Raw genomic sequence first — 55857 nt, forward strand, 5'->3', positions numbered from 1 at the left:
GTCGAGTGGCGCACCCCGGACTCGCCCGGCGGGTACCTGCGGCTGCTGCCGCGGGGCGGCGCGCCCCGGCCCGAGCGGCCGGACCACGATCCGGCGTCGGTGGTCTTCGGACTCGGGTACGGGCCGGTGCACGACTCCCTGCCGTTCGCGGCGGCGGTCCTCGCGGCGATCCGCGCCAAGGACCGCGCTCCCGTCCCCGCGGGTGTCCTCACCGCGGCCCACGGGGACCCCGGCGCCATTGCTGAAAGGATTCGGCACCTCGGCGAACTGCACCGGGCCGGCCTGGTGACGGACGAGGAATTCGCGGCGAAGAAGACGGAACTGCTGGCCGAGCTGTAGGAGGTACGGGCTCCGGCTCCGGACGCCGACTCCGGCCCTCCACTCCGCCCCCGACCAGGGTCATACCAGGGTCCGACCCCCGATCGACCCCCCTGGTACGACGACCGGACCGGGGGCGCGAGCCTAGGCTGACCCGACATGAAAGCGTTCGAGAAGCGGCCGCGCCCCGGGCGGCTCGCGGTGCGGGTCCAGAGCTGGTCACGGTCGGCGCTCCAGGCCCTGGAGGCCACCTTCGCCACCCCCGCCGCGCCGGGCGGCGCCCCCTTCGGCGGCGCCTCGGGCCGGTGGACGCGGCTGTTGCCGTACGCGTTCGGGGTCGCCCTCGTCGCCTCCCTGCTCCCGGTCACCGTCCACCTGCTCGTCACCGACTACGGCGTGCCCGGCGCCCTCGCCGGGGCGGTCGCCACCGCGCAGACCGCGCCGCTGCTGCTCGCCACCACCCGGCCACTCCAAGCCTGGTGGGTGGTCTTCCCTGCCGACATCGTGGGGGCGCTGGTCCAGCTCGCCTCCGACGGGCCGCAGGCCCGGCTGTGGCCGTGGACGCCGCCGGCGGTCGTGGGCTACTGCGCGCTGATGCTGGCGCTGGGACTGCGCGAACCGCGCCGCACCCTGGTCGGGGTGTGGCTGGCCACCGGCGCGGCCGGCTACCTCCTGGAGCTCGTGCGGCCGTACGGCCAGTCCGGCGTCACCACCCTGCTCTTCGTGCTGAGCGGTGTGCTGCTGCTCCTGGCCTCCTCGCTGCGGGCCCGCAGCGAGGCCCAGCGCAGGCTCGCCGAGCAGGAGACGATCAGCGAGGCCGAACGGGCCCACCGCACGCTCCTGGAGGAGCGGGCCAGGATCGCGCGCGAGCTGCACGACGTCGTCGCGCACCACATGTCGGTGATCACCGTGCAGGCGGACTCCGCCCCGTACCGGATCCCCGGGCTGCCGGAGGCGGCCCGCGAGGAGTTCACGTCGATCGCGGGCAGCGCACGGGAGTCGCTGGCCGAGATGCGACGGCTGCTCGCGGTGCTCCGCAGCGACGGCAGCGAGGGCGAGCGGGCCCCGCAGCCCGGGCTCGACCGGCTCCAGCAGCTGGTGGAGGCGACCGTACGGGCCGGGCTTCCGGCCGAACTGTCGCTGGCGGCACAGCTCGTGGACGGGCGGACGGAGGTGCCGCAGGCGGTGGGCCTCTCCGCGTACCGGATCGTCCAGGAGGCCCTCGCCAACGTGGTGCGGCACGCGCCGGGCGCGCCGACCCGGGTCTCGGTGCGGGAGGACGGCTCCGGCCGGCTGACTGTCCTGGTGGTCAACGGTCCCGCCACGGAGCCGGCCTCGCCCCTGGAGACCGCGGGCACCGGACACGGCCTCGTCGGCATGCGCGAGCGCGTCCGGCTGACCGGCGGCACCCTCGACGCCGGTCCCCTGCCGGACGGCGGCTTCCGGGTCGCCGCCGACCTCCCCCTCGGCCCTGCGGACGCGGAGACGGCGCCGGGGCCGGGCCCCGGGCGTGACCCGGGCGCGAACTAGAGTCGGGCGGACAGGGGGACGTCTCGCAGACAAGGGTGCCGTGTGACCATTCGGGTGATCATCGTGGACGACCAGGCCATGGTGCGGGCGGGGTTCGCCGCGCTGCTCGCGGCCCAGGCCGACATCGACGTGGTCGGGGAGGCGCCGGACGGGCGGCAGGGCGTCGAGGTGGTGCGGGCCGTGCACCCCGACGTGGTGCTGATGGACGTGCGGATGCCGGAGCTGGACGGGCTGGCGGCGGCCCGGGAGATCCTGCACCCGCCGGCCGGGGTGGTGCACCGGCCGAAGGTGCTGATGCTGACCACCTTCGACGTCGACGACTACGTCTACGAGGCGCTGCGGGCGGGGGCCTCCGGTTTCCTGCTCAAGGACGCGCCGCCGGCCGACCTGATCGCCGCCGTACGGATCGTGGCGGCGGGCGACGCGCTGCTCGCCCCGTCCGTGACCCGGCGGCTCATCGCCGATTTCGCCGCGACCCGCCCCGCCGCCCGCAAGGACGTGACGGCGCTGCGGCTCAACGGGCTGACGCCGCGTGAGACCGAGGTGCTGGAACTGATCGCCCGGGGGCTCTCCAACCAGGAGATCGCGCAGCGGCTGGTGCTCGCCGAGCAGACCGTGAAGACCCACATCGGGCGGGTGCTCGCCAAGCTCGACCTGCGGGACCGCGCGCAGGCGGTGGTCTTCGCCTACGAGTCGGGCCTGGTGACCCCCGGGGGCTAGCCCCACCGCGCTTCGGGGGCGGTCCGCTCGTCCACCCCCTACCCGGGTACGGCACGCGGGTTGGCTCCCCGGTGTGACGTGCCGTCACCCGTCCTCTTCCTACCTTCCTCTCGCCGACGACGAGAGAGGGAGGACGGGCATGGGCCGGATCACGAGGAGCCTGGTGACCGCCGTCATGGTGACGGCGGTCGTGGCGGGGACGGCGGGCTGGGCGTCCGGGTCCGCGCAGGAGCCGGTCACCGGGCCGCCGCCGGGGACCGACGCCTGGCGGGCGGCGGGCCTGCCGGACCCGGAGCGGACGGACCCGGCCGGGATCGCCCGCTTCTTCGCCGGGCTCGGCCCCGAGGAGCGGCGCGGGCTCGTACGGACGCACCCGACGGTGGTCGGGAACCTGGACGGGGCGCCGCTGGAGCTGCGCTACGCGGCCAACTCCCTGGTCGCGCCCGCCGTTCACGCCGGGGCGCGGGTCCTGGCGTACGACTCCCGGGGCCGGGGTCAGACGGTGCTGGTGTACGGGGACCTGGCCACGGCCGAGCGGGTGGCGGTGCTGGTGCCGGGCTCGGACGTCGACTCCGGGCGGATGGGCTCCCTCACCCGGAAGGCCACCGCCCTGCGCGGGGCGACCGGCGGGCGGACCGCCGTCGTCGCCTGGGCCGGCTACACCACCCCGCTCGGCGTCGGTGTCGACGCCGCCGCCGGGGATCTGGCGGCGGCGGGCGCCGAGCGCCTCGCCCGCTTCGCGGAGGGGTTGCGGGCCGCCGGGGTGCGCCCCGAGCCGTCCTTCTTCTGCCACAGCTACGGCTCCGTGGTCTGCGGGCTCGCCGCGCACGACCTGAAGGCGAAGGACCTGGTGGTGTTCGGCTCCCCCGGGATGCGGGCGGAGAGCGCGGCGGCGCTGCGGACCACGGCCCGGGTGTGGGCGGCGAAGGACCCGACGGACTGGATCGACCGGGTGCCGTACGTGTCGGTGGGCGGGTACGGGCACGGCACCGATCCGACGGCGCCGGAGTTCGGGGCCCGGGCCGTGCCGGCCGGTGACGCGGCCGGCCACGACGGCTACTTCGCGCCCGGCACCGCCTCGCTGCGCGCCTTCGCCGCGATCGCCGAGGGGGACGTCCGATGATGACGCCCACCCGCGTGAAGGCTCCCGCCCCCGTCAGGGCCCTCGTCCGGAGGATCGAGGCCGGTACCCCCGCCCACCGCGACCGGGCCGTGGACGGGCTGCGGGCGCTCGCCCTGCTCGCCGTGCCCACCGGGCACTGGCTGCTCGGCGGATTCACGCTCTCCGCCGACGGCGCGATCCACAACGCCTCGCCGCTCGCGGCCTTCGGCGCGCTCGCCCCGGCGAGCTGGATCCTCCAGATGCTGGGGATCTTCTTCCTGGTCGGCGGCTACGCCTCCGTCCTCTCCTTCCGCCGCCGGACCGGCACCGCCCGCGCCTGGCTCGGCGGCCGGCTCGCCCGGCTCGGCCGGCCGGTGCTCGGGGTGACGGCGGTGTGGGCGGCGCTGCTGCCGCTGCTCCACCACGGCTTCGGGGTGCCGGTGGACACCCTGCGGACGGCGTCCACCCTGGTCGTCCAGCCCCTGTGGTTCGTCGGGGTGTACACGGTGGTGACGGCGCTGACCCCGCTGTGCGTGCGGGCCGCGCGCCGGTTCGGGGCGTGGTCGGCGGCCCCGCTGCTCGGCTCGGTCGCCGTCGTCGACTTCCTGCGGTACGGCCCGTACGCGGACGCCGTGCCGTCCTGGCTGAGCCTGCTGAACATCCTGCCGGGGTGGCTCTTCGCGTACCAGCTCGGCACCGCCTGGGGCGAGGGGCGGGTGGACCGCCGGCACGCCTGGGGGCTGCTGCTCGGGGGTGCGGCGCTCTTCGCGGCCCTGCTGCTCGCCTTCGGCTACCCGGCGTCGATGGTCGGCGTGCCCGGCGAGGCCCGCACGAACTCGCACCCGCCGTCGCTGCTCGTGTTGGCGCTCGCCGCGCTCCAGAGCGGGGCCGCGATCCTGCTGCGGGACCGGCTCGGCCGGTGGCTGCGGCGGCCCGCGCTCTGGGCGCCGGTGGTCGTGATCAACCTGTCGGCGATGACGATCCTGTGCTGGCACCAGACGGCGATGCTCGCGGCGGCGGTCCCCGCCTCGTACCTGGGCGAGGTGCCCGGTCTCGTCGGGGCGCCGGACTCCGTCGGCTGGATCTTGGCCCGGCTGGCCTGGATGCCGGTCTTCGCCGGCCTCCTCGTGCTGATCGGCCGGTACGCGCGCGGCTTCGAGTCGCCGTGGGCGCGCACCGGACCGGCCCGCCGCACCCTCGCGGGCGTGCTCGCGGCGGGGTTCGCGGTCTTCGCCCTGGGCCTGGCGTGAGGCCCGGGGCCCGGACGTCAGGCCTCGCGGGCGACCGAGGTGAAGCTCATGTCCGGGTAGCGGTCGCCCGCCACCAGGCCCGCGAGGGGTTCGAGGGCGGCGAGTTCGGCGGCGTCGAGGGTGATGCGGGTGGCGGCGGCGTTCTCCTCCAGACGGGACCGCTTGCGGGTGCCGGGGATCGGGACGACCGTCAGGCCGTGGACGGTGGCGCGCTGCTGGACCCAGGCGAGGGCGATCTGCGCGGGGGTCGCCCCGTGGGCGGCGGCGATCTTCCGCACCGGGTCGAGGAGTGCGGCGTTCCGCTCGGCGTTCTCGCCGGTGAAGCGGGGCTGGTGGCGGCGGAAGTCGCCGTCCGAGAGGTCCTTGCCGGCGTCCGCGAAGGCACCGGTGAGGAAGCCCCGGCCGAGCGGCGAGTACGGGACGAAGGTGACGCCCAGGTCGGCGGCGGCGGCCACGGCGGAGCGCTCGACGTCCCGGGAGAAGAGCGACCACTCCGACTGGAGGGCGGCGATGGGGTGGACCGCGAAGGCCTCCCGCAGCTCGGGTCCGGTGACCTCGCTCAGGCCGAGGTGGCGGACCTTGCCCTCGGCGACCAGCTCGGCCATCGCGCCGACGGACTCGGCGAGCGGTACGGCCGGGTCGCGGCGGTGCATGTAGTAGAGGTCGATGGTGTCGGTGCCGAGGCGGCGCAGGCTGCCCTCGACGGCCTGCCGGATGTAGGCGCGGTCGTTGCGGACGCCCCGGTGGGCGGGCCGCTCCGGGTCGCGCTCGATCGCGAACTTGGTGGCGAGGACGATCTCGTCGCGGTGCGCGGCGACGAAGGGGGCGAGGAACTCCTCGTTGGCGCCGTTGCCGTAGATGTCGGCGGTGTCGATGAGGGTGACGCCGGCCTCCAGGGCCGCGTCGAGGGTGTCGCGGGCGGCGGCCTCGTCGGTGGCGCCGTAGAACTCGCTGATGCCCATGGCGCCGAAGCCCTGGACGCCGATCTCCGGTCCGTTCCGGCCGGGGCCGAGCCGTACGGTGTCGATCTTCCCGGTGCCGGTCTTCCCGGTGCCGTCCGTGGTGCCGGTCGTGTCGGTCCCGGCGGTCGTGTCGGTCATGAGGGAGTGCCTCCGCAGATGGTTCCGTAGTGGTCGATCTTGAGGTCGAGCACGGCGAGCGTGGACCGGAGCTCCTCGATCCGGGCCAGCACGTCCCGGCGGGTGGCCTCCAGGAGGGCCCGGCGCTCTCCGTGGGTGTGCTCGCCCTCCCGGACCAGTTCGGCGTAGCGGACCATGTCCGCGACCGGCATCCCGGTCAGCCGGAGCTTGCCGACGAAGTCCAGCCAGGAGAGGTCCCGCTCGGTGAACCGGCGCTGCCCGGTGTGCGACCGGTCGACGTGTGGCATGAGGCCGATCCGCTCGTACCAGCGCAGGGTGTGCGCGGTGAGTCCGGTCAGGGCGGCGACCTCGCTGATCGTGTAGCGGTCCTTGCGGGCGGCCGGCGGCCGGGTGGTGCTCTCGATCACGCTCATGCCCCCACGCTAAAAGGTTGGAGCGCACTCCAAGCAAGTAGGCTCGGCCCCATGGAGAGCAGCAGCGTGCCCAGCCTGGCGGCGACAGAGAACTGGCCCGTCCCCACCGCGGCGGTGGCCGTGGTCCGCGCGGACGGCACGGTGGCCGGGAGCCACGGCCCGACCGGGCAGCGCTTCCCGCTCGCCTCGGTGACCAAGCCGCTGGCGGCGTACGCGGTCCTCGTCGCGTACGAGGAGGGGGCGATCGACCTCGACGAGCCGGCCGGGCCCGAGGGCGCGACCGTGCGCCACCTGCTCGCCCACACCTCGGGGCTCGCCTTCGACGAGAACCGGGTCCAGGCCGCGCCGGGCACCCGCCGGATCTACTCCAACACCGGCTTCGAGGTCCTGGGCGACCTGGTCGCCAAGGCGACCGACATCCCCTTCGCCGACTACCTGCACCAGGCGGTCCTGGCGCCCCTCGGCATGACGGCGACCACCCTGGAGGGCTCCCCCGCCAAGGACGCGGTGTCGACCGTCGACGACCTGGTGCGGTTCGCGGCCGAGGTGCAGGCGCCCCGGCTGCTCGACGCCCGCACGGTCCTGGACGCGATGACCGTCACGTACCCCGGGCTCACCGGCATCCTGCCCGGCTACGGGCACCAGCGGCCCAACGACTGGGGGCTCGGCTTCGAGATCCGGGGCGCCAAGTCCCCGCACTGGACCGGCACGACCTCCTCGCCGCGCACCTTCGGCCACTTCGGCCAGTCCGGCACCTTCCTGTGGATCGACCCGGACGTCCGCGCCGCCTGTGTGGCGCTCACCGACCGGGCCTTCGGGCCGTGGGCGATCGAGGCGTGGACGCCGTTCACGGACGCGGTCCTCGCCGACCTGCGGCGCTGACCTCACGGGCCGGCCCGCGGCGCTGATCCGCGGCCGCGGCCTCAGCGGGCCGCGGCCTCGCAGGTGGTGGCCGGGAGGGTCCCGTCCGGGCCCTCGACGGTCACCGGGACCGTGCCGGAGCGGTCCACGGCGTGGGCGGCCGTGCACACCAGCTGGACGACCGCGCCGCGCGACAGCTCCCGCGCCGCGAAGGGGGTGCGGAGCCGGATCCCGCCCGCGAGCTCGGACTCGACGCGGATCGGCTCGCGGCTCTCGGGCAGCTCGGTGGTGAGTCCCGCCTGATGCTCGGCGCCGCCGGGTCCGGCGAGCAGGGCGGCGAGCACCTTCGTGGTGGCGAGGGAGGAGCCGTACGGCGGCTCGTCCGCGGGCTCGAAGCCGGGACCGACCCCGGTGGAGGCCGCGTCGCCCGGGCCGCCGTCCGCCCAGGTCCGCTCGGGGAGGGGCACGAAGGTGGTGCCGGTGTCCCGGGAGACCGGCATCGGCGCCCCGTCGGGGCCGAGGAAGTACAGCAGCGTCCGGCTCTCCGGTATCGGCTGGACGACGACGGTCGGCGCGCCGCCCGCCTCCACGACGTCGCTGCCCTGGATGCCGCAGCCGGCGGCCAGCGGCAGCGCGGCGAGCAGCGCGCCCAGCGCGGGCCGGCGCCTCACAGCGGGATCCTCACCGTGAACACCGCGCCGCCCGCCGGCTGGTTGGCGGCCTCGACGGTGCCGCCGTGCAGCCGGACGTTCTCCTCGGTGATCGCCAGGCCGAGGCCGCTGCCGGCCGAGCGGGCACGGGCCGGGTCGGCCTTGTAGAAGCGCTCGAAGACGTGCGGCAGGACGTCCGGGTGGATGCCGGGGCCCCGGTCGGAGACCTGGACGACGAGCGTCCCGCCGTCGGCGCGCACCCGGACGGTGACCGGGGCGCGGCCGTGCCGCAGCGCGTTCCCGACGAGGTTGGCGACGACGACGTCGAAGCGGCGGGGGTCGAGCCGGGCCCTGATGCCCTCGTCGAGGAGGGCGTGGACCTGCTGGGGGTCCGTCCAGCGCCGGCTGCTGAGGGTCTTGCGGACGCAGTCGGCGACGTCGACCTCGTCGGTGTGGAGCTCGGCGGCGCGGGCGTCGAAACGGGAGATCTCCATCAGGTCCTCGACGAGCACGGCGAGCTTGACGGTCTCCGCGCTGATCAGCCGGACCGCGCGGGCCGTGTCGTCGTCGAGGGTGCCCGCGTCCTCGTCGAGGACCTCGGTGACGGCGAGCATCCCGGCGAGCGGGGTGCGCAGTTCGTGCGAGACGTCGGAGGCGAAGCGGCGGGCGCGGGCCTCGGCGCGGCGCAGTTCGGTGACGGAGCGCTCCAGTTCGGCCGCGGACTCGTTGAAGGTCCGCGCCAGGTCGGCGAGTTCGTCGCTGCCCTTGGCGTGGATGCGGGTGTCGAGCCGGCCTCGGCCCATGCTGGCGGCGGCGTGGCGGAGTTCGCGGACCGGGCGCAGGACGCCGCGGGCGGCGATCAGGGCCGGGATCAGGGCGATGGCGAGGGCGGGCAGGGCGCCGTCGCGGGCGGCGGTGACGAGGGCCTCGATGTTGGCCTCGTCCTCGCCCAGTTCCATCACGGCGTACAGGACGAGGCCGGTGGGCCGGGGCTCGCCTCCGACCTCGGTGAGGAAGACGGCGGGGACGGCGATGGTCAGGTACGGGGTGCCGTGCCTGACGACGCGCTGGAAGCCGGTGTGCGGGGTCGTCTCGCGCGCGTGGACGCGGGCCCGCAGCTCCGGGGTGAGGACGGAGGAGGTGGGGCGGTCGGTGGAGGAGACGCGGAGGGTGCCGTACTCGGCGTAGACCCGCCAGGGGCGGGGCTTGCCCTGCCGGGCGATGTGCAGGAGCCGGTCGCGGAGGGAGTCCTCGTCGAGGGGCAGGGTGATGTTGAGGTCCTCGACCTGCTGCCGGAAGGCGGAGACGGCGGTGTTCTGCGTCTGCTCCAGGATGGCGCTGCGGGCGGCCCGGTAGGTGAGCGCGGCGGTGGTGCCGCAGCCGACGGCCGCGACGAGCAGGAACGCGAACACCAGCCGCGTCCGCAGCCCGAACGGCCGGGGCCTGCGCCCCCGCGCCCGGCCCCGGCGGCCCCGCGACGGGGAGTCCTCCTGCCGGGCGGCGGCCACGGCCTCCCGGGCACCGTGCTCAGGGTCGGTGCCGCGCGCGGCCCCGGCGGCGTGCGCGTACGCGGCCGGGCCGGTCCCGTGCGCGGCCGGGCCGGTCCCGTGCGCCTTCGGCCCGGGGGTGCGCGCCATTGGTCCCGGCTCGTACACCGCCGGGCCGGGCTTGTATGCCGTCGGGCCGAGCTCGTACGCCGCCGGGCCGAACGGGTGTGCCGTCGGACCAGGCTCGTACGCCTCCGGCCCGGGTGCGTGCGCAGACGGTCCCGGCCCGTACGCCGTCGGCCCGGGGGTGTGTTCCGTGCCCGGGTCCTCGCCGGGGCCGCGGGTCCTCACAGGGGTCCGAAGCGGTAGCCGAAGCCGCGCAGGGTCTGGATGTAGCGGGGGTCCCCGGGGGTGTCCTCGATCTTGGCGCGGAGGCGGCGCACGCAGGCGTCCACCAGGCGGGCGTCGCCGTGGTAGTTGTGCTCCCACACGTGTTCCAGGAGCTGCTGGCGGCTGAAGACCTGCTCGGGGGCGGCGGTGAGGTGGAGCAGGAGCTTCAGCTCGGACGGGGCGAGGGCGAGGCGCTCGCCGTTCTTCGCGACGGTGAGACCGGCCCGGTCGACGGCGAGGGCGCCGTGGTGCTCGACGGCGGGGCGGCCGCCGCCGATGTCCTCGATGCGGCGCAGGACGGCCCGGATGCGGGCCTCGATGACCTCGGTGCGGGCCGGCTTGACGATGTAGTCGTCGGCGCCCGCCTCCAGGCCGATGACGACGTCGAAGTCGTCGCCCCGGGCGGTCAGCATGATGATCGGCAGCTGGCTGTCCTCGCGGACCCGGCGGCAGACCTGGACGCCGTTCATGCCGGGCAGCATGAGGTCGAGCAGCAGCAGGTCGGGGCGGAACTCACCGAGCGCGGCGAGCCCGGCCTCCCCGGTGGCGGCGGTGCGCACCTCGTGCCCGCGGCGCCGGAGCCCGAGCTCGACGCCTTCGCGGACCGAGGGGTCGTCTTCGATGAGGAGCACACGAGGCATTCGTGGAGTATCCCAAGGTCGGTGGCGGCCCTCGCGGGAGGGCCCCGGTGGTCAGGTCCGGCGGGTGAGCCGCCCGGTGGCGGTCTTGAGCAGGGCGGAGACCTCGGTGAGGCGCAGCGGCCCGGCCAGCAGGACGAAGGAGCCGAGGACGGCGGCCGCGCCCGCGAGACCGGAGACGACGGCGCCCGCGAAGGCGGTTCCGTCGACGGCGAAGACGCCGTAGCCGGTGGCGGGGACGGCGGCGAGCAGCAGCCGGCCGAGGCCGGTGCCGCCGTCGTCGGCCGCGGGCAGCCGGCGCCGGAGGACGTACGCGGTGAGCGCCCAGCCCGCCCAGAGGGCGACCGAGTAGCCGGCGGCCATGCCGGTGACCGTCCAGCGGGTGGGCAGCCAGTGGTACGCGGCGAGCGAGAGCAGCGCGTTGAGGCCCGCGATCACCAGGTTGAGCAGGAAGGGGGTGCGGGTGTCGCGGAGCGCGTAGAAGGCGCGGGTGCACACGTACTGCCCGGAGAGGGCGATCAGGCCGGGGGCGAGGGCCGTGAGCGTCCAGGCCATGGCGCGGACGTCGGCGGGGTCGGTCGCGCCGTATCCGAAGACCACCGACATGAGCGGGCCCGCGAGGGCGAAGAGGGCGCAGGCGGCGGGGACGACGGCGGCGGCCGTGGTGCGCTGGGCGTAGCCGACGTCGCGGCGGACGGCGGCGAGGTCGCCGTCGGCGGCGGCGCCGCTCATCCGGGGCATGAGGGCGGTGACCAGGGAGACGGTGACGATGCCGTGCGGGACGGCCCACAGGAGGTAGGCGTTGTTGTACGCGGCGAGGCCCGCGCCTCCGGTGGCCGTCTCCCTGCCCGCGGAGGTCGCGACCCAGGTGGTGACCCAGTACGCGGCCTGGTTGGTGAGGACGAGGAGGACGAGCCAGCCGGCGGCGCGCAGCGGGGCGGTGAGGCCGCTGCCGCGCCAGTCGAAGCGGGGCCGGAAGCGGAAGCGGGCGGCGCGCAGCGAGGGCAGCAGGGCGAGGGCCTGGGCGGCGATGCCGGCGGTGGTGCCCCAGCCGAGGAGGGCGGTCTCGCCGGCGGTGAGCTCGCCGCCGTCGCTCACGGCGAGGAAGAGGCCGAAGACGGCGACGACCACGACGTTGTTGAGGACCGGGGTCCACATCATGGCGCCGAAGCGGCCGCGGGCGTTGAGGACCTGCCCGAGGAGGGTGAAGAGGCCGAGGAAGAGGATCTGCGGGAGGCACGCGCGCGTGAAGGCGATCGTCAGGTCCCGCTGGCCGCCGCCGTAGTCGGTGTAGCCGTCGACGAGCGCGGGCGCGGCGAGGACGGCGCCGGCGGTGAGGACGACGAGGGCGAGGCCGCAGACGGTGAGGAGCCGGTCGGTGTAGGCGACGCCGCCGTCCTCGTGTTCCTTGGCGGCCTTGACCAGTTCGGGCACGAAGACGGCGTTGAGGGCGCCGCCGAGGAGCAGGGTGTAGACGATGGTGGGGACGGAGTTGCCCACCGCGTAGCCGTCGGCGACCATGCCCGCGCCGAGCGCGGCGGCGACGACGGCGGCGCGGACGAAGCCGGTGGCGCGGGAGACGAGCGAGCCGGCGGCCATGAAGGCGCCGCTGCGCAGCGCGGACGCGGGCTTGCGCCGGCTCGGGGCGGGCGCGGCAAGGGTGGTGCCGGCGCTCATCGGCGGTTCAGGTAGGCCTGGAAGGCGCGGTACAGCGCCTGGTTGGTCGTGCCGTGCATCGGTGTCTCCCACTCCCCCAGCGTCTCGACGACCTGTCCGCCCGTGCCGAGCTTCCAGCGCAGCAGCCCGTGGGCGCGGTCGTCCGGATCGAGGGTGGAGGGTACCCCGCGCAGGTCGTATACGTCGGCCCCGAGGGCGTGGGCGTCGAGCAGCATCCGCCACTGGAGGGCGTTGGAGGGGCGGACCTCGCGGCGGTGGTCGGCGGAGGCTCCGGTCTGGTACCAGACCCGCCGGCCGACGGTGATCATGGTGTGGGCGGCGAGGATCTCGCCCTGGTGGCGGGCGAGGTAGAGCTTCATCCGGCCCGCGTGCTCGGCGTTGAGGACGGCGTACTGGCGTTCGTAGTAGGCGAGGGAGCGGCCCAGGCGGAAGCCGTCGCGCTCCTCCGTGACGCGCAGCAGCCGGTGGAACTCCGGCAGGTCGGCGGCGGAGCCGACGGTGATCTCGACGCCGGCCTTGCGGGCCTTGCGGACGTTGCGCCGCCACTCCTGGTTGAGGCCGGACCACAGGTCGTCGGGGGTGCGGCCGGTGAGCGGGACCTGGAAGACGTGGCGGGGCTGGGCGTCGGCGCCGTCCTCGGAGTCGCCGCCGCAGCGCTTCCAGCCGCGGGCCCGGAGCCGTTCGGAGACGGCGGTGCCGAGCGGGTCGACCTCGTCGGCGAGGACGTCGCCGAGGCGGCGGCCGGGCCCGGTGGCGGCCTTGACGGTGGCGGCGGTCCAGCGGCGGTGGGCAGGCCCGGGGCCGATACGGACGGCGAAGGCGCCGGAGGCCTTCAGATGGGCGAGGAGCGGGTCGAGCCAGCGGTCGAGGTCCGGGTCGGCCCAGTCGGCGACCGGTCCCTCGGGGAGGTAGGCGAAGTGCTTGCGGGTGCCGGGGAAGGTCCGCAGCAGGACGAGGGCGACGCCGGTGAGGGCACCCGAATCCGGTCCCCAGCCGACGAGTTGGTGGCTCCAGCCCTCCTTCACCGCGGCCCAGGCGGGGAGTTGGAGGAAGCTGGGGCCGTCCGCGCCCGTGGAGCGGGCCGCGAGGAAGGCGCGGTACACCTCCGGGGAGACGGGGCCGAGCCGCAGCGGGCCGGCGGGCGACGGCGCGGCGGCGGGGCGGCGCTTCACGGGTGCGGGCGTCACGAGCAGCGCTGACACAACGGGAGCCTCCTTGTCGGCCGCCCCTCGGTGGCGCGGCGCACAGCAGGCTCACAGCCGGATGAGACGGGTCCGCGCGGCGTGTGTGACGGGACGATGACCGTTTTCCACCAGCGCCCGTCACATGGGCCTCCGGCGGGGCCGGGGGGCTCCAGGGCCGCCTAGAGTCCGGGCATCCCACCCTTTTCTCTCCTCTTCCGGAGGTGTCCCGTGCCGCCGATACGCACGTCCCGGCCCGCCCTTGCCGCCGTCGCCCTGGCCGTCTCCCTCACCGCCTGCACGGCCCAGGCGGCGAGCGGTCCCGGCTCGTCCGCCACCGCCCCCTCGGGCGGGGCCGGGGACGGCGGGGCTCCCGCCCGGGTGACCGTGGCGAAGCCGGAGGCCGGGAAGCAGGTGACGGTGACGGCGGACGGCGGGACGATCGCTTCGGTGACGGTCACGGACGCGGACGGCGGGCGGCTCGTCGGCAGGTCCGCGGCGGGCGGGGCCCGCTGGACCTCGGACCGCAAGGCGGTGCCGGGGGCCGCGTACACCGTCGAGGTCGTCTCCCGGGGCGCGGGCGGCAAGGAGGCGACGACGCGGTCCGCCTTCACCACGGACAAGGCCGACCGGGTCAACAAGCTGACCCTGGCGCCCGGGAAGAACACGACGGTCGGCATCGGGCAGCCGCTGTCGATCGTCTTCGACCGGCCGGTGAAGCGGAAGGCGGACGTGGAACGGCAGTTGAAGGTGACGACGTCCAACGGCACCGAGGGGTCGTGGGGTTGGGTCACCGACTACTCCGGACGGGACCGGGCCGACTGGCGGCCCCGGGAGTACTGGAAGCCGGGGACGAGGGTCACGCTGGAGGCGGACCTGAACGGCACGGACTCCGGCGACGGCTGGTTCGTCCGCGACTACCGGACCGGATTCACGATCGGCGCCTCGCAGGTGGTGAAGGTCGACCTGGACGCGAAGCGGCTGTCGCTGGTCAAAGACGGGCGGACGGTGCGGACCATTCCCGTCTCGGGCGGGACACCGGGCGGCGACAAGCGGTCGTGGCGGGGGACGGCCGTGCTCATGGCCAAGGAGGGGACGATCCGGATGAACTCCGAGACGGTCGGCCTCGGCGACGCGTACGACAAGATGGTCGACTACTCGATGCGGCTGACCTGGTCCGGGATGTACGCGCACGCGGCGCCGTGGAACGCGGGGAACTTCGGGGTCGCCAACCGCAGTTCCGGCTGCATCGGCATGAGCACCGCCGACGCGAAGTCCTTCTACGCGAGCGTGAACGTCGGGGACCCGTTCGAGATCCGCGGCGGCGACACGAAGGGGGTCGTCGCCGAGGGCAACGGCTACGGGGCGTGGAACCTGTCCTGGCCGGAGTGGAAGGCGAAGAGCGCGGTGCGCTGACGGCGTCAGACGTCCGAAGCCCAGACCAGCGCCTCCGCGTCGGAGGCCGCCCGGAGCGTCAGCCCCGCCGCGTCCGTGACGCGCGCCGCGTCCCCGCGCGCCAGGTCCTCGCCCGCCAGGGCGACCGCGCCGCGGACCACGTGGACGTAGAGGGTCCCGGCCGCCGGGAGGCCGGTCTCCTCCCCCGCCGCCAGCCGGTGGACGTGGAGCACGGCCCCCGCCGCCGGGACGGGGTACGGGCCCTCCAGGACGCGGGTCAGCTCGTACGAGGGCGAGCCGCCCGGTTCCAGGGGCGCGAGCCACATCTGCACGAAGACCAGGGGGGCGTCGCCCGCGTTGCGCTCCACGTGGCGGACGCCGGCCGCCGAGGAGAGGTGCTGGAGGTCGCCGGGCCGGACCAGGCTCTCGTGGCCGGCGCTGTCGCGGTGGGTGAGTTCGCCCTCGACCACCCAGGTCACGATCTCCGTGTGGGCGTGGGGGTGCTCGTCGAAGCCGGCGCCGGGCGCGAGCCGCTCCTCGTTGACGGCGAGGAGCGGACCGAAGCGGAGGTTGTCGGGGTCGTAGTGGGCCCCGAAGGAGAAGGCGTGCCGGGTCTCGATGCCGGCCCCGGGGTCGCCGCCGGGGTAGCGGGCGGCCGCGCGCTGGATGCGGATCATCCCCCGTACGGTAGCGGGGCCCGCCGTGGCGAAACCGCCCCGACCCCGCACCTCCGCGCCCGGATGAGGCAGTCTTGTCCCGTGCCTGAACCCACGAACGCCGCTCATCCGCACCCCGCCACCCTGAAGCGCCTCGAACAGTCCTCGGGGCGGCTGGCCGCGAACGCCATCGCCCGCATGGACGAGACGCTGCCGTGGTACCGGGCGATGCCGCCGGAGAACCGCTCGTGGATCGGACTGGTCGCGCAGGCCGGCATCGCCGCGTTCACCGAGTGGTTCCGGCACCCGGAGACGCCGCAGGCGATCTCCACCGACGTCTTCGGGACGGCGCCGCGCGAGCTGACCAGGGCGATCACGCTGCGGCAGACCGTGGAGATGGTCCGGACGACCATCGAGGTCATGGAGGTGGCGATCGAGGACGTCGCCGCGCCGGGCGACGAGTCGGTGCTGCGCGAGGCGCTGCTCGTGTACGCGCGGGAGATCGCCTTCGCGACCGCGCAGGTCTACGCGCAGGCGGCGGAGGCGCGGGGCGCCTGGGACGCCCGCCTGGAGTCGCTGGTGGTGAACGCGGTGCTGTCCGGGGAGGCCGACGAGGGCGCCGTGTCCCGGGCCGCCGCGCTCGGCTGGAGCTCGCCGGAGCACGTGTGCGTGGTGCTCGGCACCGCCCCGGACGGCGACAGCGAGCTCACCGTGGAGGCGATCCGGCGGGCCGCCCGGCACGCCAAGCTCCAGGTCCTCACGGGGGTGCTCGGCAACCGGCTCGTGGTGATCGCGGGCGGCTCCGACAATCCGCTCGGGGTGGCGAAGGCGCTGCTCGGGCCGTACGCGCCGGGTCCCGTGGTGGCCGGGCCCGTGGTGCCCGACCTGCTGGCGGCGACCCGGTCCGCGCAGGCCGCCGCGGCCGGGCTCAAGGCGTGCACGGCATGGCAGGACGCGCCCCGGCCGGTGCTCGCGGACGATCTCCTGCCGGAGCGCGCGATCGCCTCGGACCCTTCGGCACGCGACCAGTTGGTGGAGGAGATCTACAGACCGCTGGAGGAAGCCGGGTCGGCGCTCCTGGAGACCCTGAGTGTCTACCTGGAGCAGGCCAGTAGCCTCGAAGGCGCGGCGAGGATGCTCTTCGTCCACCCGAACACCGTGCGCTACCGGCTTCGACGTGTGACCGACGTCACCGGATGGTCACCCTCCGATGTCCGTTCCGCCTTCACCCTGCGGATCGCGCTGATCCTCGGACGCTTGGCCGAGGCGGAGGGCCAGTCCTAGACTTTTGTCGAACATCGACAATTACCCCGACGGTTCTTCGTCCTAGTCCCCACGGGCGCCGGACACCGTCCGCAAGAGAGAGTGTGAGGGTGCTCGTACTCGTCGCTCCCGGCCAAGGCGCCCAGACGCCCGGCTTCCTGACTCCCTGGCTCGAACTCCCCGGTGCCGCCGACCGCCTCGCGGCCTGGTCGGACGCCATCGGGCTCGACCTCGTCCACTACGGCACGAAGGCGGACGCGGACGAGATCCGTGACACCGCCGTGGCCCAGCCGCTGCTCGTCGCGGCCGGTCTGCTCTCCGCCACCGCCCTCGGCACCGGAGCGTCGGCCGCCGACGGGGCGGGCCTCCGTCCCGGCGTCGTCGCCGGTCACAGCGTCGGCGAGTTCACCGCCGCCGCGTTCGCCGGCGTCCTCGACGACACCGCCGCGCTCCGTCTCGTACGGACCCGTGGTCTGGCGATGGCCGACGCGGCCGCGATCGCCCCGACCGGCATGTCGGCGCTGCTCGGCGGCGACCCCGAGGTGACCGTCCCGCACCTGGAGAAGCTGGGCCTGACCCCGGCCAACGTGAACGGCGCGGGCCAGATCGTGGCCGCCGGCACGCTGGAGCAGCTGGCCGCCCTGGCCGAGGACAAGCCCGAGGGCGTCCGCCGGGTCGTCCCGCTCAAGGTCGCCGGCGCGTTCCACACGCACCACATGGCCCCCGCGGTCGCCACCCTGGAGCAGGCGGCGAAGGAGCTGACGCCGGCCGACCCCGACGTGACGTACGTCTCCAACAAGGACGGGCAGGCCGTCGCCACCGGCGCCGAGGTCCTCGCCCGGCTGGTCGGCCAGGTCGCCAACCCGGTCCGCTGGGACCTGTGCATGGAGACCTTCCAGGCCCTCGGCGCCACCGCGCTGATCGAGGTCTGCCCGGGCGGCACGCTCACCGGCATCGCCAAGCGCGCGCTGCCGGGGGTGGCCACCGTCGCCCTGAAGACGCCCGACGACCTGGATGCGGCCCGTACGCTCGTCGCCGAGCACACGGCCGTCTGACGAGGAGTGTCGAGAAGCATGTCGAAGATCAAGCCCAGCAAGGGCGCCCCGTACGCGCGGATCCTGGGCGTCGGCGGTTTCCGCCCGGCCCGGGTCGTGCCCAACGAGGTGATCCTCGAGAAGATCGACTCGTCCGACGAGTGGATCCGCTCGCGCTCGGGCATCTCCACCCGCCACTGGGCCTCCCCCGAGGAGACCGTCACCGCGATGTCCGTGGAGGCGTCCGGCAAGGCGATCGCCGCGGCGGGCATCACCCCCGAGCAGATCGGCGCGGTCGTCGTCTCGACGGTCTCGCACTTCAAGCAGACCCCGGCCGTCGCCACCGAGATCGCCGACAAGATCGGCGCGGGGAAGCCGGCCGCGTTCGACATCTCCGCGGGCTGCGCGGGCTTCGGCTACGGCCTGACGCTCGCCAAGGGCATGATCGTCGAGGGCTCGGCCGAGTACGTCCTGGTGATCGGCGTGGAGCGGCTGAGCGACCTGACGGACCTGGAGGACCGCGCGACGGCCTTCCTGTTCGGTGACGGCGCCGGCGCGGTCGTGGTCGGTCCCTCCGACGAACCGCACATCGGCCCCACCGTCTGGGGTTCCGAGGGCGACAAGTCCGAGACCATCAAGCAGACCGTCCCCTGGAACGAATTCCACGTGGGGGACGTCTCCAAGCTGCCGCTCAACGAGGCCGGCGAGATCAAGTTCCCCGCCATCACGCAGGAGGGTCAGGCGGTCTTCCGCTGGGCCGTCTTCGAGATGGCGAAGGTCGCGCAGCAGGCCCTGGACGCCGCCGGCATCACCCCGGACGACCTGGACGTCTTCATCCCGCACCAGGCCAACATGCGGATCATCGACTCGATGGTGAAGACCCTCAAGCTGCCGGAGCACGTCACGGTCGCCCGTGACGTCGAGACCACCGGCAACACCTCCGCCGCCTCGATCCCGCTCGCGATGGAGCGGCTCCTGGCGACCGGACAGGCCAAGAGCGGCGACACCGCGCTCATCATCGGCTTCGGGGCGGGTCTCGTGTTCGCCGCGACGGTCGTTACTCTCCCCTAGGCGACCGGGACCCCCCGGAAGCCCCACTTACCAAGTAATCGCTAGAAGGAGCGCCACCATGGCCCACACCCAGGAAGAGATCGTCAAGGGTCTCGCCGAGATCGTGAACGAGATCGCCGGCATCCCGGTCGAGGACGTCGAGCTGGACAAGTCCTTCACCGACGACCTGGACGTCGACTCCCTGTCCATGGTCGAGGTCGTCGTCGCCGCCGAAGAGCGCTTCGACGTCAAGATCCCCGACGAGGACGTCAAGGAGCTCAAGACCGTGGGCGACGCCGTCTCCTACATCCTCAAGCACCAGGCCTGATTCGGCCTTGGTGGACCAGGCCCCACCGGGCCCGGTCCCCGCTGACTCGGTCCGCCACCCGGCGGTGGCGCCGTCTTTCGACCATCACACACATGGAGAACGAATTCCTGTGAGCTCGACCAATCACACCGTGGTCGTCACCGGTATCGGCGCAACCACACCGCTGGGTGGCGACTCCGCGACGACCTGGGAAGGTCTCCTCGCGGGACGCTCCGGCGTCAAGCCCCTGGAGGGCGAGCGCTTCGCCGAGCTTCCCGTGCAGATCGCCGCGGTCGCCGCGGTCGACCCGGGTGAGGTGCTGCCCCGCCCGCTCGCCCGCAAGCTGGACCGCTCGGCGCAGTTCGCGCTGATCGCGGCGCGTGAGGCGTGGGCCGACGCGGGCTTCACCGCCCCCGCCGGCGAGGACGCCGCCATCGCCCCGGAGCGGCTCGGCTCCGTGATCGCCTCCGGCATCGGCGGCGTCACGACCCTGCTCGACCAGTACGACGTGCTCAAGGACAAGGGCGTCCGCCGCGTCTCCCCGCACACCGTCCCCATGCTGATGCCGAACGGCCCGTCCGCCAACGTGGGCCTGGAGGTCAACGCCCGCGCCGGCGTCCACACCCCCGTCTCCGCCTGCGCGTCGGGCGCCGAGGCGATCGGCTACGCCATCGAGATGATCCGCAGCGGCCGTGCCGACGTGGTCGTCGCCGGCGGCACCGAGGCCGCGATCCACCCGCTGCCCATCGCCGCCTTCGCCAACATGATGGCGATGTCGAAGAACAACGACGAGCCGACGAAGGCCTCGCGCCCCTACGACACCGGCCGCGACGGCTTCGTGCTCGGCGAGGGCGCCGGCGTCGTGATCCTGGAGTCCGAGGCGCACGCCAAGGCCCGCGGCGCGAAGATCTACTGCGAGGCGATCGGCCAGGGTCTGTCGGCCGACAGCCACCACATCGCTCAGCCCGAGCCGACCGGCCGGGGCATCGCCTCCGCGCTCCAGCACCTGCTCGACACCACCGACCTGAAGCCGGCCGAGGTCGTGCACCTCAACGCGCACGCCACGTCGACGCCGCAGGGCGACGTCGCCGAGATCAAGGCGCTGCGGAAGGTCCTCGGCGACGACCTCGACCACGTGGCGGTCTCCGCCACCAAGTCGATGACCGGCCACCTCCTCGGCGGCGCCGGCGGCATCGAGACCGTCGCGACGGTCCTGGCGCTCCACCACCGGGTGGCCCCGCCGACCATCAACGTCGGCGAGCTCGACCCGGAGGTCGACGCCGACATCGTCCGCGACGAGCCCCGCCCCCTCCCCGAGGGCACGATCGCCGCGGTCAACAACTCGTTCGGCTTCGGCGGCCACAACGTGGTCCTCGCCTTCCGCACGGTCTGACCCGCACACCCCTGCGAGGCCCGCCCCCTGCTCGGGGGGCGGGCCTCCGCCTCGTCCACGCCGGACGGAGTCCGGCACAGCGCCCCGAAGCCCGCGAAGCGGTGCGAGGGGCGCACGAGGAAGGGGCCAACTCGTTCGGCTTCGGCGGCCACAACGTGGTCCTCGCCTTCCGCACGGTCTGACCCGCACGCCCCTGCGAGGCCCGCCCCCTGTTCGGGGGGCGGGCCTCCGGTGTGTCAGCGGGGTTCGGTGAGTGGGGGTGCCACCGCCGCGGTGTCGGGGCGGAGGGCCTCGTAGCCGGCGATGCCGAAGGGGGCTCCGACGAAGAGGCCGAGGAGGACGAAGCAGAAGGCCAGGACGTCGAACCAGTTCTCGACGGGAGACGTCGGCTCGTCCGGCAGCATCGCGCCGAAGAGGGCGAAGAGGGCCACCGCGAGAACCAGCAGGCCCCCCGCCCACGCCGCCAGGACGCCGGTCGCGTCTCCGGCCGCCAGTTGGTAGACGAAGCCCGCGAGGAGCACCAGGGTCGCGCCCAGTGTGGTCGCCGCCAGCAGGACGGCGGCCGCGCCGACCGTCCTCCGCAGATTGCTCAACGCTCTCCCCCGCCCGCGCGCCCTCCGGCGCGCCCAGGGCCGCGAAGCTAGCGGGCCCGGGTGAACGGGCTCAGACGACCTGGTGAAGCCAGCGGACCGGTGCGCCCTCGCCGGCGTAGCGGAAGGGCTCCAGTTCGTCGTCCCAGGGCTTGCCGAGGAGCCGGGCGACCTCGGTCTCCAGGACCGTCTCGCCCCGCGCCGCGCGGGCCAGGGCGGCGCGCAGGCGGTCCTCGGGGACGAGGATGTCGCCGTGCATGCCGGTGACGGCGTGGAAGATGCCGAGCCCGGGGGTGGCGCTGTAGCGCTCGCCCTCGGCGGTGGGGCAGGGCTCGGCGGTCACCTCGAAGCGGAGCATCTGCCAGCCGCGCAGGGCGGAGGCGAGTTTCGAGGCGGTGCCGGTCCCGCCCTGCCAGGAGAACTCCGCTCTCCAGGTTCCGGGCGCCGCCGGCTGGCGGATCCAGTCGAGCTGGACCCTCGCGCCGAGGACACCTCCCACCGCCCATTCGACGTGCGGGCAGAGCGCGCGCGGTGCGGAGTGTACGTACAGGACTCCACGTGTCGTCACCGGGACCTCCAGTGTGGGACGAGGTTCGCCTTCCCAGCGGCCTCGGTAAACAGCATCAGGCGAAGAACTCCGCAAACCTCTGAAAAGGGACAGCATGTGACGTGATGTAATTTACCGGAGCCGGTCGGCGCGGGCGCGCCGCAGGTTCGACGGGGGAAAAGCTACCGTGCCGCGCCGTCATCGGGGTGACGTACGGTCGGTCCGGGGGCGGGTGGACACCAAGCTTTCACTCGCCAGGACGTCTGTGTGAAGGAGGGGGCCGGTGCCGTACGGCCGACACCGCATCCGTACCGCCGTCGTGGGAGCGGTGCTCGCGGTCGCCGCGCTCGCGGGGTGTACGAACGCGGCGCCGGATCCCGGGAGCGCGGCGGCCCCCGCGCGGAAGGCGACGCCGGCGCCCGCGCCGACCCCGACCTCGCGGTGGGACGTCTCCCCCGCGTCCGTCGCCGCCGTCGGCGACTCGATGACCCGCGCCTTCGACGCCTGTGCGCTGCTCGCGGACTGCCCGGAGGCGTCCTGGGCGACCGGTACGGACCCGGCGGTGAACAGCCTGGCGCTGCGGCTGCTGGGCGCGGACCGGGTGGCCGCGCACAGCTGGAACCTGGCCCGGAGCGGGGCGCGGGTGGAGGCGCTGCCGGAGCAGATGGCGCGGGCGGCGGCGGAGCGGCCCGGCCTGGTGACGGTGATGATCGGCGCCAACGACGCCTGCCGGCCGACCCCGGCGGGGATGACGCCGGTGGTGGAGTTCCGCCGGTCGTTCGAGGCGGCGCTCGGCCGGCTGCGGAAGGACGCCCCGGAGGCGCAGGTGTACGTGGCGAGCGTGCCGGACCTGCACCGGCTGTGGGACACCGGCCGGGCGAACCCGTTGGTCCGGCGGGTCTGGGAGGTGGGCGTCTGCGGCTCGATGCTGGCGGATCCGCTGGATGCGGGTGAGGCGGCGGAGCGGCGGCGGACCGCGGTGCGGGACCGGGTGGTGGCGTACAACGAGGTGCTGGCGGAGGTCTGCGCGGCGGACGAGCTGTGCCGCTACGACGGCGGCGCGGTCTTCGGCTTCCGGTTCGACACCTCGCTGCTGAGTACCTGGGACTGGTTCCATCCGAGCCGCGCCGGGCAGGCGCGGCTGGCCGAGCTGGCGTACCGGCGGGTCACCCGGAAGTAGCTCCGGGGCCGCGCGGGGCGGGGCCGTGGAGCTCCAGGGTGGCGGTCAGGCGGACGTCGGTCAGGGAGTGGGCGGCGTGGAGTTCGTAGCGGCCGGGGACGAGCGTCCAGGCGTTCTCGTCCTCGTCCCAGATCTCGAAGGCGCGGCGCGGGAGGGCGATCTCCGTCTCGGTGGTCTCGCCGGGCGCGGCCTCGACGCCGGCGAAGGCGGCGAGCCAGCGGGCGGGGCGTTCCGCGGTGGTGCTCCGCGCGCCGGCCGGCCCGGTCCCCAGCGGTGCGAGGTAGAGCTGGACGGTCTCGCGGCCGGGGCGGTCGCCGGTGTTGGTGAGCCGGACGGTGACGCTCTCCGGGGTGGCCGTGAGGGAGTCGTACGACCAGGTCGTGTAGCCGAGGCCGTGTCCGAAGGGGTACGCGGGGACGGCGCCGGTCCGGTCCCAGGCGCGGTAGCCGACGAACAGGCCCTCGGCGTAGTCGAGGGCGCCGTCGGTGGGGGTGACCCGGGTGACGGGGGCGTCGGCGAGGGCGGCGGGCCAGGTGGTGGGGAGGCGGCCGCCGGGTTCCTCGGCGCCGGTGAGGACGTCGGCGAGGGCGGCGCCGCCCTCCTGGCCGGGGAACCAGCTCAGCAGGACCGCGGCGACGTCCTCGCGCCACGGGAGTTCGACCGGGGAGCCGGCATTGACGACGACGACCGTGTTCGGGTTGGCGGCGGCGACGGCGCGGACGAGGTCGTCCTGGCGGCCGGGGAGGGCGAGGTCGCGGCGGTCGAAGCCCTCGGACTCGACGCGCTCGGTGGTGGCGACGACCACGACGGCGGTGTCGGCGGCGCGGGCGGCCTCGACGGCTTCGGCGATCAGTTCGTCGGGGTCCCGGCGGGGACCGAGGTGGACGAGGGAGAACACGACGGCCGGGAGCGGGGCGGCGAACTCCTCGTCGAGGGTGTGCCGGAGGGAGACCTCGACGGTCTCGCCTGCGGTGAGTTCGACGGTGCCGCGCTCGACCGGGGAGCCGAAGAGGGCCTCGAAGGGGTCGGTCTCGGGCCCCATCCGCTGGACGCCGTCGAAGAGTTCGTGCCCGTCGACGGTGAGGGTGAAGGCGCCGAGGCCTCGCGTGCCGAAGGTGTGGGCGCCGGTCTCACGCGGGGTGAAGACGCCGGTGACCTCGACGGAGGCGAGGGTGTCGTGGGTGACGCCGGCCGGGAGGTCGCCGCCGATCCACTGGACCTGGCCGTTGGGGAGGGTGCCCTCGCCGAGGACGGTGCCCGCGGCGTCGCGGCAGACCGCGCGGAGGGTGAAGCCCTGGCCGGCGGGGGCCGGTTCGTCGCTGGGGTCGGCGCCGAGGGTGAAGGTGACCGCGCCCGGGGGCAGGGCGGCGGTGAGGCCGTCGAGCGGGGAGACGACGTGCTCGGGGAAGACCTGGGCGGAGCCGCCGCCGAGGACGCGGGCGTCGCGGGCGGCGGCGCCGGAGAGGGCGACGGTGCCGGGCTTCAGCGGGAGCGCGCCGTTCTCGTTGCGGACGAGGACGAAGCCCCGGCGGGCGATCTCGCGGGCGAGGGCGTCGCCGTCGAGGGGGGCGGGGTGCTCGGTGACGGCGGCGGGGGCGCCTTCGAGGGCGCCGACGCGGGCGGCGAGCCGCAGTACGTTGCGTACGGCGGTGTCGACGGCGGCCTCGTCGGCCTCGCCGGCCCGGACGGCGGCGGCGAGGTGCTCGCCGTAGACGGTGGCGGGGCCGGGCATGGCCACGTCGAGGCCTCCGGCGAGGGCGCCGGTGGTGGAGCGGGCGGCCGTCCAGTCGGAGACGTTGACGCCGTCGAAGCCCCACTCGCCGCGCAGGACCTCGATGACGAGGTGGTGGTGTTCGGTCATCGTCACGCCGTTGACCTGGTTGTAGGCGGTCATGACGCCCCAGGGGCGGGCGTGGGTGACGATCGCCTCGAAGGGGGCGAGGTAGAGCTCGCGGAGCGGGCGGGGGGCGACCTTGTTGTCGACGGTGAAGCGGTCGGTCTCGGCGTCGTTGGCGACGAAGTGCTTGACGGTGGTGCCGACGCCGCCGTCCTGGACGCCCTGGACGTAGCCGGTGCCGATGGCGCCGGTGAGGTACGGGTCCTCGCTGTAGGCCTCGAAGTGGCGGCCGCCGAGCGGGGTGCGGTGGAGGTTGACCGTGGGGGCGAGGAGGACGTGGACGCCCTTGCGGCGGGCCTCCTGGGCGAGGAGCCGGCCGGCCCGACGGGCGAGGGCGGGGTCCCAGGTGGCGGCGAGGGCGGTGGGGGACGGCAGGGCGACGGACGGGTCGTCGGCGGTCCAGCGGACGCCGCGGACGCCGACGGGGCCGTCGGACAGGACGAGCGAGGCCAGTCCGATCCCGGGGACCGCGGGCAGCGACCACATGTCCCTACCGCCGAGCAGGCGGGCCTTGGTGTCCAGGTCGAGCCGGGCGAGCGCGGCCTCGACGGCCGCTTCGCGCAGGGCGTCCTCGTCCGCCCGGTTCCCATCCGTCTCGCTCACGTCGGTACCTCCGCGTCGAAGTGCTGGTCCGCCATGATGGACAGATTCACCTGTAACCAGGTAGGCAAGGTTATTACTTCGTTACTTTCTCGACCGGCGGATGGCGTACGGTCCTGGGGACAGGACCTGCGGAAAGGGAGCCGGCGATGGTGCGGACCAGGAGCGAGGAGCGCCGCGCGGAGATCCTGCGCGCCGCTCTGGAGGTGATCGCCGAGCGCGGCTACCGGGGCGCGACCCTCGGCTCGGTCGCCGAGCGGGTCGGCCTCACCCAGCAGGGACTGCTGCACTACTTCCCCACCAAGGAGGCGCTGCTCGTCGCCGTCCTGGAGGAGCGCGACCGCTGGGACACGACCGGCGGCCGGGACCGCGAGGGTTGGCGGCTCGACCTGCTCGACTCCCTGGTGGAGTACAACGCGATGCGGCCGGGGATCGTGCAGACCTTCTCCGCGCTGCTCGGCGAGAGCGTCACCGACGGGCACCCCGCCCGGGAGTTCTTCACCGAGCGGTACGCGCAGGTGCGGGCGGGCATGGCGGACGTGCTGCGCCTGGAGTTCGGGGAGCGGCTGCCCGGGGGCCTCACCCCGGAGAGGGCGGCGCCGCTGCTGACCGCCGTGATGGACGGCCTGCAGTACCAGTGGCTCCTGGACCCGGGCGCGGTCGACATGCCGGCCGCCTTCCGCGACTTCCTCCGGCTGCTGCGCGGCGACGCGGAGGAGTAGCGGGACCCGTCGCGGGGGGGGGGCGGCCGGGGAGCTGCGAGCATGGGCGGCATGAAGACAGCCGCCGCTCAGTTCGCCCCGGTCGCCGGGGACATCGAGGCCAACGTCCGCACGATCGCCGGTCTCGTCCGGGAGGCCGGGGCCGCCGGGGCCCGGCTCGTCGTCTTCGCGGAGCTGTCGCTCACCGGGTACGAGACGGCGCTGATCCGGAAGGACCCGGCGCTGACCCTGACCGAGGACGACCCGCGCCTCGGGCCCGTCCGGGAGGCCTGCCGGGCCGCCGGGACGGCCGCGGTCGTCAACGGGCCGGTGCGGGGAGCGGGTTCGCTCCCCGGCCTGTCGACGCTGGTGATCGGGCCGGACGGTTCGCTGCTCGCCCGCTACGACAAGCGGCACCTGTACCACGGGGACGAGCGGCAGACCTTCACGGCGGGCACCGCCGACGGGCGGTTCGTCCTCGACGGGCTCCGGTTCGCGCTCGCCACCTGCTACGACAACCGGTTTCCCGAGCTCGCGGAGCGGGCCGCGGCGGACGGCTGCACGGTGTACCTCGCCAGTTCGATGCTGGAGGGCGGGAACGACTCCTTCGAGACCGTCTACCCGGCGCGGGCCCGGGACTTCGGGCTCTTCGTCGCCCTCGGCAACTCGCTCGGGCCGAGCGAGGTCGGACAGGGCGGCGGCCGGGCCGGGATCTGGGGCCCGGACGGCACCCCGCTCGCCGACGCGGGACCGGAACGAGCGGGGTTCGTCATGGCCGAGGTGGGCCGAACGACCGGGGCCGGGCGGCCCCGGGCCGTGGGTGACGTCTAGTCGTAGATGACGTCGGAGGCCGTGTAGCGGCAGGTCGTGCCGTCGGGGCCGGAGCCGATCTCCTGGGGTTCCTTGCCGGTGTTGTTGCCGGTGAAGCGGGTGCAGGGCTTGATCTTCTTCTTGGTGTCGCCGTGGATGCGGACGTTCCGCAGCGAGGCGGTGTCGCCGTAGTTGGCGTTGACGCCGACCAGCGACTTGCCGGGGACGGTGACGTCGACGTCGTTGACGATGATCGTGCGCCGGTACTGCTTCTTGCAGTTGCCGCAGGACCGGACGAGCTTGCCGAAGTCGGAGACCTGGAACTTGGTCACGACGAGCTTGCCGGCGCCGTTGAACTGGAAGACCTTGTCGGAGGCGCCCTTGGCGCCGCCGCCGTACACCGAGTAGACGGCGCCGGACGAGGTCCCCTTGAAGGTGGCGGCGTCCTCGCCGACGTTCTCCCACCAGACGTTCTGGAGGGTGCAGCTGCCGAGGCAGTGCACGCCGTCGGCGGCCGGGGTGCCGAGCACGACGTTCTTGAGGACGGCGCCGTCCGTGAGGACGAAGAGCGGCTTCTGGCTCTCGCCCTGGTCGTCGGAGCCGAGCTCACCGGTGCCGGAGAAGCGCTTCAGCTTGCCGTCGTAGGTGCCGGAGACCTCGATCGTCCGGGCGACCGGCTTCTCGCCCTTGGCGGTCGGCCAGGCGGGGGCGGCGGCCGGGGCGGCGCCCGCGGGCGCGAGCAGGCTGGTCGTGACGAGGGCCGCGCCGGTGACTCCGAACGCGGCCAGGCCGCCGACGAGCGCCCTGCGGCGACCCGTCCTGCGCTTGTGAGAGGTCATGGTTCTCTTCCTCAGTGGGGGATGTGGTGCACCCCCTGGTCGCCGCCCGGGGAGGAAAGGTTGCCGCCTTCTTGATCCTTCTCCTCGGCGTCCCCGCCGCTCGGCTCGCCGCGCAGGTCGCGGGCCATGAGGGTGGCGCCGGCGACGGCGCCGGGCATCAGGAAGACGGCCACGAAGGGGACGAGGAAGGCGAGGGTGAGCGGGACGCCGAAGCCGAGCGCCATGCCCCGGCGGGAACGCAGCAGCGGCAGCCGCTCCTTGAGCTCGACGCCCCGGCGCTGGAGGGCGACGGCGGTCAGTTCCTCGGCGAGGAAGAAGCCGGAGACGCAGAAGCCGAGCGCGGGCACGACCGTCTGTCCGACGACGGGGATGAAGCCGCAGGCGAAGAGGAGGACACCGTAGAAGGCGACCCGGAGGACGATCCGCAGGCTGTCGCGGGCGGAGATCCACAGCTCGCGCCAGAGCGGCAGCCCGGATTCGGGGACCTCGCCGCCCTGGTCGCGGTCGACGTCCTCCGAGAGGGACTCGTAGAAGGGCTGGCCGACGAGGAGGGTGACGGCGGTGAAGGTGATGACGGCGAGGAAGAGGCCGAAGACGAAGACGAGCGCCGTCAGGCCGTCGCGGAGCAGGCCGAGCCACGGGGAGGACCAGTCGTCGGCGAAGGGCGTCGCCCAGGTCACCAGGTCGTCCGCGCCGTAGCCGAGCCCGACCAGGGCGCCGGCGTAGAGGACGAGCGTCACCAGACCGGGCAGCAGTCCGAAGCCGAACTGGCGCCCGTGCCGTACCACCCACTTCTGGCCCTTGACCAGATAACCGAAACCCGCCCCGAAATCGCGCATGCGCGCAGCCTATCGGGGCGGGTCAGCGGCTCCGTACGGACGTACGGTACGGGTCAGACCGCGAGCTCGACCGTGATGTTGCCGCGGGTCGCCTTGGAGTACGGGCAGACCTGGTGGGCCTTCTCGATGAGGCTCTTGGCGGTCTCGGCGTCCACGTTCGGGATGGAGGCCGAGATCTTGACGATGATGCCGAAGCCGTCGTCGTTCTTGCCGATGCCGACCTCGGCGGTGACCGTCGAGCCGGAGACGTCCGCGTTCTCGTTCCGCGCGACGACGCCGAGGGCGCCCTGGAAGCAGGCGCTGTAGCCGGCCGCGAAGAGCTGCTCGGGGTTGGTGCCCTCGCCGGAGCCGCCCATGGCCTTGGGCGGGTTGACGACGACGTCGAGCTTGCCGTCGTCGGTGGCGACCCGGCCGTCGCGGCCGTTCTCCGCGGTGGCGACGGCGGTGTAGAGAACGTCGGTGTGCTGGATGGACATGCTGGTTTCTACCTTCTTCTCCCCGTCTCGACTCGCGCCCACGATCGCGACGGCTGAGGGCAGACTACCGGTCCAATGAAACGATCATCTTTCCGGTGTTGTCACCGCGGAGCAGACCGAGGAAGGCGTCCACGCCGTTCTCGATGCCCTCGACGAAGGTCTCGCGGTACTTGAGCTCGCCGGAGCGCAGCCGGGCGCCGACCTCCTCGACGAACTTCGCCTGGAGGCCGTAGTGGTCGCCGACCAGGACGCCCTGGAGGCGGAGCCGCTTGCCGATGATCAACGCCATGTTCCGCGGGCCGGGGACCGGCTCGGTGTCGTTGTACTGCGCGATCATGCCGCAGATGGCGGCGCGGCCGTGCACGTTGAGCGAGGAGATGGCGGCCTCCAGGTGGTCGCCGCCGACGTTGTCGAAGTAGACGTCGATGCCGTCCGGGGCGGCCTCGCGGAGCTGGTCCTTGACCGGGCCGTTGCGGTAGTTGAAGGCGGCGTCGAAGCCGAGCTCCTCGACCAGCCACTTCACCTTCTCGTCCGAGCCGGCCGAGCCGATCACGCGGGAGGCGCCCCCCAGCTTGGCGAGCTGGCCGACCTGGCTGCCGACCGCGCCGGCCGCGCCGGAGACGAAGACGGCGTCGCCCTCCTTGAAGGAGGCGGTCTCGAAGAGGCCCGCGTAGGCGGTGAGGCCGGTCATGCCGAGCACGCCGAGGTAGGCGGAGAGGGGGGCGAGCTCGGGGTCGACCTTGGTGGCGTGCTGGGCGGGCACGTCGGCGTACTCGCGCCACCCCAGGCCGTGCAGGACGTGGTCGCCCTCGGCGAACCCCTCGGCGTTCGACGCCACGACGACGCCGACCGCGCCGCCGTCCATCGGGTGGTCCAGCTTGAACGGCGGGACGTAGGACTTCACGTCGTTCATCCGGCCGCGCATGTACGGGTCCACCGAGAAGTGGAGGTTCCGCACCAGGATCCGGCCCTCGGCGGGCGCCTCGACCGGCGTCTCGCGCAGGGCGAAGTCCGTGGGGGCGGGCCAGCCGTGCGGGCGGGCGACGAGGTTCCAGGCGCGGCTGGTGGCGGGCAGTGCGGTCATGGGGGGACCTCCGGGGCGAACAGGAAAGCTTCACTTACTGAAACAACCATGCTCCTGAATATTTCATGTTGTCAAGCATCGGAGTACGATGGTGCCCATGCCCACCCCTCACAGCGACCCCGTGACCCTCGAAGTCGTCGAGCTGATCGGCACGGTCGTGGCCCGCTACCACCAGGAGTACGAGGAGGCCGCCGCGGCCCACTCCCTGACCGGCGCGCAGGCCCGCGTCCTCGGGCTGCTCACACTGGAGCCCACCCCGATGCGGAAGATCGCCGAGAAGCTCAAGTGCGAGCCCTCGAACGTCACCGGGATCATCGACCGCCTGGAGTCCCGGGGCCTGGTCGAGCGGCGCCCGGACCCGGCGGACCGCCGCGTGAAGCTGGCCGCGCCCACCGACGAGGGCCGGGACACCGCCCGTCGGCTGCGCGACTCGCTCCACTTCGCCCGGGAACCGCTCGGCGAGCTCACCGCCGTCGAGCGCGCCCTCCTGCGCGACCTGCTGCGCCGCATGATCGGCGCGGAGCTGCCGTAGGGGCGGAACCGGCGGCCCCCTAGACGCACCACCACAGGAAGCGGGTGCAGGTCTCGGCGGGGCGCGGGGTCGGTGTCGCCGTGCTCGGGCGGGGGCTCGCCGGGGCGGACGGGCTCGCGCTGCCCGGGGCGGGGGCGGTGGGCGAGCCGGAGGCGCTCGGCGTGCCGCCGGGGTCCTCGTCCTGCGGGTCCGCGGTGACCTCCGGCACGGACGGCGCCGGGGAGGAGGGCGCGGCGGAGGAGGGCCCGGCGGTGGGCGTGGCGCCCGTGCCGGAACCCGCACCCGTACCCGTACCCGAACCCGCGCCCGTACCGGAGTCCGTGCCCGTGCCCGTACCGGTTCCGCCGCCGGAGTGCCCGCCCCCTCCGGGCGCGGGCGGGGCGCCCGTGCCCGAGCCGTCGCCCGTCCCCGTGCCGATCTGCCGGGGGCGTCCCGTCGGCGAGGCGGGCGCCGACGGGGCCCCGTCCGCCCGGTCGCCGTCCTCCGCCTCCGCGGTGTCCTCGCCGCCCGGGCTCCGGGTCGGCAGCGCCGGCGGCAGCGGGGCCTCGGTGACCTCCAGCTCCTCCACCGCCGTCGCCGCGCCGCCCTTCGTCTCCGGCTCCTCGAAGACCGACTTCGCGAGGCCCAGCGACCCCGCCGCCAGGACGAGGCCGAGCGCGCTCACCGCGACCGTCCGGCCCCGTCCGGAGCGTCCGGCGCGCCCCTTCTCCCGCCGTGTGGCGGCCCGGGCCGCCGCCCTTCCCCCGGCCGCCCTCGGCGGCACCACCAGGTCGAGTTCGTAGACGTGCTCGGGCGCCAGGGGCTCACCGGCCGGCGCCTCCTCCGGAACGGACGCCTCGGGAACCGCCGCCTCCGCAGCGGGCGCGTACGGCTCCGGGGCAGGCGGATACGCCTCCGGGACGGCGCCGTACGCCTCCTGGACGGCGCCGTACGGCTCCGGCGCGTACGTCCCGGTCCCGTACGCCTGGGTCGCGTACGTCTCCGTCCCGTACGTCTCCGGGGCGTACGCCCGGCCGGTCGCGTACGGGTCGGGTGCCTCGGCGCCCTCGTGAGGCGCGGGGTGAGGCGGGGCGTGGGGGGTTTCGTACCGCAGCCGCTCGACGGGAGTTCCGCACCCGGCACAGGCGAGGGCCCCGTTGAGATGCCGCCGGCACGCGTGGCAGTAGTCCATGGGGCTCGCACGCTAGGACGAGGGCCTCGGCTCCGGGTAGGCGTGGAAGTGAGGATCTTGTGAGGAAACCGCAGGTGGCCGCCGTGGCGTCGCGATTCTCCCGGTTCGCCTGATCCGCCCTCACCACCGCCTCGCCACCTCCCCTCCACCACCGTCCCGGCCCCGCACCGGCCCCGGGCGGCGCAGCCCAGCGCGCGCGGCGGGCCCGACGGTCGCACGATGCCAAGAGGAAACCCGAACCGCGACACCTCGCCCGTGTCAGCACCGCATCCCGGAGGATCCGCCATGACCGTCAGCCTCGATCAGCTGCGCCGCTGCCACGTCGCCGTCGACCTGGGTGCCGCCCGCACCCGGGTCTTCGTCAAGGGGGCCGGGCTCGTCGTCGACGAGCCGAGCGTCGCCGCCGTCAACACCCGCACCGGAGCGCTGATCGCGGTCGGCGCGCTCGCCGAGAAGATGACCGGCCGCACCCCCGACTACATCCGGGTGGTGCGCCCGGTCTCCGGCGGCACGGTCGTCGACATCGAGATGGCCCAGCGGATGCTCCGCCACCTCCTGGGCGAGAAGCTGCGCCGCCAGCTCCGCCGCAAGCCCCGCCTCCGCGCCGCCGCCTGCACCCCGCACGACAGCGATCCGCTCGCCCAGCGGGCCGCCGTCGAGACCCTGGTGGGGCTCGGGGCGCGCCGGGTCGAACTGGTCGACACCCTGATCGCCGCGGCCGTCGGCTGCGGCCTGCCGGTGGAGCAGCCGACCGCGACCATGATCATGGTGTGCGGCGCGGCGACGACGCAGGTCGCGGTGCTCTCGCTCGGCGCGATCGTGACCGCCGAGCGGATCCCGGTCGGCGGCGACGCCATCGACCACGCGATCATCCAGCACCTGCGCCACCACCACGAACTGATGCTGCCGAGCCAGTCGGTGCGCCCGCTCCAGCTCGCGCTGAGCGGCAACGGCCTGACCCCGCACGGCCCGGCCTCCACCGAGATCCACGGCCGTGACGTGGCCACCGGCCTGGCCCGCTCGGTCACCGTCGACACGGCCGCCGTGCGCGAGGCCATCCACACGCCGCTGACGGCGGTGCTCGACGGGATCGGGAAGGTGCTGCGGGACTGCCCGCCGGACCTGGTGGCCGACCTCGCCGACCGCGGGATCATGATGGTCGGCGGCAGCGCGCTCCTGCCGGGCCTCGACCAGATGCTGCGGGACGCCACGGGGATGCCGGTGCACATCGCCGAACGCCCCGACATCTGCGCCGTGCTCGGCCTCGGCGCGATGCTGGAGGGCAAGGTGCAGCCGATGGTCCTCGACCCGCTGGGCGACCACCGCGGCCTGGCCGACGACGAGGACCACGCCGGCGAGCGGGACGGCGGCCGGGGCCGCGACCAGGCGTACGCCGACGACCTGACGGAGTGACCAAACCCGACATCGCCCGATTCATGCCGGGATGAGACCATGGTGATCATGGCGGAGGACGTGGCCGGGGACGCGGAGCGGGGGCAGGCCCGCCTGCCCCTGCTGCTCGAAGCCGTCCTCGGCGTCGGCACGGACCTCGAACTCCGGGCCACCCTCCAGCACCTCGTGGACTCCGCCGCCGAACTCGTCGGCGCCCGGCACGGGGTGCTCCGGGTCGTCGACCCCGAGCGCCCCCGGCTCACCGGGCTCTTCACCACCGGGACGACCGAGGAGGAGGGGGCCGGCGTCGGACCGCTCCCGGACGACGGCGGCGAGGGCCTCGTCGTCCCGATCCGGGTCCACACCCAGGTCTTCGGCGACCTCCACCTCACCGGGAAGGAGGGCGGCTTCACCGAGGAGGACCTGGCCCTGCTGCGGGTCCTCGCCGCCCAGGCCGGCATCGCCATCGGCAATGCCCGGCTCTACGAGACCGCCCGGCAGCGCGAGCGGTGGATCGAGGGCGCGGCGGCCGTCACCACGGCGCTGCTCACCGGCGAATCCGCCGAGGACGCCCTGATGACCGTCGCCGAGCAGGCACGGATCCTCGCCGGCGCGGCCGCGGGCGTGATCCTCCAGCCCACGCCCGAGGGCGGCATGGAGATCGTGACGGCGTCCACGGACGGGGACCCCGGCGACCTCGTCGGCACGGCCATCCGGCCGGGCTCCGCCGTCCTCGTCCATCTGCTGGGCGGGGAGCCGGTCTTCGTCGAGGACTCCGCCACCGACCCCCGGATGACGACCCCGGTCCGCTCCCGCTTCGGCCCCTCGATGATGCTGCCGCTGCGCAGCGGCGGACGGCTGATCGGCACCCTGGCGCTCCCCCGCGAGCGGGACGCCGAGCCGTACTCGGCGGTGGACCGGCTGCTGGCCTCGCAGTTCGCCTCGCAGGCGGCGCTGGCGCTCGTCCTCGCGGACGCCCGGCACGACCGGGAGCGGCTCGCCGTCTTCGAGGACCGCGACCGGATCGCCCGGGACCTCCACGACCTCGTCGTCCAGCGGCTGTTCGCCACCGAGATGATGCTGGAGTCGACCCGCCGCCGGGCCGGCGGCTCCTCCGAGGAGGACGAACTCCTGGGCAGGGCGGTGGACGAGCTGGACTCCACGATCCAGGAGGTGCGGACGACGATCTTCGCCCTCCAGCAGCCGCCGGCCGAGGTCCCGGCCACCTTCCGGGGGCGGGTGCTGCGCGAGACGGGCGGGGCGGGGGCGCTGCTCGGCTTCCAGCCGTCGGTGCGGTTCACCGGCCCGGTGGACGCGCTGGTGGCGGAGCCGGAGGCGCGCGGGCTCCTCGCCGCGCTGCGCGGGGCGCTGGCGGCGGCCCACCGGCGGCCGGGGGTGGGACGGATCACGGTGGACGTCGGCGTCGGCGACGCGGGCGCCTGGCTGCGCGTCGCGGACGACGGCGCCCCGCCGACGACGGTGAGCTGGCCGTAGGGCCGCCCCGGGGCTCCTCCCCCGGACGGAGCATTCCGGCGCGCCGGGGTGTGGCGCCGTGTCTTGACTGAGGGGGTGAACTCCGACGCCAAGCCTCCGTCCGCCGCGGCCTACCGCAACCTGGTGATGGCCACCATCGGCTTCACGCTCACCTTCTGGGCCTGGGACCTGATCGCCCCGCTCGGCAGCTGGTACGGCGAGCGACTGGGCCTCAGCTCGTTCCAGCAGTCGTTCCTCGTCGCCGTGCCGGTGCTGGTCGGCTCGGTGGGCCGGATCCCGGCCGGCGCGCTGACCGACAAGTACGGCGCGAAGCTGATGTTCCCGCTCGTGGCCGCGCTGACGATCGTCCCCGTGCTCCTGCTGATCGTGGTGAAGGACTCCTACGGCCTGATGATCGTGGTCGCGTTCCTCCTCGGCCTCGGCGGCACGACCTTCGCGATCGGCATCCCGCTGGTGAACTCGTGGTTCCCGCCGGAGAAGCGGGGCCTGGCGCTCGGCGTGTTCGGCATGGGCATGGGCGGTGTGGCGCTCTCCGGCTACTTCACGCCCCGGATCGCGAAGCACGGCGAGAACCTGCCGTTCGTCGTGGTGGCGATCGCGCTCGCCGCGTACGCGGTGCTCGCCGCCGTCCTCATCACCGACCGTCCCGACCGCCCGGTGCCGACGGCCTCGCTGGCGTCCCGGCTGGGCTCCGCGGGGCGGCTGCGGGTCACCTGGGAGCTGTCGGCGCTGTACGCGATCGGCTTCGGCGGCATCGTGGCGTTCGGCGTGTACCTGCCGACGTACCTGAAGACCTGGTACGACCTCGACCCGACCGACGCGGGCACCAAGGCGGCCGGATTCGCGCTGGTCACCGTCGTCTTCCGGCCGATCGGCGGCTGGCTGTCGGACCGGGTCCACCCGGCGGTCGTCACCTCCTGGGCGCTCGGCGTCGTCGCCCTCCTCGCGATCGTCCAGGCCTTCGACCCGAAGCTGGTCCCGGGCGGCACGATCGCCCTGCTGGTCATGGCGGCCGGTCTCGGCACCGCGAGCGGTTCCGTCTTCGCGCTGGTCTCGCAGGTGACCCCGCAGGCCCAGGTGGGCTCCGTCACCGGCATCGTGGGCGCCATGGGCGGCCTCGGCGGCTTCGTCCCGCCGCTGGTGATGGGCGCGATCTACAGCGCCAAGGACTCGTACTCGATCGGCTTCATGCTCCTCTCCGACCTGGCGCTCGCGGGCTGCGTGTACGCGTACGGGCGGATGCGCGGGATCCGGCCGGGCGGCGGCGAGCCGGTGCCCGGGGCGACGAAGGTCACGGCCGCGCGGCCCTGACGGAGCGGCAGAATGCCCCTCGGCAGCCGCGTTTTTCCGTTGCGACCCGAGGAGTACGACCGGTGAGTGCCCTCTTCCCGGCCCTGGAGGCCCCGACCGACCGCCCCGCCCTGCGCCACGGCCCGGTGGCGCTCTCGTACGAGCGGCTGGCGGGGGCGGCGGGCGCGCTCGCTTCCCGGCTCGGTGACGTCCGGCGGGTCGCCGTGTGGGCCGCGCCGACCGCCCGGACGGCGGTGGCCACCGTGGCGGCGCTGCTCGCCGGCGTCCCCGCCGTTCCGCTCAACCCGCGCTCCGGCGAGCGGGAGCTGGCGCACATCCTCCGGGACAGCGCGCCGGACGCGGTGCTGGCGGGGCCCGGGGACGAGCTTCCCGCCGCGCTCGACGGCCTCCCCCGGATCGCCGTCGAGCTCGACGGGCCCTCCCCCGCGCCCGCGCCGGCGGACGTGGACCCCGAGGCGACCGCGCTGATCGTCTACACCTCGGGCACCACCGGACCGCCGAAGGGCGTGCTGCTCTCCCGCCGGGCGGTCGCCGCCTCCCTCGACGCGCTCGCCGAGGTCTGGTCCTGGACGGCGGACGACGTCCTGGTGCACGCCCTGCCGCTCTTCCACGTGCACGGCCTGGTCCTCGGGATCCTGGGCCCGCTGCGACGCGGCGGCGAGGTGCGGTACCTGGGCTCCTTCTCCGCCGAGGGCGTCGCCCGGGAGCTGGCGGACGGCGGCACGATGCTCTTCGGCGTCCCCACCATGTACCACCGGCTCGCCGACGCCCTCCCCGGCGACCCGGCCCTGGTGAAGGCGCTGTCGGGGGCGCGCCTGCTGGTGTCCGGGTCGGCGGCGCTGCCGGTCCACGACCACGAGCGGATCGCGGCGGCCACGGGCCGGACGGTGGTGGAGCGGTACGGGATGAGCGAGACGCTGATGAACACCAGCGTCCGGCCCGGCGGTCCGCCGCGCCCCGGCACGGTGGGGACGCCGCTGCCGGGCGTGGAGGTGCGGCTGGTGGAGGAGGACGGCTCGGTGCTCGCCGCGTCCGACGGGGAGACGGTCGGCGAGGTGCAGGTGCGCGGCCCGAACCTCTTCTCCGGCTACCTGAACCGGCCGGAGGCGACGGCGGAGGCGTTCCAGGAGGGCTGGTTCCGTACCGGCGACATGGCGGTGCGGGAGGCCGACGGGACGATCCGGCTGGTGGGCCGGAAGGCCACCGACCTGATCAAGAGCGGCGGTTACAAGATCGGGGCGGGTGAGATCGAGAACGCCCTGCTCGACCACCCGGGGGTCCGGGAGGCGGCCGTCACCGGAGAGCCGGACCCGGACCTGGGCGAGCGGATCGTGGCCTGGATCGTCCCGGCGGACCCGGCGCGCCCGCCCGGTGCGGAGGAGCTGGCCGGCCGGGTGGCGCGGCTGCTCGCCCCGCACAAGCGGCCCCGGGAGGTCCGGTTCCTCGACGCGCTCCCCCGCAACGACCTGGGGAAGATCCTGAAGAAGCGGCTGCCGCGGGAGTGACGGCGGAGCGCCGGGTCAGGGCTTGGGGTCGAGCGCGTCGTACCGCCGGAATCCGCGCGCGTACAGGGAGAACACGCCGATGCCGAGGACGCAGGCGAGTCCGCCTCCGGTGACGGCGAGCGCGGGCGAGGTGAGGTCGGCGACGGAGCCGGCCACGAAGTCGCCGAGCCGGGGCCCGCCCGCGACGACCACGATGAAGACGCCCTGGAGCCGGCCCCGCATCTCGTCGGGTGCGGCGACCTGCATCATCGTGTTGCGGAAGATCATCGACGAGGTGTCGGCGTACCCGGCGACGGCGAGGCAGAGCAGCCCGATCCAGAGGTTCCGGCTGAGGCCGAAGGCGGCGATCGCGAGGCCCCAGGCGGCGACGGAGACGAGGATGGCCTGGCCGTGGCGGCGGATGCGGTTCTGCCAGCCGGAGATCACCCCGCCGAGGAGCGCGCCGAACGCGGGCGCGGCGACGAGGAGGCCGGTGGTCGTGGCGTCGCCGCCGAACCAGAGGACGGCGACCGCCGGGAAGAGCGCCTTCGGCTGGGCGAGGATCATCGCGAAGAGGTCGGAGACGAACGTCGCCCGCAGGTTGGGGCGGGTGCCGAGGAACCGCAGCCCGTCGAGGACGGACGCCCTCTTCGCCCCGGTGTGCTCGGGCGGCATGGAGGGCAGCCGCCACATCGCGTACAGGCTCGCGAAGAAGGCGAGGGCGTCGATGGTGTAGGCGGTCTGGTAGCCGGCGAAGCCGACGACGACCCCGCCGAGGCTGGGTCCGACGAGGGTGCCGAAGGTCATGACCATGGAGTTGAGCGCGTTGGCGGCGCGCAGCTGCTCGGGCGGGAGCAGGCGGGGGATCATGGCGCTGCGGGCGGGTGCGTTGAGGGCACCGCAGACGGCCTGGAGGGCGACGATCGCGTAGAGGAATCCGACGCGGTGGAAGCCGGCGAAGGCGGCGGTGGCGAGGGCGGCGGAGAGGACGGCGGCGCCGGTGGCGCCGACGAGTCCGAGGGTGCGCCGGTCGACGGTGTCGGCGATCGCGCCGCCGTAGAGGCCGAAGACGACGAGCGGGACGAGGGAGAAGAGACCGACGAGGCCGACGGAGAAGGCCGAGCCGGTGATGTCGTACACCTGGAGGGAGATCGCCAGGGTGGTCATGCCCTGGCCGACCCAGGAGACGGTGTTCCCGAACCAGAGGCGGCGGTAGTCGGCGGAGGTGCGCAGCGGGGTGAGGTCGGCGAAGATCCGCCGCTTCTCCTCCTGCGGCGCCTCGACGCCGGTCACGGGGCGTCCGCGAGGGCGCCGGCGGGGAGGGCGGGGTCCTCGGGGTCGGTGAGGTCGTAGGCGAGCTCCGGGCGGTCCCAGTGGACGCGTCCGGAGGCGGCGACGGTGCCGGTGCGGCGGGCGCCGGTGCGCAGGTAGAACTCCTCGGCGGGCGGGTGGGCGACGACCCGGACGGAGGTGAGGCCGGCGGCACGGGCGACGCGGCGCATGTGGGCCATGAGCAGGCGGCCGATGCCGAGGCCCTGGGCGGAGTCGGCGACGAAGGCGAGGTCGAGCTCGGCCTCGTCGAGGAGGAGCGCGTAGAAGCCGAGGACGCGGCCGTCCGCGTCGACGGCGACGTGGACCGGATGGTGCTCGATGTAGGCCCCGCCGACCCGGTAGCCGTCGACCATGACGGCGTACGGCCCCCGGTAGGCGGCGGAGCCCCGGACGAGCCGGGTCAGCCGCTTGGAGTCGGCCGCGGTGGCGCGGCGGATGGTGATCTCGGACATGGGGCGAGTATAGGAACGCGCCCGAGATTCGGCCCTTACATTTTGTGCCGGCCGGAGCGGGCCGGGGGCGGTCAGCCGCAGGAGGGGCGCAGGGCGTCGGGGTCGATGCCGTCGAGGCGGGCGGCGAGGGCGCCGAGCCGGTCGCGCAGCTCGGCGATCTCCGCGAGGTCGAGGCCGGTGGCGGCGGCGATCCGCCGGGGGACGCCGAGGGCCCGCTCGCGGAGCTCCGCGCCGGCGCCGGTGGCGCGGACGGTGACGGAGCGCTCGTCCTCCGGGCTGCGCCGACGTTCGACGTATCCGGCCGCCTCCAGGCGCTTGAGCAGCGGGGACAGGGTGCCGGAGTCGAGGCGGAGCCGCTCGCCGATGCCCTTCACGGGCAGTTCGCCGTGCTCCCAGAGGACGAGCATGACCAGGTACTGGGGGTAGGTGAGCCCGAGCTCCTTGAGCGCCTCGCGGTAGACGCCGTTGAAGGCGCGGGTGGCCGCGTGCAGCGAGAAGCAGATCTGGTGGTCGAGCCGGAGGAAGTCCTCGTCCGGGACCGTGTCGAGCGTCTCCATGCCCTCCAGGGTACGCGAACCACTCTCCGCACACGATTCAGTTGTGCACAATTGAATCGTGCGCTACAAATGAGGGGCACCCCTTCCCGAGGAACAGGAATGGAAGACCTCATGGACGCCATCTACACCGCCGTCGCCACCGCCAACGGCCGCGAGGGCCGCGCCGTCAGCTCCGACGGCCACATCGACCTCCCCCTCGCCCACCCGCAGGCCCTCGGCGGCAACGGCCAGGGCACCAACCCCGAGCAGCTCTTCGCCGCCGGCTACGCGGCCTGCTTCGCCAGCGCCATGGGCGTCGTCGCCCGCCAGGAGAAGATCGACGTCTCCGAGGCCTCCGTCACCGCCGAGGTCTCCATCGGCAAGGACGCCGCCGACGGCGGCTTCGGCCTCGCCGTCGTCATGCGCGCCGAGTTCCCCGACCACCTCCAGGGCGAGGCCGGCCGCGCCCTCCTGGAGAAGACCCACGCCTTCTGCCCCTACTCCAAGGCCACCCGCGGCAACATCACCGTGGACCTCGTCGTCGAGTAGTCCCGGCGATCGCGGGGGAGGAACCCGTCGAACAGGGTGGCGACGTCTCCGGACCTCGCCCTACCCTGGACGACAGGGCGACGGCGCCCGAACTGCCCAGGCACGATCGGGAGTCGGAGAAACACCGGAGCCGTGACGGGGGGGCTTTTGTACGACGAGGGCCACGGCGCCCACGCGTCGGATCTCACGCGTGAGCTCGTCGACCAGCTGAGCGCGGTACCGGGTCTGGAGACCACCGAGGGCCGCGGCCTCCTCATCGACACCCTGGCGGACCGCTTGTCCGCGGCCGCCGACATCCCCCGCCACAACCGCCCCCGGTCCGGGATCCTGGAGATCGTCCGGTTCTGCCGCCGCGAACCCGGCGGACTGCACGAACTGGCGGCCGCCCTCGCCCTGTACGACCCCGGCTCCTCCCCCGCCCTCCGGGTCCGCGAACTGATCGCCGCCACACCGGCGGCGACCGTCCTCCCCGCCCTCCCCGACGCCGAGGCCCTCGCGGTCACCGGCCTCCTCGCCCGCGTCCACCACCTCGACGCGCACGGCCTGCTCTACGCGGCCGCCGACGGCCTCCCGCTGCCGGGCCGGCCCGTCACCACCCTCGCCGAGGCCTTCGACTACCTCAGCCGCGCCAACACCCGCCCCGACGGCCTGCTCCCCACCATGGTCCTGGTCGAGCACGTCGCCGCCGGGCTCGACGACGGCGGCCCGGCCGACGCGCGGACCGCCGCCGGGCTGCGCGAGTGGAACGACATCCAGGCCAAGAGGCTGGAACGGCGCGCCGCCCTGGTGGCCGTGCGGACCGGGCTCGCCGAGCGTCGCCCGGCACAACCCGCCCCCGCCTGCGTCGTTGTCCAGTTGTGCAGAAGCGCCATGGACCCGGACCGGTACCTGCTCTCCCACTGGCGGCAGATGCGCCCCGGCCCCTGGCGGCCGGAGCGCGGCGAGGACCGGCTGGTCTCCCTCGCCGAGGTGCCCGCCGCCGTGGAACGGCTGCTCCAGCGGGCCGAACACGACTGGGCGCGGCAGCCGGGACGGCCCGTCCTGGAGTTCGTGCTCCCCGTCGAGCTGCTGAACGAACCCCTGGAGTGGACCCAGGTCGCCTTCCGGCCGCACGCCGCCACCGCCCTCTGCCTCACCTACCCGGTCGTGCTGCGCAGCCTGGAGCGCATGCGGGCCAAGGAGTTCCACCGGCGCTGGCACAACCGCTGGCAGCGGGCGCTCGACAGCCCCGACACCGCCTGCCACTGGGACACCGTCGGCGACCGCAACCACGACCGCGAGCGCTGGAACAGCAAGCTGACCGCCGAGGAGCGGTACGTCTCCGTCGTCCTCAGCGCCCCGCCGCTGCCCACCGAACGGAACGGGGACGGCAGCCACGCCTCCCTGGTCGAAGCCCTCTACGCGGGAGTGCCGATGGCCGTCTGGGACCGGCGCCCGGCGGCCCCCGCCGACTTCCGCAAACGGGCCAAACGGCTCCTGAGGGGCAAGGCCATCGAACTTCCGCAGCGCGTGCACCAGTTACGCAAGGACGCGGCCACCGCCGCCGCCGGGCAGCGGGACGTCCACGTGGGGCGGCACCTCGCCGTCCTCTTCGACGACCCCAACCGCCTCGTGGACTGGTCCGGTTCCCCCGGGGCGGACCTCGACGGCTTCGGCGGCGGACACCACGAGGAGGGGGAGACATGAGCGGTGTCCACCACCCGGCCGAGGACGGCCGGACCACAGGGCCCGTGACCAGCCGCAGCTGGTGGATCTACCGGGGCACCGGGCAGCCGCTGGCCGACATCCGGCTCGGCGACGTGCTGCCGAAGCCACCCGGCTGGCGGAGCTTCGACGGCGGCCCCGTGCTGCCCCCGGTGCCGGCGGACAGCGCCGAGACCGACCGCAGGCTCGGCCGCGCCGGCCGCGCCACCCCGCGGCAGGACGCCCACGACATCGACCTCGTCAACACCGCGCTGCTGCTGCGCCGGCCGCTCCTGGTGACCGGCCGCCCCGGCATCGGCAAGTCCACCCTCGCCTACCTGGTCGCCCGCGAACTGGGCCTCGGGCGCGTCCTCCACTGGGGCATCACCTCGCGCAGCACCCTGCGCTCGGGCCTGTACGAGTACGACGCCATCGGCCGCGCGCAGGCCTCCCTCGGCCACCTCAGGGCCGCCCCCGACCCCGACCCGGCGCCCGCTCCCGCCTCCCCCGGCACGGACCCCGCGGCATCCCCGGAGCCGGGGCCCGAACCCGGCGCCAGGATCGGCGACTTCATCCGGCTCGGCCCGCTCGGCACCGCCCTGCTGCCGTACGAACTGCCGCGCGTCCTGCTCATCGACGAGCTGGACAAGAGCGACATCGACCTGCCCAACGACCTCCTGCACGTGCTGGACAACGGCACGTACACCATCCCCGAACTGGTCCGCGCCCGCCGCCGCGAGCCGGTCTCCCACGTCCACACCGACGACCCCGAGGGCACCGTCCCGGTGGTCGACGGCCTGGTCCGCTGCCGGGCCTTCCCCTTCATCGTCATCACCAGCAACGGCGAGCGGCAGTTCCCGCCCGCCTTCCTCCGCCGCTGCGTCCGCCTCGACGTCTCGCCGCCCCGCGAGGACCAGCTCGCCGCCATGATCACCGCCCACTTCCAGGACCAGGAAGGCCGCCACGACCGGCTGGTCCGGGAGTTCGTGGAGCGCAGCAGGGACCACGGCGGGCTCGCCGCCGACCAGCTGCTCAACGCCGTCTACCTGCGGACGGCCGGTGTCCGCGGCGACGACAAGGCCTGGAACGAACTCCTCGACGCGCTCTGGCGCCGGCTGTCGGGGGCCCCCTGATGGACGACGACGCCCGCTCCCTGCCCGAACCCTTCGAGGTGGCGGAGATCCTGTGGCTGCACGCCTACCAGAAGCTCGCGGCCGCGCTCCCCGAGTCCACCGAGCCGCCGCAGCCCCGGCCCAAGACCCCGCCCGAGCTCCTCCCGCCGCCCTTCGACTCCCGTACCCACCCCGACGAGTGGCCAGCCCGGACGGAGACGGACCCGTCGCCCGACCGCCGCCCCGGACCGCCGGGCGCGCCCGCCCCGCCGGGCGGACCGCCCGGCGCCCCCGGCGCCGGGCCGCCGCCCCGGCCGACGGCCCTCGCGGGCGCCCAGCAGCCCGTCGCCGTCGGGGCCGAGGCGCTGCCCGACCTGCGGGACGCTCCGGACATCGGCCGCCGGCTGCGGCCGCTGAGACAGCTGGCGCCCTCCGCGACCGAGGTCGAGCTCGACGAGGAAGCCACCGTCGAACGGGCCGTCGAGAGCGGCCTGTGGCTGCCCCACACCCGGCCCGTCGGCGAACGCCGCTTCGACCTGGCCCTCGTCGTGGACGACCACGCCACCATGGCCATCTGGGAGCAGACGGTCGCCGAACTCACCGCCGTCACCGAACAGCTCGGCGCCTTCCGCGACGTGCGGGTCCACCGCCTCGGCCTGCGCGAGACCCCGGCCGGCCCCCGGGCCGTCCTGCGCCGCCGGGGCGGGGACGACGGCATCGGCGGCGACCCCGCCGAACTGGTGGACCGCACCGGCCGCCGGATCGTCCTCGTCCTCACCGACGCCCTCGGCCCGCTGTGGCGCGGCGGCGCCGGCGAGGCCGCCCTGGAGCGGTGGGCAGCGGCCGGACCGACGGCCGTGGTCCATCTGCTCTCCCAGCGGGACTGGCACCGCACCGCCCTCGTCCCCTGGCGGGTACGGCTCCGCAGCCCGCGCCCCGCCGCCCGCAACGCCGAACTCGCCGTGCGCTTCCCGCCCGAGGAGCGCGACCCCTTCGCCCCGCCGCCCACCGCCTGGCGGATCCCGGTCCCCGTCCTCGGACTGGACGCCGACTGGCTGGGCCGGTGGGCCTCCCTGGTGGCCGGCGAGGTGTCCGGCTGGACGCCCGCCGCCGCCCTGCTGCTCGGCGCGGCCGGGCGGACCGCGCCCGCCCCCGACGAACCGCCGCCGCCCGCCCCCTCCCCGCCGAGCGTGCAGGAGCGGCTGCGCCGCTTCCGCAGCCACGCCACCCCCACCGCCTTCCGGCTCGCGACCCACCTGGCCGCCGCCGTCCTCGACCCGCTGCTCGTCCGGGACGTGCGGCGGCGCCTCGTGCCGGAGGCCCAACCGGTGCACGTGGCGGAGCTGTTCCTCAGCGGACTGGTCGAGGAGCCCGGCGCCGGGCCCGCCGCCCCGGCGCCGCTCGACTTCGTCGCCGGGGCGCGCGAGGCGCTCCTGGCCGGCGCCATGCGCGCGGACACGGCGCGCGTGGCCCGCTCGGTCGCCGACTTCTTCGGCGACCGGTCGGAGGCGGCGCGGGGACTGCGCGGCGCCCTCCTCGACCCGGGGCTGACCCCGATCACCCCGCCGTCGCCGGAGAGCCTCCCCTTCCTCCGCGTCGAACTGGCGATCCTGCGCGCCCTCTCCGGCCCCTACCTCCAGCGGGCGAACCGGATCAGCGCGGCCCTGGAGGGCGGTTCCCCGGGAGTGTCCGTCGTGGAGGACCCCTCCCCCGTGGTCCACGATGTCCCCATCAACCCCGTAGATCCCGAAGATCCCGAAGATCCCGACATGGACGGCCCCATGACCGACATCACCGCCCCTCAGCAGCCGACCGAGAACACCCCGACCGTCAACGGCTCCCCGGGTGCCTCGATCCCGGCGCCGAGTCCCGACGCGATGCCGGAGGGCGACACCCGCCGCCCGGACCTTCCGGGCCCCGTGCCCGCTTCCCCCTCGGCCCGCACGGGCCCGCGGCAGCGCCAGGCCGTCCCCGCCATCTGGGGCAACGTCCCCCCGCACAATCCGAACTTCGTCGGCCGGGAGTACCTCCTGGAGCAGGTCCGCGAGCAGCTGCTGACCGGCGACACCTCGGCGGTGCTGCCGCACGCGCTGCACGGCATGGGCGGCGTCGGCAAGTCGCAGATCGCCATCGAGTACGTCTACCGCTACGCGCACGACTACGACATCGTCTGGTGGATCCCCTCCGAGCAGCCGACGATGATCCTGACCGCGCTCACCGAACTCGCCCAGCGCATGGGCCTGAACGTGAGCAACGAGGCCAACCAGGCCGTCCCCGCCGTCCGCGAGGCGCTGCGCCGCGGCGCCCCCTACGACCGGTGGCTGCTGGTCTTCGACAACGCCGAGAACGTGGAGGCGGTCCGCCCCTACTTCCCCACCGGCGGCACCGGCAAGATCCTCATCACCTCGCGGAACCAGGAGTGGGACCGGGTGGCCCGGACGCTCTCGGTCGACATCTTCACCCGCGAGGAGAGCAAAGCCCTCCTGCGCCGGCGCGCCCGCGACCTCAGCGACACCGACGCCGACCTGCTCGCCGAGGCCCTGGGCGACCTCCCCCTGGCCATCGAGCAGGCCGCCGCCTGGCAGGCCGTCACCGGCATGGCCGTCCCCGAGTACCTGCGGCTGATCAAGGACAAGATCGCCGAGCTGATGCTCGAACTGGTGCCGTCGCCGGACTACCCCATGTCTGTCGCGGCCGCCTGGGACGTCTCGCTGCGCCAGCTCGAACAGCGCAACCCGGCGGCGCTCCAGTTCCTCCAGGTCTGCTCCTTCTTCGCCCCCGAGCCGATCTCCCGCTCGTTCTTCAACAACTCGCGGACCACCACCATCGCGCCCGAGCTGAACGAGGCGCTGCGCGACCCGATCCGGCTCAACCGCGCCATCCGCGAGATCAACATCTACGCCCTGGCCCGCATCGAGCACCGCCACAACACCATCCAGCTGCACCGGCTGGTGCAGGCCGTGCTCGTCAACCGCATGTCCCCGCAGCAGCAGGCCGACATGCGGCACGGCGCCCACCTCCTGCTCGCCGACGCCAACCCGAACAACCCCACCTCGCGGGCGCTCTGGCCGCGCTACCAGCAGCTGCTGCCGCACGTGACGGGCTCGCGGGCGGTGGAGTGCGAGGACCCGTGGGTGCGCCGGCTGATCCGCGGCATGGTGGAGTTCCTCCACACCTGGGGCGACCACGCGGGCGCGGCGGCGATGGCCCGCGAGGCGCTGCGGGTCTGGACCGAGAAGTTCGGCGCCGAGGACCAGCAGACGCTCCAGATGGCGAAGTGGCTGGCCTTCGTGCTGCGCGCGCTCGGCGAGTACCAGGAGGCCGCCGCGATGATGGAGCAGACGGCCGACACGTACATCCGGACCATGGGCGAGGACCACGAGGGCACCCTCGACGCGCTGATCCAGCTCACCAGCGGGCTGCGGCTGCGGGCCGAGATGGCGCGCGGCCTGGAGATCGACCGCTCGGTGTACGAGCGCTCGCTGCGGGCCTTCGGTGAGGAGGACCCGGCCACCCTCAGGGCCGCCCACAACCTCGGGATCGGGCTGCGGCTGATGGGCCTCTACGAGGAGGCGCGGCGGGTCGACACGGAGACCGCCCGGCTGCGGGCGCTCCACATGGGCGAGGACCACGCCACCACCCTGAACACCCTCACCGGCCTGTCCATCGACATCCGCGAGACCGGCGACTACCTGGAGGCCGCCGTCCACCAGGAGCACGTCTACGCCCGGCAGAGCGCCGCCTTCGGCGAGGACGCGCCCTCCGCCCTCGGCGCCGCGCGCGTCCTGTCGGTGTGCCGCCGCCGGGCCGGCGACCACGAGGGGGCGCTCGCGCTGGCCGAGTCGGTGTGGTCGAAGTTCGTCGACCGGTACGGCCCCGACCACCCGGACGCGGTCGCCTGCGCCGCCAACCTGGTCGTGGACCTGCGCCAGGACGGGCAGTTGGAGCGGTCGCGGGAGCTCGGCGAGGCCACCGTCGACCGGTACACGGCGAAGCTCGGCGGCCACCACCCATACACCCTGTCGGCGCGGGTGAACCTCGCCATCACGCTGCGGCAGACGGACGAGCGGGCGGCCGCCCGGGAGCACCTGGAGGCGGCGCTGCCGGGGCTGCGCGACTCGCTGGGCGAGGAGCACGTCCTCACCCTGACGGCGGCCGTCGGCATGGGCAGCCTGCTCGCCGAGGAGGGCCGGCACGAGGAGGCGCTCGCGCTCGACCTGAGGACCCTGGAGCTGCTGCGGGGCGTCTTCGGGGAGTCGCACCCGACGACGCTGGCGTGCGCCACCAACGTGGTCCTGGACCTGCGGGCGCTCGGCCGGGACGCGGAGGCGACGCCGCTGCACACCGAGACGCTGACGCGCTTCCGGGAGCGGCTCGGCGAGGAGCACCCGGCGACGGTGGCGTCCGCGAGCGGGCGGCGCGCGGACGTGGACATCGCGCCCGTGCCGTTCTAGGAGATCCGAGGAGGGCCGGCCGGACCCGTCGGGGTGCGGCCGGCCCTCCGCCGTCCCGGCACCCGTCAGGCGCGGGGCGCGGGCTCGCCGCCGGCGGACGGGTCCGGTACGGGGCCCGCCGGCGCGGGCCCGGTGAGGCTCTCGGGGCCGGACCAGATCTCCGGGGTGCGGTGCCCCTCCCTGGGGGCGGGCAGCGGGTCGGCCGGGTGGCGCAGGAGCCGGATCAGCGGCCCGGCGGCGGCGGTGGTGACGAGGGCCATCACGACCAGGAGGGCGTACAGCCGGGGGCCGATCACCCCGGCCTGGAGGCCGACGTTGAGGACGATCAGCTCGGTGAGGCCCCGGGTGTTGAGCAGCACCCCGATCAGCAGCGACTCGCGCCAGGGCAGCCGTCCGGCCCGGGCGGCGAGCGTGCCGGCGGCGACCTTTCCGACCACGGCGGCGGCGATTATCACCGCCAGGAGCAGCAGGTCGGAGGAGCGCAGCCCGTCGAGGACGACGGCCATGCCGGAGACGGCGAAGAACATCGGCAGCAGCAGTCCGCCGGTGTCCTGGAGAGGGCGTAGGAGCCGCCCGTCCGGGGCTCCGTCCGGCCTGCGCGGCATGATCACGCCGGCGAGCAGGGCGCCGAAGATGACGTGCAGGCCGAGGGCGTTGGTGGCCCAGGCGGAGGCGAGGGCGACGGTGACGGCGACCGGGACCTGGCGGGAGACGGGGGTGCCGGGGCGGCCGATCCAGCGCGCCATCAGGGGGCGGACCGCGAAGAGCATCACCAGCACGTAGACGACGAGGAGGACGGCCTTGACGGCCCACGCGCGGGCCGAGCCGTGCACCCCGCCGACCAGGACGACGGCGAGGACGGGCCAGCTCAGCGCGTCGATGACGCCGGCCGAGGCCATGGCGACGGTACCGGGCCTGGTCCCGGCGAGGCCTTGGTCCTTGATGATGCTGGCGAGGACGGGGACGGCGGTGACCGAGAGCGCGATCGCCATGTAGAGGAGGAAGGTGAGGTCGGTCGGCCGGTCGCCGTTGGCGGCGGCGAAGGGGCCGGGCAGAAGGAGCACGATCACGGCGCCGAGCAGCATCGGGAGGACGAAGCCGCTCACCGAGACGGTGGTCACGGAGCGTTGCCCTCGGAGCATTCCGAGGTCCAGTTCGTAACCCACGGCGAACAGGAAGAAGATGAGCGCCACCTGGGCGAGGGCGTTCAGGACCGGCTGGATCTCGGGCGGGAAGAGCGTCTCGTGGACGCCGCCGGGGAGCAGGCCCAGCAGACTGGGCCCGAGGGCGATGCCGGCGAACAGCTGTCCTACGACGGGAGGTTGGCCCAGTCTTCGGGCGAGCGCGCCGAGCGCGTGGGAGGCGGCGACGACCACCGCGAGTGCCGCGACGACGTGCGTGATGACGGAATCCGAACTCACCGGCGATCCCCTTCCGGCCCGCCTCCCCGCTGGGGCACGGCCCCTACGGAGTGTAGCCGCACGGCGGCCAAGTGACCTATCGTGGAAGCCGTTTGGCCCAGACGGCCGTGGACGGGGGGTCGCACGTGACGACGGTGCTGTTCGTACACGGCACGGGGGTGCGCGAGCCGGGGTACACCGCCTCGCTGGAGCGGGTCAGGGAGGGGATCGCGGCGGTCCGCCCCGAGGTGGCCGTGGCCCCCTGCTACTGGGGCGGGAGCGCGGGCTCGGACCTGCGGGCCGGCGGTCTGTCGGTCCCCGGTTACGGCGCCGGGCGGGCCGCGCCGGGAGCGGAGGAGGACGGCGGGGACATCGAGTTCTGGGGCCTGCTCTACGTGGACCCGCTACTCGAACTGCGGCTGCTCGCCTCGGAGCCCGGCGGTCGGGCCGAGCTGGCGCCCGGCGCCGTGCCCCCGGGCGAGGCGCTCGCGACGGCGGCCCTGGCACTCGCCGGTGACGACGCCCTGCGCGGACCGCTCGACGCGGCGGGGATCGGCGGCGAGTTCGCCGCCGCCGTGGCCGCCGTGCTGACCTCCCCGGACGGCCGGGACTTCCTGCGCGCCCCGGCGGCCGCCACCGAACCGGACGCGCTCGCACGGGCGTTCACCGCCGAGGCGGTGCGCCGGACGGCCGGGCGCGCCGCCGCCCCGCCGGCCTTCGACGGCGCCGCCCGGGACGCCGTGGTGGAACGGATCGCCGCCCTGCTCCCCGGGGACGGCGCCGGCACCCACCGGGGACCGGTGACCCGGCGGGTGGGCCGGCTGGCCGGACGCCTCGTGCTCGGCCTCGCCTCGGCGCAGGCGGTGAAGCGGCGGTCGGCGCTGACCGACGCCGCCCACCCGGCCGCCGGTGACGTGCTGCTCTACCTGGCCCGCGGCGAGGCGATCCGGGAGGCCGTCGCCGCGGCCGTCGCCGCCGCGGAGCCGCCGGTGGTGGTCCTGGCGCACAGCCTCGGCGGCATCGCCTCCCTCGACCTGCTGGTGCTGCGGGCGCTGCCGGAGGTGGCGCTGCTGGTCACGGTCGGCTCGCAGGCGCCGTTCCTGTACGAGCTGGGGGCGCTGCCGAGCCTGGAGCCGGGGGCCCCGCTGCCCGCGCACGTGCCGCCGTGGATCAACGTGTACGACCGCCGCGACCTGCTGAGCTACCTGGGCGCCGGGATCTTCCCCGGCCGGGTGCGCGACGTCGAGGTCGACGGGCGGCAGCCCTTCCCGCTGGCGCACAGCGCCTACTGGGGCAATCCGGAGCTGTACCGGCTGCTCGCGGCGGAGCTGCCGTGACGGCGGCCCGGCCGGAACGGACGCACGCCCTGGTCGTCGGGGTGGAGCGGTACGCGGCGGGCCCGGCGTGGGACCTGCCGGGCCCGGCGGCGGACGCCCGCCGGTTCACCGCCTGGCTGCGGCGGCGCGGGGTGCCGGCGGAGCGGATCTCGCTGCTCCTCGCCCCGCTGCCGGGGGCCGGCGGGCCGGCCACCGACGTCGCCGAGGGACCGGCCGGGCGGGAGGCGGTGCAGGAGGTGCTGACCCGCCGGCTGCCCGCCCTGGAGGGCGATCTGCTGTGGGTGTTCTGGGGCGGTCACGGCGTCACCGACCCGCAGGGCCACCGCCGGCTCTTCTACGCCGACGCCACCGGCGACGACCGGCGCAACCTCGACCTGGACGCCTGGCTGACGGCCTTCACCACCGACCTGTTCCCCGGCTTCCCGCGCCAGATCTGGCTGGTGGACTCCTGCCAGACCTTCGTGGAGGACCTGGGCTTCGCCCGTGCGCTGCCCGCCGAACTCCCGCCGGGCGGGGAGCGGCTGCCGGGCCGCCGGCAGTCCGTGCTGCTCGCGGCCGGCCCCGGCCGGCGGGCCGCCAACGATCCGGTCCGGCAGACCGGGGCGTTCTCGGAGGTGGCGCTCGCCGCCCTGGACGCGGCCGACGGGGAGCCGTGGCCGCCGGACCCGGACGCGCTCGCGGAGACGGTGGCGGCGCGGTTCACCGGGCCGGACGCCGTCGCCGGCGCGGGCCAGCGGCCCACCACCATCCGGTACGTCTCCGCGGCGGGCGACGAGCGGCTCCTCACCGTCCCCGCGCCCCGGAGCGCCGAGCGGGAGGTGCCGGACGAGGCCCTGCCCGAGCTCATCGGGGTGCTGTCGGCCGCGCCGGGCATGGCGGACCAGCAGCAGCGGCAGCTCGTCGTGAACCTGCTCCCGGTCGAACTGGCCGGTTCCATCCCCCGGTTCGGGGCGCCCCGCCCCGACATCGTCTCCATCGTCCGGGCCTGCCGCCGCCACCCCGGCGGACTGGCCGCCCTCGTCGAGGCGGTCGCGCTGATCGGGGCCGGCACACCGGAGGAGGCGGCCGTCACCCGGTGGGCGGGACGCTGGTTGTGGCCGGATCCGAGGGGTTGACCGCCCTGATCACGCCCTTCCCGAACCACCGGGCCTGGGCCATGATGAAAGGTGACGGGGTTCAGCGTGGTGAGGGGGAACCGATGCACACGCCCACGGAGCACATGGGATCCGAACTGGTCGATCTGAGCGAGGTCCCCCTGTCGGCCCTCCGCACCCAGGACCCGCACCTGCACGCCCCCTCCCTCGACCGGCTGCTGCGACAGATCGAGCGGCCCCGGATCAACTTCGGCGGCGGAGGCGGCGAGGGGCCCTCGGGCGACTGACGGTCCCGGAGCAGAGGGTGGAGTACGCCGGAGGCCAGGAACCCGCCCGCGCCGCGCACCACCTCGTCCCCACGGAGCACTTCGACGCCCTCGCCGCGGGCCGGGGCGACGCCGGAGCCGTCCGCTTCCTGTCCACCACCGAGTACAGCCGCCGACTCCTGCTGCTGCGGGCCCTCCTCGACGGCGCGGCCAGGACGCCCGGGGCGCTGGGGCCGCTGCCCTCCCCGGACAGCGCCTGGGACGCGCTGGCGGCGGCCCAGGAGCGGGCGCCGGAGGAGTTCCGGGAGCTGCTGCTGCATCCCCAGGTCGGCGCCTGGCTGGCGTACGGGCTGCGCCGGCTGCACCACACGGCCTGGGGCGACGGGCCGCTCTGGACCGACCTCGGGCAGCTCTTCGCGCTCTGCGCCGCCGCCTCCGTCCGGGCCGGGCTGCCGCTGCGCACCACCGTGCCGCTGCGCGACGGCGCCGTGATGTTCCCCGCGCTGGGACTCGCCCGGCTGCCGGGCCGCCCCCGGTGGGCGACGGCGGAGGTGACGGTGGAGGCGGGCCGGCTGACGGTGGAGCCGCACCGTGAGGCCGTGGGCCCGCCCCGGGGCGGGCCGGGCGGCGACGCCCCCGGCTGGCTGGCGCTGCGCCGGCTGCGGGCGCCGGTGGCCGGGCGGACGGCGCGGGTGTGGCTCGACGACCTGGACCCCTACCGGGGCCTGAGCCGGACGCTGCCGCCGGAGCGGCTGGCGCCGGAGCGGGCGGCGCGCTGGGAGGAGGGGTTCGGGCAGGCCCTGGCGGTCCTGGAGGAGTGCGACCCGGAGGCCGCGGGGGCCCTCGCGGAGGGGCTGCGCAGTCTGACGGCGGTCCCCGGGCCGCCGGGCGGTGCGGTCCGCAGCGTCTCCTCCGACGACGCCTTCGGGGGGCTGCTGCTGTCGCCGCCGCCCGACCCGGTGGCCTTCGCGGTGGCCCTCGTCCACGAGTTCCAGCACAACAAGCTGGGCGCGCTGATCCATCTGCTGACGCTGGAGCGGGACGACGGCCGGGCCCGCCACCACGCGCCCTGGCGCAACGACCCCCGGCCGCTGAGCGGTCTGCTGCAGGGCGCGTACGCCTTCCTCGGCATCACCGAGTTCCGCTCCCGGCACCTGGACCGGGTGGAGCGGGCCGGGCGGGCCGCCGCGGAGTTCGAGTTCGCGCTGAGCCGCCGCCAGACGCGGGAGGCGGTCCGCGGCCTCGCCGCCGATCCCGCGCTCACCGCCCACGGACGCCGTTTCGTGGCGGGCATGGCCGCCCGCCTGGACCGCTGGGAGGGTGACGTCCGGGTCCGGCCGGGCGTCGAGGCGTGGGCCGCGCTGGCCGCCACCGACCACCGCACCGAGTGGCGGCTCCGCCACCTGGCCCCCTCCCCCGCCGACGTACGCGCCCTGGCCAGGTCGCACCTGGCGGGTCTCGCCCCGCACCGGGTGGCCGCTCCCGCCCTCGCCCCGGACCCGGACACGCCCTGGTCGCACCCGCGCACCCGTCTGATCCGCCGGCTCCTGGCCCCGTCACCGGGCGCCGAACCGCCGTGTCCCGCCGATCTGGCGCTGCTCTCCGGCGATCCCGCCGCCGTCGCCGCCTACACCCGGCTCCTCGCCGAGGACCCGGAATCCCCCGAGGCCTGGACCGGGCTCGTCCTCGCCCTCGCCACCACCGTCCCCGCGACGCGTCCCCTGCTCCACCGCCCCGAACTCCTGCGGGCCCTCCACCGCGAACTGCGCTCCGTCCCCCCGGACCGACTGGCCCGCTGGCTCACGGGCGCCGTGCGGCGGAACGGGTGAGCCAGCCGGCGATCCGGCGCATCAGGGCGGGGGAGGTGCCCGCCTCGGCGTGGCCCATGGCCGCCTCCACCCACAGGTCCGCGGCAGGTCCCGCCGCCTCCTTCAGGGCGCGGGCCGCCGCGAGCGGGTAGTAGGGGTCCTCGTCGCCGTGGACCAGGAGGAGCGGGGTGGGGGCGACCCTCGGGGCGGCGTCCAGGGGGGACTCCGTCGCGGGGTTCCACGGCCGCGGGGAGAGGCGGGTGCCGGTGGCCAGGCGCAGGGCGGCGCGGCCGGGACCCGTCGAGGTCAGGCCCTGCACCAGGCGCATGCGGGGGGTTCCCCGGTACTGCCAGCGGGCCGGCGTGCTGACGGCCGCAGCGGTCCGCAGCAGGCCCGGCTCGGCCGCGGCCAGCCGGACGACGCAGGCCGCGCCCATCGAGAAGCCCACCGCCGCCACGTCGTGGTACCGCGCCCGGGCGAACTCCACCGCGGCCGCCAGGTCGTGGACCTCCCGTTCGCCGCCGGTGGAGAGCCCCGACGAGCGGCCGTGGCCCCGGAAGTCGAAGGTCACCACCGCGGCTGTGCGGTGGAGCTCCGCCGCCAGTCGGCGGTAGGCGTGCTTGTGGCGGCTTCCCGCGAAGCTGTGCGCCATGACGACGCAGAGGTCCGCGCCGGCCGGCCCCCGCAGGTGGCCGGCGTCGAGTCGTTCGCCGTCGAGGGTCGGCAGCGTGACGTCCATCCCGTCCTTCCTCGTCCGCCCGCCGCGCGGGCTCCGGCAGGCCGGCCGGGCCGTCCGCGGTGAGGGGATCACCGGGGACGGCCCGGCCGGGTCCGGCCGTCAGGTCCAGTTGCCGAGGCCGATGGCCGACGAGCCCTCGAAGAGCTGCTCGCGGAGCATCACCCGGCGCACCTTCCAGGTCGCCGTGCGCGGGAACTCGTCCCAGCGGATGTGGATCGGCTCCGCCATCGCCGGCAGGTCCGCCGTGACCCGGGCCCACGCGTCGGCGGAGACCGGCTTGTCGCCCTGCGTGCTGTACACCGGCTGCGGCTTCGAGCCGGCCACGGCCAGCACGATCACCTCGGTCGTCTCCGGCAGCCGGTCGAGGAGGACGTCCTCGATCTCCAGCGCGCTGCCGCCGGGGATCCGGTCGATCTCGCGGTCGATCAGCCGCACCGCGCCCCAACGGTTGATCAGGGCCAGGTCACCGAGGTTCCACCACTGGCCGTCCCGCTTGTTGTCGTGGCGCTCCTGCTCGCCGACGTACGCGAGGCAGCGGCCCGGCGCGGAGAACTGGATCAGTCCGACCTCGCCGCGGCGCACGGGCCGGCCGGTGGCCGGGTCGAGGGCCCGGATCCGTCCGAAGCCGGGCACCGGCCAGCCCAGCACCTGGGTGGGCGGCGGCCGGTGGCCGCGCCGCTTCACCGAGCCCCGCACATACGGGCGGATCGCCACCGCGCCGGCCTCGGTCTGGCTCCACGACTGCACCCAGACGGGGAGCTTGCGGTCGGTGGCCGCGAGGAAGGTCCGGACGGTGCGGGTGTGGATGGCGTCGAAGGAGTTCACGAAGACGCGGACGTCGCGGAAGGGCCGTGCGGGGTCGCGCGCCAGCTCCTCCCAGGCGAGGAAGGCGTTGGGCAGCGTCTCGACGAGGGTCGGCCGGTGCTCGACGAGCAGCTCGCGCACCCGCGGCGAGAGCGGGTCGGACATCATGACCAGCTTGGGCGCGACCGTGGCGAGCGGCAGCAGTCCGGTGATGACCCGCTGGTGGGAGTACGGCTCGCAGAACGCGACCGTGTCGTCCTCCCGGAGCCGGAAGAAGGGCCAGCGCTCGGCCTCCACCAGGGCCAGCGAGTACAGCGACTCGGCCGAGTGCAGCACCAGCTTGGGGATGCCGGTGGTGCCGGAGGTGTGGGTGATGACCATGGGCTCGTGGCGGGCGCGCAGCGCCGGTGCGGGCACCGGGCCGCCGCCGAGCTCCGCGAACACCCGCAGGTCGGGACGGTCCTGCGGCACCTCGCCCAGGCAGGCCGTGGCCTCGGTCAGCTCGGCGAGGGTGTCCTTGTCGAGCCGCATGCGCTCGACGGTCACCGCGTCGGTGATCAGGTACGGCCGCTCCAGGCGGCCCAGCATCACGGTGATCGTCTCGTGCGGGTGGTTGTTGGTGATCAGCGCGGGCACGGCGCCGATCCGGGCGGCGGCGGAGGCGAGCAGCGCCACGTCCAGGTGGTTCTCCTTGACGACGGCCACCCGGTCCCAGGGCCGTACGCCGAGGGCCACCAGCTTGACGGCGAGCTCGTCGACGAGGGCCGCCCACTGGCGGTAGCTGCGTTCCAGGGGGCCGTCCGGGTCCACGTCGGGGGCCCGGTCGACGATCACCGGGTTGCGCGGGTTGCGCTGGGCGGCGAGGTGCCACACCTCGCCGATCCGCCCGGTGATGGGCAACCGGGAGAAGGGCGTGAGGCGCTGTCGGA

The 55857-nt window shown here is 74.7% G+C and carries 49 protein-coding genes and 1 pseudogene (2 of these 50 only partly in view); 28 read left to right on the top strand and 22 right to left on the bottom strand.

The window, feature by feature from the left end; all coding sequences use genetic code 11:
• The 5 genes from ACFZCF_RS02905 to ACFZCF_RS02925 all read left to right on the top strand — a co-directional run.
• Nucleotides 1-339, top strand: partial view of a DUF4429 domain-containing protein gene (locus ACFZCF_RS02905; RefSeq protein ID WP_388440395.1) — the 3' end only. It extends 564 nt beyond the left edge of the window; only the last 339 of its 903 coding nucleotides appear in the window; the start codon falls outside the window, past its left edge; its stop codon occupies nt 337-339.
• 138 nt (nt 340-477) lie between these two features.
• Nucleotides 478-1848 carry a histidine kinase gene (locus ACFZCF_RS02910; RefSeq protein WP_391284199.1) on the top strand — a complete coding sequence of 457 codons (1371 nt, stop codon included), beginning with the start codon at nt 478-480 and terminating at the stop codon, nt 1846-1848.
• Between the two features lie 42 nt (nt 1849-1890).
• Nucleotides 1891-2568, top strand: coding sequence for a response regulator (locus ACFZCF_RS02915; protein ID WP_391284201.1), 678 nt, complete (start codon nt 1891-1893; stop codon nt 2566-2568).
• Between the two features lie 139 nt (nt 2569-2707).
• Nucleotides 2708-3691 (top strand): alpha/beta hydrolase, encoded by a 984-nt coding sequence (locus ACFZCF_RS02920; protein WP_391284203.1) that lies wholly within the window; start codon nt 2708-2710, stop codon nt 3689-3691.
• Nucleotides 3691-4920, top strand: coding sequence for an acyltransferase family protein (locus tag ACFZCF_RS02925; protein WP_391284770.1), 1230 nt, complete (start codon nt 3691-3693; stop codon nt 4918-4920). The genes ACFZCF_RS02920 and ACFZCF_RS02925 overlap by 1 nt, the downstream gene beginning before the upstream one ends.
• A gap of 17 nt (nt 4921-4937) precedes the next feature.
• Here the strand turns inward: ACFZCF_RS02925 and ACFZCF_RS02930 are convergent, their stop codons facing one another.
• Together ACFZCF_RS02930 and ACFZCF_RS02935 are read right to left on the bottom strand one after the other, a co-directional pair.
• Nucleotides 4938-6020 (bottom strand): aldo/keto reductase, encoded by a 1083-nt coding sequence (locus ACFZCF_RS02930; protein ID WP_391284205.1) that lies wholly within the window; start codon nt 6018-6020, stop codon nt 4938-4940.
• Entirely contained in the window at nt 6017-6433 is a 417-nt protein-coding gene (locus tag ACFZCF_RS02935) for a MerR family transcriptional regulator (RefSeq protein WP_359522049.1), read from the bottom strand. The genes ACFZCF_RS02930 and ACFZCF_RS02935 overlap by 4 nt, the downstream gene beginning before the upstream one ends.
• 51 nt (nt 6434-6484) lie before the next feature.
• Here ACFZCF_RS02935 and ACFZCF_RS02940 point away from each other — a divergent pair, with 51 nt between their 5' ends.
• On the top strand, nt 6485-7315 hold the full coding sequence (locus ACFZCF_RS02940; RefSeq protein ID WP_388440412.1) for a serine hydrolase domain-containing protein: 831 nt from the start codon (nt 6485-6487) through the stop codon (nt 7313-7315).
• A gap of 41 nt (nt 7316-7356) precedes the next feature.
• On the opposite strand, the gene ACFZCF_RS02945 is transcribed toward ACFZCF_RS02940, so the two are convergent.
• The 5 genes from ACFZCF_RS02945 to ACFZCF_RS02965 form a co-directional block, all read right to left on the bottom strand.
• Nucleotides 7357-7965 (bottom strand): hypothetical protein, encoded by a 609-nt coding sequence (locus ACFZCF_RS02945; RefSeq protein WP_388440415.1) that lies wholly within the window; start codon nt 7963-7965, stop codon nt 7357-7359.
• On the bottom strand, nt 7962-9581 hold the full coding sequence (locus ACFZCF_RS02950) for an ATP-binding protein (protein WP_391284209.1): 1620 nt from the start codon (nt 9579-9581) through the stop codon (nt 7962-7964). The genes ACFZCF_RS02945 and ACFZCF_RS02950 overlap by 4 nt, the downstream gene beginning before the upstream one ends.
• A gap of 197 nt (nt 9582-9778) precedes the next feature.
• Nucleotides 9779-10462, bottom strand: a complete 684-nt coding sequence (locus ACFZCF_RS02955; protein WP_388440421.1) for a response regulator — start codon at nt 10460-10462, stop codon at nt 9779-9781.
• Between the two features lie 51 nt (nt 10463-10513).
• The gene (gene murJ / locus ACFZCF_RS02960) at nt 10514-12136 is read right to left on the bottom strand and encodes a murein biosynthesis integral membrane protein MurJ (RefSeq protein WP_391284212.1); all 1623 of its coding nucleotides are present in this window, start codon (nt 12134-12136) and stop codon (nt 10514-10516) included.
• Nucleotides 12133-13266, bottom strand: coding sequence for a lipid II:glycine glycyltransferase FemX (locus ACFZCF_RS02965; protein ID WP_388441772.1), 1134 nt, complete (start codon nt 13264-13266; stop codon nt 12133-12135). The genes murJ and ACFZCF_RS02965 overlap by 4 nt, the downstream gene beginning before the upstream one ends.
• Nucleotides 13267-13548: 282 nt before the next feature.
• On the opposite strand from ACFZCF_RS02965, the gene ACFZCF_RS02970 reads away from it, so the two are divergent.
• Entirely contained in the window at nt 13549-14733 is a 1185-nt protein-coding gene (locus ACFZCF_RS02970; RefSeq protein ID WP_391284214.1) for an Ig-like domain-containing protein, read from the top strand.
• A 5-nt stretch (nt 14734-14738) separates the two neighbouring features.
• Here the strand turns inward: ACFZCF_RS02970 and ACFZCF_RS02975 are convergent, their stop codons facing one another.
• Complete coding sequence (locus ACFZCF_RS02975; RefSeq protein ID WP_391284216.1) at nt 14739-15389, bottom strand: pirin family protein; 651 nt, start codon at nt 15387-15389, stop codon at nt 14739-14741.
• Nucleotides 15390-15452: 63 nt separating this feature from the next.
• Here ACFZCF_RS02975 and ACFZCF_RS02980 point away from each other — a divergent pair, with 63 nt between their 5' ends.
• From ACFZCF_RS02980 to ACFZCF_RS03000, 5 genes are all read left to right on the top strand, one after another.
• Nucleotides 15453-16652, top strand: a complete 1200-nt coding sequence (locus tag ACFZCF_RS02980) for a PucR family transcriptional regulator (RefSeq protein WP_388440432.1) — start codon at nt 15453-15455, stop codon at nt 16650-16652.
• 89 nt (nt 16653-16741) lie between these two features.
• Nucleotides 16742-17686 (top strand): acyltransferase domain-containing protein, encoded by a 945-nt coding sequence (locus tag ACFZCF_RS02985; RefSeq protein ID WP_391284218.1) that lies wholly within the window; start codon nt 16742-16744, stop codon nt 17684-17686.
• Between the two features lie 18 nt (nt 17687-17704).
• The gene (locus ACFZCF_RS02990) at nt 17705-18736 is read left to right on the top strand and encodes a ketoacyl-ACP synthase III (protein WP_388440439.1); all 1032 of its coding nucleotides are present in this window, start codon (nt 17705-17707) and stop codon (nt 18734-18736) included.
• A 58-nt stretch (nt 18737-18794) separates the two neighbouring features.
• Complete coding sequence (locus ACFZCF_RS02995; protein ID WP_388440442.1) at nt 18795-19043, top strand: acyl carrier protein; 249 nt, start codon at nt 18795-18797, stop codon at nt 19041-19043.
• A 109-nt stretch (nt 19044-19152) separates the two neighbouring features.
• Nucleotides 19153-20415 (top strand): beta-ketoacyl-[acyl-carrier-protein] synthase family protein, encoded by a 1263-nt coding sequence (locus ACFZCF_RS03000; protein WP_388440445.1) that lies wholly within the window; start codon nt 19153-19155, stop codon nt 20413-20415.
• A 236-nt stretch (nt 20416-20651) separates the two neighbouring features.
• Here ACFZCF_RS03000 and ACFZCF_RS03005 read toward each other — a convergent pair whose 3' ends face one another.
• A complete protein-coding gene (locus ACFZCF_RS03005; protein ID WP_388440447.1) occupies nt 20652-21008 on the bottom strand; it encodes a hypothetical protein in 357 nt (118 codons plus the stop codon).
• Between the two features lie 70 nt (nt 21009-21078).
• The gene (locus ACFZCF_RS03010) at nt 21079-21573 is read right to left on the bottom strand and encodes a DUF3145 domain-containing protein (RefSeq protein ID WP_388440450.1); all 495 of its coding nucleotides are present in this window, start codon (nt 21571-21573) and stop codon (nt 21079-21081) included.
• A 262-nt stretch (nt 21574-21835) separates the two neighbouring features.
• Here ACFZCF_RS03010 and ACFZCF_RS03015 point away from each other — a divergent pair, with 262 nt between their 5' ends.
• Entirely contained in the window at nt 21836-22732 is an 897-nt protein-coding gene (locus ACFZCF_RS03015) for an SGNH/GDSL hydrolase family protein (protein ID WP_391284222.1), read from the top strand.
• Here ACFZCF_RS03015 and ACFZCF_RS03020 read toward each other — a convergent pair.
• Nucleotides 22719-25232: a glycoside hydrolase family 3 C-terminal domain-containing protein gene (locus ACFZCF_RS03020; protein WP_391284224.1), complete on the bottom strand. Its 2514-nt coding sequence runs from the start codon at nt 25230-25232 to the stop codon at nt 22719-22721. The two genes, ACFZCF_RS03015 and ACFZCF_RS03020, sit on opposite strands and share 14 nt — an antisense overlap.
• Nucleotides 25233-25378: 146 nt before the next feature.
• On the opposite strand from ACFZCF_RS03020, the gene ACFZCF_RS03025 reads away from it, so the two are divergent.
• Together ACFZCF_RS03025 and ACFZCF_RS03030 are read left to right on the top strand one after the other, a co-directional pair.
• Nucleotides 25379-25951 (top strand): TetR/AcrR family transcriptional regulator, encoded by a 573-nt coding sequence (locus tag ACFZCF_RS03025; protein WP_388440459.1) that lies wholly within the window; start codon nt 25379-25381, stop codon nt 25949-25951.
• A gap of 51 nt (nt 25952-26002) precedes the next feature.
• Nucleotides 26003-26761, top strand: a complete 759-nt coding sequence (locus ACFZCF_RS03030; protein WP_391284227.1) for a nitrilase-related carbon-nitrogen hydrolase — start codon at nt 26003-26005, stop codon at nt 26759-26761.
• On the opposite strand, the gene ACFZCF_RS03035 is transcribed toward ACFZCF_RS03030, so the two are convergent.
• The 4 genes from ACFZCF_RS03035 to ACFZCF_RS03050 form a co-directional block, all read right to left on the bottom strand.
• Nucleotides 26758-27579, bottom strand: coding sequence for a pectate lyase (locus tag ACFZCF_RS03035; RefSeq protein ID WP_391284229.1), 822 nt, complete (start codon nt 27577-27579; stop codon nt 26758-26760). The two genes, ACFZCF_RS03030 and ACFZCF_RS03035, sit on opposite strands and share 4 nt — an antisense overlap.
• Before the next feature lie 11 nt (nt 27580-27590).
• Nucleotides 27591-28418, bottom strand: a complete 828-nt coding sequence (locus tag ACFZCF_RS03040) for an EI24 domain-containing protein (protein WP_388440467.1) — start codon at nt 28416-28418, stop codon at nt 27591-27593.
• A 53-nt stretch (nt 28419-28471) separates the two neighbouring features.
• Nucleotides 28472-28894, bottom strand: a complete 423-nt coding sequence (locus tag ACFZCF_RS03045) for an organic hydroperoxide resistance protein (RefSeq protein ID WP_388440470.1) — start codon at nt 28892-28894, stop codon at nt 28472-28474.
• Between the two features lie 64 nt (nt 28895-28958).
• A complete protein-coding gene (locus ACFZCF_RS03050) occupies nt 28959-29978 on the bottom strand; it encodes an NADP-dependent oxidoreductase (protein ID WP_388440473.1) in 1020 nt (339 codons plus the stop codon).
• Nucleotides 29979-30075: 97 nt separating this feature from the next.
• Here ACFZCF_RS03050 and ACFZCF_RS03055 point away from each other — a divergent pair, with 97 nt between their 5' ends.
• The gene (locus ACFZCF_RS03055) at nt 30076-30510 is read left to right on the top strand and encodes a MarR family winged helix-turn-helix transcriptional regulator (protein WP_388440476.1); all 435 of its coding nucleotides are present in this window, start codon (nt 30076-30078) and stop codon (nt 30508-30510) included.
• A 19-nt stretch (nt 30511-30529) separates the two neighbouring features.
• On the opposite strand, the gene ACFZCF_RS03060 is transcribed toward ACFZCF_RS03055, so the two are convergent.
• A complete protein-coding gene (locus ACFZCF_RS03060) occupies nt 30530-31681 on the bottom strand; it encodes a hypothetical protein (protein ID WP_391284233.1) in 1152 nt (383 codons plus the stop codon).
• A gap of 285 nt (nt 31682-31966) precedes the next feature.
• Here ACFZCF_RS03060 and ACFZCF_RS03065 point away from each other — a divergent pair.
• From ACFZCF_RS03065 to ACFZCF_RS03080, 4 genes and pseudogenes are all read left to right on the top strand, one after another.
• Nucleotides 31967-32995: pseudogene (locus ACFZCF_RS03065) on the top strand (rod shape-determining protein); the annotation flags it as partial.
• 138 nt (nt 32996-33133) lie between these two features.
• Nucleotides 33134-34567 (top strand): GAF domain-containing protein, encoded by a 1434-nt coding sequence (locus ACFZCF_RS03070; RefSeq protein WP_391284235.1) that lies wholly within the window; start codon nt 33134-33136, stop codon nt 34565-34567.
• Nucleotides 34568-34693: 126 nt separating this feature from the next.
• Nucleotides 34694-35878: an MFS transporter gene (locus ACFZCF_RS03075; protein WP_391284772.1), complete on the top strand. Its 1185-nt coding sequence runs from the start codon at nt 34694-34696 to the stop codon at nt 35876-35878.
• Nucleotides 35879-35940: 62 nt separating this feature from the next.
• Nucleotides 35941-37383, top strand: coding sequence for an AMP-binding protein (locus ACFZCF_RS03080; protein ID WP_391284237.1), 1443 nt, complete (start codon nt 35941-35943; stop codon nt 37381-37383).
• Nucleotides 37384-37398: 15 nt separating this feature from the next.
• Here ACFZCF_RS03080 and ACFZCF_RS03085 read toward each other — a convergent pair whose 3' ends face one another.
• The 3 genes from ACFZCF_RS03085 to ACFZCF_RS03095 form a co-directional block, all read right to left on the bottom strand.
• On the bottom strand, nt 37399-38655 hold the full coding sequence (locus ACFZCF_RS03085) for an MFS transporter (RefSeq protein ID WP_391284239.1): 1257 nt from the start codon (nt 38653-38655) through the stop codon (nt 37399-37401).
• Nucleotides 38652-39146 (bottom strand): GNAT family N-acetyltransferase, encoded by a 495-nt coding sequence (locus ACFZCF_RS03090; protein ID WP_391284240.1) that lies wholly within the window; start codon nt 39144-39146, stop codon nt 38652-38654. The genes ACFZCF_RS03085 and ACFZCF_RS03090 overlap by 4 nt, the downstream gene beginning before the upstream one ends.
• Nucleotides 39147-39217: 71 nt before the next feature.
• Nucleotides 39218-39703 (bottom strand): MarR family winged helix-turn-helix transcriptional regulator, encoded by a 486-nt coding sequence (locus tag ACFZCF_RS03095; RefSeq protein ID WP_388440493.1) that lies wholly within the window; start codon nt 39701-39703, stop codon nt 39218-39220.
• Nucleotides 39704-39814: 111 nt separating this feature from the next.
• Here ACFZCF_RS03095 and ACFZCF_RS03100 point away from each other — a divergent pair, with 111 nt between their 5' ends.
• The 4 genes from ACFZCF_RS03100 to fxsT all read left to right on the top strand — a co-directional run bounded on the left by ACFZCF_RS03100 (nt 39815) and on the right by fxsT (nt 47480).
• Nucleotides 39815-40231: an organic hydroperoxide resistance protein gene (locus tag ACFZCF_RS03100; protein ID WP_388441778.1), complete on the top strand. Its 417-nt coding sequence runs from the start codon at nt 39815-39817 to the stop codon at nt 40229-40231.
• A gap of 132 nt (nt 40232-40363) precedes the next feature.
• Nucleotides 40364-41917, top strand: coding sequence for a hypothetical protein (locus tag ACFZCF_RS03105; RefSeq protein ID WP_388440496.1), 1554 nt, complete (start codon nt 40364-40366; stop codon nt 41915-41917).
• Entirely contained in the window at nt 41914-43047 is a 1134-nt protein-coding gene (locus ACFZCF_RS03110) for an AAA family ATPase (RefSeq protein ID WP_391284243.1), read from the top strand. Before ACFZCF_RS03105 ends, ACFZCF_RS03110 begins: the two co-directional genes overlap by 4 nt.
• Nucleotides 43047-47480: an FxSxx-COOH system tetratricopeptide repeat protein gene (gene fxsT, locus ACFZCF_RS03115; protein ID WP_391284245.1), complete on the top strand. Its 4434-nt coding sequence runs from the start codon at nt 43047-43049 to the stop codon at nt 47478-47480. Before ACFZCF_RS03110 ends, fxsT begins: the two co-directional genes overlap by 1 nt.
• 65 nt (nt 47481-47545) lie before the next feature.
• On the opposite strand, the gene ACFZCF_RS03120 is transcribed toward fxsT, so the two are convergent.
• A complete protein-coding gene (locus tag ACFZCF_RS03120) occupies nt 47546-48901 on the bottom strand; it encodes a cation:proton antiporter (RefSeq protein ID WP_391284247.1) in 1356 nt (451 codons plus the stop codon).
• Between the two features lie 125 nt (nt 48902-49026).
• Between ACFZCF_RS03120 and ACFZCF_RS03125 the strand changes: the two genes are divergently transcribed.
• The 4 genes from ACFZCF_RS03125 to ACFZCF_RS03140 all read left to right on the top strand — a co-directional run bounded on the left by ACFZCF_RS03125 (nt 49027) and on the right by ACFZCF_RS03140 (nt 53406).
• Nucleotides 49027-50217 carry a hypothetical protein gene (locus ACFZCF_RS03125; RefSeq protein WP_391284249.1) on the top strand — a complete coding sequence of 397 codons (1191 nt, stop codon included), beginning with the start codon at nt 49027-49029 and terminating at the stop codon, nt 50215-50217.
• Nucleotides 50214-51332: a caspase family protein gene (locus tag ACFZCF_RS03130; RefSeq protein ID WP_388440511.1), complete on the top strand. Its 1119-nt coding sequence runs from the start codon at nt 50214-50216 to the stop codon at nt 51330-51332. Before ACFZCF_RS03125 ends, ACFZCF_RS03130 begins: the two co-directional genes overlap by 4 nt.
• An 83-nt stretch (nt 51333-51415) precedes the next feature.
• Nucleotides 51416-51598, top strand: a complete 183-nt coding sequence (locus ACFZCF_RS03135; RefSeq protein ID WP_388440513.1) for a hypothetical protein — start codon at nt 51416-51418, stop codon at nt 51596-51598.
• Nucleotides 51599-51615: 17 nt separating this feature from the next.
• Complete coding sequence (locus ACFZCF_RS03140; RefSeq protein ID WP_388440516.1) at nt 51616-53406, top strand: aKG-HExxH-type peptide beta-hydroxylase; 1791 nt, start codon at nt 51616-51618, stop codon at nt 53404-53406.
• On the opposite strand, the gene ACFZCF_RS03145 is transcribed toward ACFZCF_RS03140, so the two are convergent.
• Together ACFZCF_RS03145 and ACFZCF_RS03150 are read right to left on the bottom strand one after the other, a co-directional pair.
• On the bottom strand, nt 53378-54124 hold the full coding sequence (locus ACFZCF_RS03145) for an alpha/beta fold hydrolase (protein ID WP_391284252.1): 747 nt from the start codon (nt 54122-54124) through the stop codon (nt 53378-53380). The two genes, ACFZCF_RS03140 and ACFZCF_RS03145, sit on opposite strands and share 29 nt — an antisense overlap.
• A gap of 99 nt (nt 54125-54223) precedes the next feature.
• On the bottom strand, nt 54224-55857 hold the 3' portion of the coding sequence (locus tag ACFZCF_RS03150) for an AMP-binding protein (protein WP_391284254.1). The gene runs 64 nt beyond the window's last position; 1634 of the gene's 1698 nt are visible here — the last part of the coding sequence; the start codon falls outside the window, past its right edge — the gene reads right to left on this strand; it ends in the stop codon at nt 54224-54226.

The organism is Streptomyces sp. NPDC007945 (assembly GCF_042958885.1).
GTDB lineage: Bacteria > Actinomycetota > Actinomycetes > Streptomycetales > Streptomycetaceae > Streptomyces.

Excerpts from the sequence above, each read along its gene's own strand:
- ACFZCF_RS03040 (WP_388440467.1), bottom strand. The coding sequence starts at position 28,418 with ATGCGCGATTTCGGGGCGGGTTTCGGTTATCTGGTCAAGGGCCAGAAG.
- ACFZCF_RS02975 (WP_391284216.1), bottom strand. The coding sequence starts at position 15,389 with ATGATCCGCATCCAGCGCGCGGCCGCCCGCTACCCCGGCGGCGACCCC.
- ACFZCF_RS02910 (WP_391284199.1), top strand. The coding sequence starts at position 478 with ATGAAAGCGTTCGAGAAGCGGCCGCGCCCCGGGCGGCTCGCGGTGCGG.
- ACFZCF_RS03035 (WP_391284229.1), bottom strand. The coding sequence starts at position 27,579 with ATGACCTCTCACAAGCGCAGGACGGGTCGCCGCAGGGCGCTCGTCGGC.
- ACFZCF_RS03090 (WP_391284240.1), bottom strand. The coding sequence starts at position 39,146 with ATGTCCGAGATCACCATCCGCCGCGCCACCGCGGCCGACTCCAAGCGG.
- ACFZCF_RS02955 (WP_388440421.1), bottom strand. The coding sequence starts at position 10,462 with ATGCCTCGTGTGCTCCTCATCGAAGACGACCCCTCGGTCCGCGAAGGC.
- ACFZCF_RS03095 (WP_388440493.1), bottom strand. The coding sequence starts at position 39,703 with ATGGAGACGCTCGACACGGTCCCGGACGAGGACTTCCTCCGGCTCGAC.
- ACFZCF_RS03070 (WP_391284235.1), top strand. The coding sequence starts at position 33,134 with ATGGTGATCATGGCGGAGGACGTGGCCGGGGACGCGGAGCGGGGGCAG.
- ACFZCF_RS02950 (WP_391284209.1), bottom strand. The coding sequence starts at position 9,581 with ATGGCGCGCACCCCCGGGCCGAAGGCGCACGGGACCGGCCCGGCCGCG.
- ACFZCF_RS03050 (WP_388440473.1), bottom strand. The coding sequence starts at position 29,978 with ATGACCGCACTGCCCGCCACCAGCCGCGCCTGGAACCTCGTCGCCCGC.
- ACFZCF_RS03030 (WP_391284227.1), top strand. The coding sequence starts at position 26,003 with ATGAAGACAGCCGCCGCTCAGTTCGCCCCGGTCGCCGGGGACATCGAG.
- ACFZCF_RS02930 (WP_391284205.1), bottom strand. The coding sequence starts at position 6,020 with ATGACCGACACGACCGCCGGGACCGACACGACCGGCACCACGGACGGC.
- ACFZCF_RS03025 (WP_388440459.1), top strand. The coding sequence starts at position 25,379 with ATGGTGCGGACCAGGAGCGAGGAGCGCCGCGCGGAGATCCTGCGCGCC.
- fxsT (WP_391284245.1), top strand. The coding sequence starts at position 43,047 with ATGGACGACGACGCCCGCTCCCTGCCCGAACCCTTCGAGGTGGCGGAG.
- ACFZCF_RS02995 (WP_388440442.1), top strand. The coding sequence starts at position 18,795 with ATGGCCCACACCCAGGAAGAGATCGTCAAGGGTCTCGCCGAGATCGTG.
- ACFZCF_RS03075 (WP_391284772.1), top strand. The coding sequence starts at position 34,694 with ATGGCCACCATCGGCTTCACGCTCACCTTCTGGGCCTGGGACCTGATC.
- ACFZCF_RS03055 (WP_388440476.1), top strand. The coding sequence starts at position 30,076 with ATGCCCACCCCTCACAGCGACCCCGTGACCCTCGAAGTCGTCGAGCTG.
- ACFZCF_RS02935 (WP_359522049.1), bottom strand. The coding sequence starts at position 6,433 with ATGAGCGTGATCGAGAGCACCACCCGGCCGCCGGCCGCCCGCAAGGAC.
- ACFZCF_RS02980 (WP_388440432.1), top strand. The coding sequence starts at position 15,453 with ATGAGGCAGTCTTGTCCCGTGCCTGAACCCACGAACGCCGCTCATCCG.
- ACFZCF_RS02940 (WP_388440412.1), top strand. The coding sequence starts at position 6,485 with ATGGAGAGCAGCAGCGTGCCCAGCCTGGCGGCGACAGAGAACTGGCCC.
- ACFZCF_RS02990 (WP_388440439.1), top strand. The coding sequence starts at position 17,705 with ATGTCGAAGATCAAGCCCAGCAAGGGCGCCCCGTACGCGCGGATCCTG.
- ACFZCF_RS02920 (WP_391284203.1), top strand. The coding sequence starts at position 2,708 with ATGGGCCGGATCACGAGGAGCCTGGTGACCGCCGTCATGGTGACGGCG.
- ACFZCF_RS03110 (WP_391284243.1), top strand. The coding sequence starts at position 41,914 with ATGAGCGGTGTCCACCACCCGGCCGAGGACGGCCGGACCACAGGGCCC.
- murJ (WP_391284212.1), bottom strand. The coding sequence starts at position 12,136 with ATGAGCGCCGGCACCACCCTTGCCGCGCCCGCCCCGAGCCGGCGCAAG.
- ACFZCF_RS03045 (WP_388440470.1), bottom strand. The coding sequence starts at position 28,894 with ATGTCCATCCAGCACACCGACGTTCTCTACACCGCCGTCGCCACCGCG.
- ACFZCF_RS03135 (WP_388440513.1), top strand. The coding sequence starts at position 51,416 with ATGCACACGCCCACGGAGCACATGGGATCCGAACTGGTCGATCTGAGC.
- ACFZCF_RS03145 (WP_391284252.1), bottom strand. The coding sequence starts at position 54,124 with ATGGACGTCACGCTGCCGACCCTCGACGGCGAACGACTCGACGCCGGC.
- ACFZCF_RS02925 (WP_391284770.1), top strand. The coding sequence starts at position 3,691 with ATGACGCCCACCCGCGTGAAGGCTCCCGCCCCCGTCAGGGCCCTCGTC.
- ACFZCF_RS03060 (WP_391284233.1), bottom strand. The coding sequence starts at position 31,681 with ATGGACTACTGCCACGCGTGCCGGCGGCATCTCAACGGGGCCCTCGCC.
- ACFZCF_RS03100 (WP_388441778.1), top strand. The coding sequence starts at position 39,815 with ATGGACGCCATCTACACCGCCGTCGCCACCGCCAACGGCCGCGAGGGC.